General features: G+C 71.5%; 45 protein-coding genes and 3 pseudogenes (2 of these 48 only partly in view). 31 read left to right on the forward strand and 17 right to left on the reverse strand.

The features are described from left to right. Positions 1 to 849, forward strand: partial view of a S1 family peptidase gene (locus ADL15_RS13525; protein ID WP_067689268.1) — the 3' portion only. Its footprint begins 774 nt before the window's first position; only the last 849 of its 1,623 coding nucleotides appear in the window; its start codon lies off the left edge, out of view; the stop codon is at positions 847 to 849. Between the two features lie 63 nt (positions 850 to 912). On the opposite strand, the gene ADL15_RS13530 is transcribed toward ADL15_RS13525, so the two are convergent. Then, on the reverse strand, positions 913 to 1,320 hold the full coding sequence (locus tag ADL15_RS13530) for a YbjN domain-containing protein (protein ID WP_067689271.1): 408 nt from the start codon (positions 1,318 to 1,320) through the stop codon (positions 913 to 915). Positions 1,321 to 1,407: 87 nt separating this feature from the next. On the opposite strand from ADL15_RS13530, the gene ADL15_RS13535 reads away from it, so the two are divergent. Then, on the forward strand, positions 1,408 to 3,933 hold the full coding sequence (locus ADL15_RS13535) for an FtsK/SpoIIIE family DNA translocase (RefSeq protein WP_067689274.1): 2,526 nt from the start codon (positions 1,408 to 1,410) through the stop codon (positions 3,931 to 3,933). 143 nt (positions 3,934 to 4,076) lie between these two features. Here the strand turns inward: ADL15_RS13535 and ADL15_RS13540 are convergent, their stop codons facing one another. The 3 genes from ADL15_RS13540 to ADL15_RS13550 all read right to left on the reverse strand — a co-directional run bounded on the left by ADL15_RS13540 (position 4,077) and on the right by ADL15_RS13550 (position 6,630). Next, entirely contained in the window at positions 4,077 to 4,532 is a 456-nt protein-coding gene (locus ADL15_RS13540) for a DUF3291 domain-containing protein (protein WP_067689277.1), read from the reverse strand. Between the two features lie 185 nt (positions 4,533 to 4,717). Next, positions 4,718 to 5,377 carry a helix-turn-helix transcriptional regulator gene (locus ADL15_RS13545; RefSeq protein WP_067689280.1) on the reverse strand — a complete coding sequence of 220 codons (660 nt, stop codon included), beginning with the start codon at positions 5,375 to 5,377 and terminating at the stop codon, positions 4,718 to 4,720. Further along, positions 5,374 to 6,630 (reverse strand): hypothetical protein, encoded by a 1,257-nt coding sequence (locus ADL15_RS13550; protein ID WP_067689283.1) that lies wholly within the window; start codon positions 6,628 to 6,630, stop codon positions 5,374 to 5,376. Before ADL15_RS13550 ends, ADL15_RS13545 begins: the two co-directional genes overlap by 4 nt. 140 nt (positions 6,631 to 6,770) lie before the next feature. Here ADL15_RS13550 and rimO point away from each other — a divergent pair, with 140 nt between their 5' ends. From rimO to pspM, 6 genes and pseudogenes are all read left to right on the forward strand, one after another. Further along, complete coding sequence (gene rimO, locus ADL15_RS13555; protein WP_067689287.1) at positions 6,771 to 8,228, forward strand: 30S ribosomal protein S12 methylthiotransferase RimO; 1,458 nt, start codon at positions 6,771 to 6,773, stop codon at positions 8,226 to 8,228. Beyond that, positions 8,225 to 8,809 (forward strand): annotated as a pseudogene (gene pgsA / locus ADL15_RS13560) (CDP-diacylglycerol--glycerol-3-phosphate 3-phosphatidyltransferase); the annotation flags it as partial. The gene rimO and the pseudogene pgsA, both read left to right, overlap by 4 nt. 218 nt (positions 8,810 to 9,027) lie before the next feature. Continuing rightward, positions 9,028 to 9,510: a CinA family protein gene (locus ADL15_RS13565; protein ID WP_067689290.1), complete on the forward strand. Its 483-nt coding sequence runs from the start codon at positions 9,028 to 9,030 to the stop codon at positions 9,508 to 9,510. Positions 9,511 to 9,669: 159 nt separating this feature from the next. Further along, positions 9,670 to 10,086 carry a helix-turn-helix domain-containing protein gene (locus tag ADL15_RS13570; protein ID WP_067689293.1) on the forward strand — a complete coding sequence of 139 codons (417 nt, stop codon included), beginning with the start codon at positions 9,670 to 9,672 and terminating at the stop codon, positions 10,084 to 10,086. 277 nt (positions 10,087 to 10,363) lie between these two features. Then, positions 10,364 to 11,221 carry a PspA/IM30 family protein gene (locus ADL15_RS13575; protein ID WP_067689296.1) on the forward strand — a complete coding sequence of 286 codons (858 nt, stop codon included), beginning with the start codon at positions 10,364 to 10,366 and terminating at the stop codon, positions 11,219 to 11,221. A gap of 82 nt (positions 11,222 to 11,303) precedes the next feature. Continuing rightward, a complete protein-coding gene (pspM, locus tag ADL15_RS13580) occupies positions 11,304 to 12,101 on the forward strand; it encodes a phage shock envelope stress response protein PspM (RefSeq protein WP_067689299.1) in 798 nt (265 codons plus the stop codon). Here the strand turns inward: pspM and ADL15_RS13585 are convergent. Continuing rightward, positions 12,052 to 13,122 carry a DNA-formamidopyrimidine glycosylase family protein gene (locus ADL15_RS13585; protein WP_067689302.1) on the reverse strand — a complete coding sequence of 357 codons (1,071 nt, stop codon included), beginning with the start codon at positions 13,120 to 13,122 and terminating at the stop codon, positions 12,052 to 12,054. The genes pspM and ADL15_RS13585 overlap by 50 nt on opposite strands. Positions 13,123 to 13,428: 306 nt before the next feature. Here ADL15_RS13585 and ADL15_RS13590 point away from each other — a divergent pair, with 306 nt between their 5' ends. After that, positions 13,429 to 14,166, forward strand: coding sequence for an acetyltransferase-like protein (locus tag ADL15_RS13590; protein WP_067689305.1), 738 nt, complete (start codon positions 13,429 to 13,431; stop codon positions 14,164 to 14,166). 409 nt (positions 14,167 to 14,575) lie between these two features. On the opposite strand, the gene ADL15_RS13595 is transcribed toward ADL15_RS13590, so the two are convergent. Continuing rightward, a complete protein-coding gene (locus ADL15_RS13595; RefSeq protein WP_067689308.1) occupies positions 14,576 to 15,367 on the reverse strand; it encodes an SAM hydrolase/SAM-dependent halogenase family protein in 792 nt (263 codons plus the stop codon). Between the two features lie 130 nt (positions 15,368 to 15,497). Here ADL15_RS13595 and ADL15_RS13600 point away from each other — a divergent pair, with 130 nt between their 5' ends. Next, entirely contained in the window at positions 15,498 to 16,424 is a 927-nt protein-coding gene (locus ADL15_RS13600) for an LLM class F420-dependent oxidoreductase (RefSeq protein ID WP_067689311.1), read from the forward strand. A 57-nt stretch (positions 16,425 to 16,481) separates the two neighbouring features. Here the strand turns inward: ADL15_RS13600 and ADL15_RS13605 are convergent, their stop codons facing one another. Beyond that, entirely contained in the window at positions 16,482 to 21,149 is a 4,668-nt protein-coding gene (locus tag ADL15_RS13605; protein ID WP_394326933.1) for an Lhr family helicase, read from the reverse strand. Between the two features lie 256 nt (positions 21,150 to 21,405). On the opposite strand from ADL15_RS13605, the pseudogene ADL15_RS13610 reads away from it, so the two are divergent. Further along, positions 21,406 to 22,044, forward strand: a pseudogene (locus ADL15_RS13610) (serine/threonine-protein kinase); the annotation flags it as partial. A 263-nt stretch (positions 22,045 to 22,307) separates the two neighbouring features. After that, positions 22,308 to 22,400 (forward strand): annotated as a pseudogene (locus ADL15_RS57045) (hypothetical protein); the annotation flags it as partial. 1,541 nt (positions 22,401 to 23,941) lie between these two features. Here the strand turns inward: ADL15_RS57045 and leuE are convergent. Together leuE and ADL15_RS13620 are read right to left on the reverse strand one after the other, a co-directional pair. Further along, on the reverse strand, positions 23,942 to 24,592 hold the full coding sequence (gene leuE / locus ADL15_RS13615; protein WP_067689317.1) for a leucine efflux protein LeuE: 651 nt from the start codon (positions 24,590 to 24,592) through the stop codon (positions 23,942 to 23,944). Between the two features lie 3 nt (positions 24,593 to 24,595). Then, positions 24,596 to 25,858, reverse strand: a complete 1,263-nt coding sequence (locus ADL15_RS13620; protein WP_067689321.1) for a bifunctional pyridoxamine 5'-phosphate oxidase family protein/GNAT family N-acetyltransferase — start codon at positions 25,856 to 25,858, stop codon at positions 24,596 to 24,598. 78 nt (positions 25,859 to 25,936) lie between these two features. Between ADL15_RS13620 and ADL15_RS13625 the strand changes: the two genes are divergently transcribed. From ADL15_RS13625 to rny, 6 genes are all read left to right on the forward strand, one after another. Next, positions 25,937 to 27,283 carry an aminotransferase class I/II-fold pyridoxal phosphate-dependent enzyme gene (locus ADL15_RS13625; RefSeq protein WP_067689325.1) on the forward strand — a complete coding sequence of 449 codons (1,347 nt, stop codon included), beginning with the start codon at positions 25,937 to 25,939 and terminating at the stop codon, positions 27,281 to 27,283. A gap of 262 nt (positions 27,284 to 27,545) precedes the next feature. Next, on the forward strand, positions 27,546 to 28,211 hold the full coding sequence (locus ADL15_RS13630) for a UdgX family uracil-DNA binding protein (RefSeq protein WP_067689328.1): 666 nt from the start codon (positions 27,546 to 27,548) through the stop codon (positions 28,209 to 28,211). Between the two features lie 125 nt (positions 28,212 to 28,336). Beyond that, positions 28,337 to 28,537: a DUF3046 domain-containing protein gene (locus tag ADL15_RS13635; RefSeq protein WP_067689329.1), complete on the forward strand. Its 201-nt coding sequence runs from the start codon at positions 28,337 to 28,339 to the stop codon at positions 28,535 to 28,537. A gap of 177 nt (positions 28,538 to 28,714) precedes the next feature. Beyond that, a complete protein-coding gene (gene recA / locus ADL15_RS13640) occupies positions 28,715 to 29,761 on the forward strand; it encodes a recombinase RecA (RefSeq protein WP_067689333.1) in 1,047 nt (348 codons plus the stop codon). Positions 29,762 to 29,775: 14 nt separating this feature from the next. Next, positions 29,776 to 31,239, forward strand: a complete 1,464-nt coding sequence (locus tag ADL15_RS57050; RefSeq protein WP_232344076.1) for a RecX family transcriptional regulator — start codon at positions 29,776 to 29,778, stop codon at positions 31,237 to 31,239. A gap of 1,888 nt (positions 31,240 to 33,127) precedes the next feature. Then, positions 33,128 to 34,852: a ribonuclease Y gene (gene rny / locus ADL15_RS13655; RefSeq protein WP_067689340.1), complete on the forward strand. Its 1,725-nt coding sequence runs from the start codon at positions 33,128 to 33,130 to the stop codon at positions 34,850 to 34,852. Between the two features lie 192 nt (positions 34,853 to 35,044). Here rny and ADL15_RS13660 read toward each other — a convergent pair whose 3' ends face one another. Genes ADL15_RS13660 through ADL15_RS13675 form a run of 4 tightly spaced genes read right to left on the reverse strand, consistent with a single transcriptional unit; the run spans position 35,045 to position 38,456 of the window. Continuing rightward, the gene (locus ADL15_RS13660) at positions 35,045 to 36,019 is read right to left on the reverse strand and encodes an amino acid ABC transporter permease (protein ID WP_067689344.1); all 975 of its coding nucleotides are present in this window, start codon (positions 36,017 to 36,019) and stop codon (positions 35,045 to 35,047) included. Further along, positions 36,016 to 36,726, reverse strand: coding sequence for an amino acid ABC transporter permease (locus ADL15_RS13665; protein WP_067689346.1), 711 nt, complete (start codon positions 36,724 to 36,726; stop codon positions 36,016 to 36,018). The genes ADL15_RS13660 and ADL15_RS13665 overlap by 4 nt, the downstream gene beginning before the upstream one ends. 44 nt (positions 36,727 to 36,770) lie before the next feature. Then, the gene (locus ADL15_RS13670; RefSeq protein WP_067689349.1) at positions 36,771 to 37,652 is read right to left on the reverse strand and encodes a glutamate ABC transporter substrate-binding protein; all 882 of its coding nucleotides are present in this window, start codon (positions 37,650 to 37,652) and stop codon (positions 36,771 to 36,773) included. 60 nt (positions 37,653 to 37,712) lie between these two features. Next, positions 37,713 to 38,456, reverse strand: a complete 744-nt coding sequence (locus tag ADL15_RS13675; protein ID WP_067689352.1) for an amino acid ABC transporter ATP-binding protein — start codon at positions 38,454 to 38,456, stop codon at positions 37,713 to 37,715. Between the two features lie 135 nt (positions 38,457 to 38,591). On the opposite strand from ADL15_RS13675, the gene ADL15_RS13680 reads away from it, so the two are divergent. Both ADL15_RS13680 and miaB read left to right on the forward strand, forming a co-directional pair. Then, a complete protein-coding gene (locus ADL15_RS13680) occupies positions 38,592 to 39,056 on the forward strand; it encodes a hypothetical protein (RefSeq protein ID WP_067689354.1) in 465 nt (154 codons plus the stop codon). A 37-nt stretch (positions 39,057 to 39,093) separates the two neighbouring features. After that, positions 39,094 to 40,581, forward strand: coding sequence for a tRNA (N6-isopentenyl adenosine(37)-C2)-methylthiotransferase MiaB (miaB, locus tag ADL15_RS13685; RefSeq protein WP_067689357.1), 1,488 nt, complete (start codon positions 39,094 to 39,096; stop codon positions 40,579 to 40,581). Positions 40,582 to 40,591: 10 nt separating this feature from the next. Here miaB and ADL15_RS13690 read toward each other — a convergent pair whose 3' ends face one another. Beyond that, positions 40,592 to 41,482 (reverse strand): LysR family transcriptional regulator, encoded by an 891-nt coding sequence (locus tag ADL15_RS13690; protein WP_067689360.1) that lies wholly within the window; start codon positions 41,480 to 41,482, stop codon positions 40,592 to 40,594. Positions 41,483 to 41,566: 84 nt separating this feature from the next. On the opposite strand from ADL15_RS13690, the gene ADL15_RS13695 reads away from it, so the two are divergent. The 3 genes from ADL15_RS13695 to ADL15_RS13705 are packed head-to-tail and all read left to right on the forward strand — an operon-like array spanning position 41,567 to position 44,916. Continuing rightward, positions 41,567 to 42,535, forward strand: a complete 969-nt coding sequence (locus tag ADL15_RS13695; RefSeq protein ID WP_067689363.1) for a threonine ammonia-lyase — start codon at positions 41,567 to 41,569, stop codon at positions 42,533 to 42,535. A gap of 58 nt (positions 42,536 to 42,593) precedes the next feature. After that, positions 42,594 to 44,381 (forward strand): NAD-binding protein, encoded by a 1,788-nt coding sequence (locus ADL15_RS13700; RefSeq protein ID WP_083971218.1) that lies wholly within the window; start codon positions 42,594 to 42,596, stop codon positions 44,379 to 44,381. A 37-nt stretch (positions 44,382 to 44,418) separates the two neighbouring features. Beyond that, complete coding sequence (locus ADL15_RS13705; RefSeq protein ID WP_067689369.1) at positions 44,419 to 44,916, forward strand: hypothetical protein; 498 nt, start codon at positions 44,419 to 44,421, stop codon at positions 44,914 to 44,916. Between the two features lie 77 nt (positions 44,917 to 44,993). Here the strand turns inward: ADL15_RS13705 and ADL15_RS13710 are convergent, their stop codons facing one another. Further along, positions 44,994 to 46,202 (reverse strand): DUF349 domain-containing protein, encoded by a 1,209-nt coding sequence (locus tag ADL15_RS13710; RefSeq protein WP_067689372.1) that lies wholly within the window; start codon positions 46,200 to 46,202, stop codon positions 44,994 to 44,996. 186 nt (positions 46,203 to 46,388) lie between these two features. Between ADL15_RS13710 and miaA the strand changes: the two genes are divergently transcribed. From miaA to ADL15_RS13725, 3 genes are read left to right on the forward strand one after another with little or no spacing between them, the layout of a single operon-like run. Next, positions 46,389 to 47,294 (forward strand): tRNA (adenosine(37)-N6)-dimethylallyltransferase MiaA, encoded by a 906-nt coding sequence (gene miaA, locus ADL15_RS13715; RefSeq protein ID WP_232344087.1) that lies wholly within the window; start codon positions 46,389 to 46,391, stop codon positions 47,292 to 47,294. Between the two features lie 8 nt (positions 47,295 to 47,302). Then, positions 47,303 to 48,148, forward strand: a complete 846-nt coding sequence (dapF, locus tag ADL15_RS13720) for a diaminopimelate epimerase (RefSeq protein ID WP_067689775.1) — start codon at positions 47,303 to 47,305, stop codon at positions 48,146 to 48,148. Next, entirely contained in the window at positions 48,148 to 48,885 is a 738-nt protein-coding gene (locus ADL15_RS13725) for a glycerophosphodiester phosphodiesterase (protein WP_067689378.1), read from the forward strand. Before dapF ends, ADL15_RS13725 begins: the two co-directional genes overlap by 1 nt. Before the next feature lie 26 nt (positions 48,886 to 48,911). On the opposite strand, the gene ADL15_RS13730 is transcribed toward ADL15_RS13725, so the two are convergent. Continuing rightward, positions 48,912 to 50,372: an NAD-dependent malic enzyme gene (locus ADL15_RS13730; protein ID WP_067689381.1), complete on the reverse strand. Its 1,461-nt coding sequence runs from the start codon at positions 50,370 to 50,372 to the stop codon at positions 48,912 to 48,914. Between the two features lie 151 nt (positions 50,373 to 50,523). On the opposite strand from ADL15_RS13730, the gene hflX reads away from it, so the two are divergent. Together hflX and ADL15_RS13740 are read left to right on the forward strand one after the other, a co-directional pair. Beyond that, positions 50,524 to 51,930, forward strand: coding sequence for a GTPase HflX (gene hflX, locus ADL15_RS13735; protein ID WP_067689384.1), 1,407 nt, complete (start codon positions 50,524 to 50,526; stop codon positions 51,928 to 51,930). Positions 51,931 to 52,032: 102 nt separating this feature from the next. Beyond that, positions 52,033 to 53,781 (forward strand): hypothetical protein, encoded by a 1,749-nt coding sequence (locus ADL15_RS13740; protein WP_067689387.1) that lies wholly within the window; start codon positions 52,033 to 52,035, stop codon positions 53,779 to 53,781. Between the two features lie 158 nt (positions 53,782 to 53,939). Here ADL15_RS13740 and lexA read toward each other — a convergent pair whose 3' ends face one another. Continuing rightward, complete coding sequence (lexA, locus tag ADL15_RS13745) at positions 53,940 to 54,749, reverse strand: transcriptional repressor LexA (protein WP_067689390.1); 810 nt, start codon at positions 54,747 to 54,749, stop codon at positions 53,940 to 53,942. Positions 54,750 to 55,003: 254 nt separating this feature from the next. Here lexA and ADL15_RS52900 point away from each other — a divergent pair, with 254 nt between their 5' ends. From ADL15_RS52900 to ADL15_RS13755, 3 genes are all read left to right on the forward strand, one after another. Continuing rightward, on the forward strand, positions 55,004 to 55,141 hold the full coding sequence (locus ADL15_RS52900; protein WP_157441349.1) for a hypothetical protein: 138 nt from the start codon (positions 55,004 to 55,006) through the stop codon (positions 55,139 to 55,141). A 339-nt stretch (positions 55,142 to 55,480) separates the two neighbouring features. After that, a complete protein-coding gene (gene nrdR / locus ADL15_RS13750; RefSeq protein ID WP_067689778.1) occupies positions 55,481 to 56,002 on the forward strand; it encodes a transcriptional regulator NrdR in 522 nt (173 codons plus the stop codon). Positions 56,003 to 56,056: 54 nt separating this feature from the next. Then, on the forward strand, positions 56,057 to 57,671 hold the 5' portion of the coding sequence (locus ADL15_RS13755) for a vitamin B12-dependent ribonucleotide reductase (RefSeq protein WP_067689393.1). 1,295 nt of this gene lie beyond the right edge of the window; 1,615 of the gene's 2,910 nt are visible here — the first part of the coding sequence; the start codon lies at positions 56,057 to 56,059; its stop codon lies off the right edge, out of view.

Consider the following 57,671-nt stretch of genomic DNA (forward strand, 5'->3'; position numbering starts at 1 on the left):
CCGGGCGACGCCGACATGGGCTTCGTCGAGGTCAACGGCGACTGGACCCCGCGTCCGGTGGTGAACGACTTCAAGGGCAACGAGCTGCCGGTGGCCGGCAACACCGAGGCCCCGATCGGCGCCGCGGTGTGCCGTTCCGGTTCCACCACCGGCACGTTCTGCGGCACGATCCTGGCGAAGAACCAGACCGTCGTGTACCCGGAGGGCGCGGTGACCGGCCTGACCCGGACCGACGTCTGTGCCGAGGGTGGCGACTCCGGTGGCCCGTGGCTCTCCGGTGACCAGGCCCAGGGTGTCACCTCGGGTGGTTCCGGCGACTGCACGGTCGGCGGCGAGACGTTCTTCCAGCCGGTCAACGAGATCCTGGCGGCCGACGAACTGACCCTGGTCACCACCGGCGCCGAGGAGGGTGGCGCGACCGCCGCGCCGACCGACGCGGCCACCGTGGCGCCGTCCGAGGAAGCTCCGCCGTCCGAGGAAGCCCCGCCGTCCGAGGAAGCCCCGCCGTCCGAGGAGGCTCCGCCGGCCGAGGAGGCCTCGGAGTGCGCGGCGCTGCCGGTGCAGCGGACCGGGTCGCTGACCAAGTCCGGCACGGCGCAGGCCCAGCCGAACAACGGCGCCTTCCGGGCCCGGGCCGGCGAGCACGTCGCCTGCCTGGACTCGCCGGACGGTGCGGACTTCGACCTCGTCCTGCAGCGCAAGACGGACCACGGCTTCAAGACGGTGGCCACGGCCAAGGGTGACGACGTGAAGACGCTCAGCGTCAACCAGCGCTCCGGCACGTTCCGGTACGTGGTGGTCGCGTCGTCCGGCAGCGGCGACTACGCGCTCGGCTTCAACGTGCAGTAGGCAAGGACACGGGAAAAGGCCGGAGCCGCTGGTGGCTCCGGCCTTTTCCGTAGCAGAGAACAGTCAGTACTTGAGCTCGGCCAGCGCCTCGCCGAGCTTGCAACCGGTGGCGATCCCGCAGATCAGTGCCTGGTCGAGCTGCTCCGGCGTGATGCCGCGCTCCCAGTCGGTGGAGACCTCGCCCACCACGACCACCGCTCCGTCGTCGGTGACCTGCACGTACGCCTTCGGCCAGAGCTGGTCCCGGTTCCAGGTGTTGCAGAACTCGTAGAGCCGGGGGACGTCCTCGACCTTGAAGACGTGCTGCATCATCGCGCGGATCTGCAGCATCTCCTTGTTCTGGCCGAGGAGGAAGAAGTAGATCAGGTTGCCCTGGAAGTTCCCGGCGACGTCACCGTCCGCGTCGACGAAGTACGCGAACCCGCGCTTGTCGAGCGACGCTTTGATCATCTCGTTGTCTACTGGCTGCACGACACGAGCCTAATGCGGAGAAAAGTGAGAAGCCGTCACGGTGCGCCTTCTCGATGCATGGGGCGCCCGGGGGATACGGTGTCATCCATGGCGGGCCGTACTCCTCCGGCGAACCGGGGTCGCGCCGCGTCGACGTCGCGCGGCACCGGGACCTCGCGTGCCCGGCAACCGGCACGCCCGGTCAAGAAGGCGGCGGCACGACCGGTCGCCCGCAAACGTGCGACACCGAAGAAGACCACCTCGCTGGGCGGCGGCGCCGCGATCGGGGTGGGCCGCGGTGTCAGCGCGCTCTGGATGGGTGTGGCGCACAGCCTCGGCTGGGTGGCCCGTGGCGCCGGTCGCAACGCCCGCAACATCGGTGCGGAGCACCGCCGGGACGGCGCGGGCCTGCTGCTGTTCGGTTTCTCGATCCTGACCGCGGTCGCCGTCTGGGCGCACGGCGCCGGGCCGGTGGGCCAGCGGCTGGCCGACGCGGTGCACCTGTTCTTCGGCGGCCTGGGGATCTTCCTGCCGCTGCTGTTCTTCTACGGCGCGTTCCGGTTGATGCGCGAGCCGGTCGACCCGGACCACCGGGGGCGCAACCCGGTCGGCTGGTCGGCGGTCATCATCGCGGTCTCCAGCCTGCTCTACATCTCCGACGAGCCCCGCGACGACCTCGCCCTGACCGGGAGCGGTGGCCTGCTCGGCTACGGCGTCGGCTCGGTGCTGGAGCGGGCGGTCAGCGCCTGGGTCGCCGTACCCTTGCTGGTCCTGCTCTTCGTCTTCGGCCTGCTGGTGATCACCGCTACCCCGATCGCCAAGATCCCGGAGCGGTTCCTGCTGCTGCTCGACCTGGTCAGCGGCCGCCGCCCGGAGCGCGCGCCGATCACCGGCCCGCTGCTCGACGAGGACGTGCTGGACGACATCGAGGACGATCCGGCGCCGGCCAAGCCGCGCCGCCCGTCCCGCCGCCGGCAGGCCGCCGCTGTCGCTCCGCTGGACGACCTGATGGAGCCGGAAGAGCCCGCCGAGGACCTGATCCTGCACGACACGGTGGCCCTGCCGAAGGTGCCGGGCAGCCGGAAGAAGCCGACCCCGGCGCCGCCCGCGGAGCACTCGCCGCCGCCCACCCGGGCCGAGCAGCTGGAGATTTCCGCGGTGCCCGGCGCCTACCGCCTGCCGCCGCCGAACCTGCTCGCCGCGGGCCTGCCGGCCAAGGCCCGCAGCCGCGCCAACGACGAGATCACCGCCGCGCTCACCGGGGTGTTCGACCAGTTCAACGTGGACGCGCTGGTCACCGGCTTCACCCGCGGCCCGACCGTCACCCGGTACGAGGTGGAGGTCGGCCCCGGCGTCAAGGTGGAGCGGATCACCCAGCTGTCGCGGAACATCGCGTACGCGGTGAAGTCACCGGACGTGCGGATCCTCTCGCCGATCCCGGGCAAGAGCGCGGTCGGCGTGGAGATCCCGAACACCGACCCGGAGAACGTGTCGCTCGGTGACGTGCTGCGGTCCCGGGCCGCCACCAGCGACCAGCATCCGATGGTGGTCGCGCTCGGCAAGGACATCGAGGGCGGCTTCGTGGTCGCCAACCTGGCCAAGATGCCGCACATCCTGATCGCCGGCGCGACCGGCGCGGGCAAGTCGAGCTGTCTGAACACGCTGCTGGTCAGCCTGCTCACCCGGGCCACGCCGGACGAGGTGCGGCTGCTGCTGGTCGACCCGAAGCGGGTCGAGATGACCGCGTACGAGGGCATCCCGCACCTCGTCACGCCGATCATCACGAACCCGAAGAAGGCCGCGGACGCCCTGGAGTGGGTGGTCCGCGAGATGGACATGCGCTACGACGACCTGGCCGCCAACGGGGTGCGTCACCTCGACGACTTCAACCGCAAGGTCCGCAGCGGCGAGATCGTCGCGCCGCCGGGCAGCGAGCGGGTGATGAAGCCGTACCCGTACCTCCTGGTGATCATCGATGAGCTGGCCGACCTGATGATGGTCGCGCCGCGCGACGTGGAGGACTCGGTCGTCCGGATCACCCAGCTGGCCCGGGCCGCCGGCATCCACCTGGTGCTCGCGACCCAGCGCCCGTCAGTCGACGTGGTGACCGGTCTGATCAAGGCGAACGTGCCGTCCCGGCTGGCCTTCGCGACGTCCTCGCTGGCCGACTCGCGGGTCATCCTCGACCAGCCCGGTGCGGAAAAACTGCTGGGTCGCGGCGACGGCCTGTTCCTGCCGATGGGCGCGTCGAAGCCGGTCCGGATCCAGGGCGCCTGGGTCGACGAGAAAGAGATCGCCGCGGTCGTCAAGTTCTGCAAGGACCAGCGCGAGCCGGAGTTCCGCGAGGACGTCACCGAGGCGCCGGCGCCGAGCAAGCAGAAGCAGATCGACGAGGAGATCGGCGACGACCTGCAGGTCCTGTTGCAGGCCATCGAGCTCGTGGTGACCAGCCAGTTCGGCTCGACGTCGATGCTGCAGCGCAAGCTGCGGGTCGGCTTCGCCAAGGCGGGCCGGCTGATGGACCTGATGGAGACCCGCGGCATCGTCGGGCCGTCCGAGGGCTCCAAGGCCCGCGACGTGCTGGTCAAACCGGACGAGCTGGAAGAGGCGCTGGCCTCCCTCAAGGTCGACTGAAAATCAAGATCTTCATGTCGTGCGCTCCGGCCGATAACTGATCGTTGCTCCCGCCGGGACCCTTGCGGGCTTCGCAGGCCGCTGGCGCGGCCAGAACGCGAAACCCGCAAGGGCGACGTCCGCGGGTGGGCGCGGTCAGAGCCTCAGATCAACACCGGGGCGGGGAACGTCTGCCGGAGGGTGAACGCCTCGGGAGTCGGCCCGTCGGCCTGCAGCCGCCCGAGCCGGGAGAGCGCCTGCCGCATGGTGGGGATCCGCCCGGCCGGGATCCACCACATCACCAGCGCGGCCTGATCCCCGTTCGGGACGAACCAGTCCCGGCGGCGGCGCAGGTAGTCGAGGTGCGTGCTCTGGTAGGCGTAGGCGCGCAGGTGCTCGGGCGACTCCCAGACCGAGAGCGTGTAGATCCGGCGCGGGTCCTCGGGCGCCCGGATGGTGCCGTCGCCGTATTCACCGGCCAGCCGCCAGATGAAGCCGGGGGACCGGTCGGCCAGGTCGTTCATCATCGGGACACCCTCGGCGAACTCGGCCATCGAGGGATCTTCCAGCGGGGCGCGGAGCACGGCGGTGTTCATCTGGGCCAGGTGGAAGGCGCTCATGCCCCCAGCTCACCAGCCCACCCCTCTAATGTCAACCAGTTTAGTTTTTAGACCCCCACCCGCACTGTGTGGTGAGTTGTGGCGCGGAGCGCACCGAAAGTCCCCACGCGACGGGTGAGGAGCTGTTGCGTGGGGACTTTCGGTGCGGAGCGCGCCGCAACTTCACACGCTGACCCGGGGAGTGATCAAGCGGCGCGGGTCAGTGCGACGCAGCAGCGGCCCGGCGCCGCCTCCATCCGGGCGGTCCACTCCCCGGCCAGCCCGGCGCCGGCCAGCAGGCCGTTGATCATGGCGAGGTTCATGCCGCAGATCGTCGGCGGGAACTGCTCGGCGACCCGGTGGAACGGGCAGTTGCGCAGCTCGACCCGGTCCGGGCCGTCCGCCGCCGGGGCGTACCCGTGGCCGGCCAGCAACTCCTGGGCGTCGGCGCATGCGGTGGCCTGCCGGCCGTGCCGCTCGGCGACCCGGTGCAGCACGTCCTCGGCCCCGGCCAGCTCGATCGCCTCGGCGAGCAGCTCGGCGGCGGTGCGGTAGGACCGCGGCGGCACGCTGACCACGTGTTCCGCCGCCGTGATCCGGTACAGCTTGGCCGGCCGCCCGGCGCCCGGCCCGGTCTTGCCGGACCTCCGCGCGTAGGACGTCTCGAGCAACCCGGCGGTGACCAGCTTGTCCAGGTGGAACGCGGCCAGCGTGCGGCCGATGCCGAGCGCCTCGGCCACCTCGTCCCGCCCCACCGGTGCGGTCCCGTCCGCCACCACCCGGTACGCCTGTCGCCGCACGCCGTCGGCGAGGGCGGTCAGGGCGTCCAGGTCGTCCAGGTCGTCCAGGTCCTCGGAAGTCGTCACCCGGCAATCGTATTGCCAACGCCGCTTGTCACTAGAGTCCGTGCGGTCTCGGGCTCCTCGGGCTTCTCGGCCGCCTCGACCGGCGTGGCGGGATCCGGCTCCTCAGCCGGCTGCGGGGCGAAGGCGTCGGTCACCAGCGTGTGGACCGCCACGATCAGAGCGGCCAGCATGAACGCGGCCGGGATCATCGGGTCGATGATCTTGTCGTTCCGGCCGAACAGGAACGGCTGGTACATCAGCAGCGACGACGCCTGCACCAGCATCGGCACGTACCAGAGCCGGGGCCGGTAGATCGCCAGCAGCAGGGTGAGCACGTCGGCCAGGTAGAAGTACCGCTCGTGCATGCCGGGCATCAGGAACGGCACCAGGATCGCGAAGACCGCGGCGGCCGTGACGATCCGGGTGGCGTCCATCCTCACCCGGCGGGCCACCAGCAGGTGGATCAGCCCCAGCACCAGGGCCGCGGTGAACAGGTAGGCGAGTGTGCGCACCGTCTCGATCCGCGCGGTGAACGGGAAGAACGTCCAGACCGAGGGGGCGTTCGAGGTCAGCGCCGGCACGTGCACCGACTGCCGGGCCGGGTCGTAGATGGTCAGCAGCTCGACCGGGTCGCGGCCGAGCAGGATCGCCGGCAGGTCCAGCAGCACCCAGGTGATCGGGGCGGCCACCAGCGGCAGCACCTTCATCGAGCCGGTCAGCACGAGCAGCGCCAGCAGCGGGAAGATGAAGATGCCCTGCGGCTTGAAGGCCAGCGCCACGGTGCAGAACACCACGCCCCACCACGGCTTGTCACGGACCAGGAAGTAGACGCCGCCGAGCGCGAAGGACGCCCACATGGCGTCCATCTGGCCGTAGAACGAGGCGTTGATCACCACGGTCGGCAGCAGCACCATGATCAGCGCGCCGGTCACCCCGGCCCGGGCGCCCCAGCGGAGCGCGACCAGCCGGTAGGTGAAGAACGCCAGCAGGACGTCGAAGGCCGTCCAGACCAGCTTGATCTTGATGAGGATCGAGCCGGGCAGCAGGGAGGAGGCCCAGAGCAGGTAGAGGAACGGCGCGTTGTAGTTGCCGATCTCCTTGCCCAGCCCCTCGAAGCCCCCGGCGGCCATCAGCTTCTGGTACCAGGCCGTGAAGATTCTGAGGTCCTCGGTCTGCTCGTGCCGGCCGGCATACCGGGCCAGGACGGCCACGGCGATCAGGGCCAGGACGAGGAGAGCCTCCGAGGTGAGGCGCCGATCGAGCCGGTTTCGCATAGAGGCGCACCCTATGAGTCCCCTGAGGCGAAACCATGAGCCCATCTTGAACGGAGCACGAAGTTCAGGTGGACCGGGTGACACCGGCCTCCAGCCGTGCGGGGGAACGGCATGCCGGCGGGGACCGGTAACCTTGTCGGGTGTCCGAAACCCCGACTTCACGCCGTGTCGCTCTCCTGACCCTGGGCTGTGCCCGTAACGAGGTCGACTCGGAGGAGCTGGCCGCCCGCCTCGACGCCGAGGGCTGGGAGGTCGGCACCGATGCCGCCCACGCCGACGTGGTGCTCGTCAACACCTGCGGTTTCGTGGAGAAGGCGAAGCAGGATTCGATCGACACCCTGCTCGCCGCCTCCGACACCGGTGCCAAGGTGGTCGCCGCCGGCTGCATGGCCGAGCGGTACGGCCGCGACCTGGCCGAGAACCTGCCCGAGGCCGACGCGGTGCTCGGCTTCGACGACTACACCGACATCAGCGCCCGCCTCGACGGCGTGCTGGCCGGCGAGAAATTCGACTCGCACACCCCGCGTGACCGCCGCGAGCTGCTCCCGATCACCCCGGTGCAGCGGCAGGCCGCGAAGGTGGTGGTGCCCGGTCACGCCACGGTCGACGAGCACACCCCGGCCCACCTGCGCAAGGTGCTGCGCCGCCGGCTCGACACCGGCCCGGTCGCGTCGCTGAAGCTGGCCAGCGGCTGCGACCGGCGCTGCTCGTTCTGCGCGATCCCGGCGTTCCGTGGCGCGTTCGTCTCCCGCGACCCGCAGGAGCTGCTGGCCGAGGCCGAGTGGCTGGCCAAGACCGGTGTGCGCGAGCTGGTGCTGGTCAGTGAGAACAGCACGTCGTACGGAAAAGATCTGGGCGACCCGCGCCTGCTGGAGAAACTGCTGCCGCAACTGGCCGCGGTCGACGGCATCGTCCGGGTCCGGGCCAGTTACCTGCAGCCCGCCGAGACCCGCCCCGGCCTGGTCGAGGCGATCGCCACCACGCCCGGCGTCGCGGCCTACTACGACCTCTCGTTCCAGCACTCCAGCGAGCCGGTGCTGCGCCGGATGCGCCGGTTCGGCTCCACCGAGCGCTTCCTCGAGCTGCTCGACTCGGCCCGCAAGCTGGCGCCCGAGGCCGGTGCCCGGAGCAACTTCATCGTCGGCTTCCCCGGCGAGACCAAGCAGGACGTGGACGAGCTGGCCCGGTTCCTGACCGAGGCCCGGCTGGACGCGATCGGCATCTTCGACTACAGCGACGAGGACGGCACCGAGGCGGCCGGCCTGACCGGCAAGATCCGCGCGTCCACCATCAAGCGCCGGTACGACAAGATCGTCGCGCTCGCCGAGGAGCTCTGCGCCCAGCGCGCCGAGGACCGGATCGGCACCACGGTCGAGGTGCTGGTCGACACGGTCGACGACGACGAGATCGAGGGCCGGGCCGAGCACCAGGCCCCCGAGGTCGACGGCTCCACCACGCTGGTCTCCGGCGAGCGGGGTGTCGACCTGGCCGCCCTGCGCCCGGGTGACCTGGTCCGCGCGACGGTGACCGGCACCGAGGGCGTCGACCTGATCGCGGTGCCGATCGAGATGATCTCCGCGGCGCAGGTCGACCGGTGACCGACGAGCCGGGTCCGGTGGCCGCACCCCGCGTGGTGTCGCTCTACAACGCGGCCAACGCGCTGACCGTGGTCCGGCTCATCCTCGTCCCGGTCTTCCTGGGCCTGGTGGTCGCGTCGCAGATGACCGACCACGGCTGGCGGGTCGCCGCCACCGTGGCGTTCTGCGTGGCCGCGGCGACCGACTTCGTGGACGGCTGGATCGCCCGCAAGTGGGAGCTGGTGACCTCGTTCGGCAAGGTCGCCGACCCGATCGCGGACAAGGCGCTGACCGGCACCGCGCTGGTGCTGCTCTCCGCGTACGACCAGGTGCCGTGGTGGGTGACGGTGGTGATCCTGGTCCGCGAGTGGGGTGTCACGGCGCTGCGGTTCTGGGTGATCCGGTACGGCATCATCCCGGCCTCCCGGGGCGGCAAGCTCAAGACCGGCCTGCAGACCTTGGCGATCACCTGGTATCTCTGGCCGTTCGGCACCCCGCTGGACGCGGCCGGCCCGTGGCTGATGGGCGCGGCCCTGCTGGTCACCGTGGTCACCGGCTTCGACTACGTGCTCCAGGCGCTGCGCCTGCGCCGGGGCCCGCGCGACCCGGTCCACCTCCTCGACCCGGCCGACCACCGCGAGCCGGCCGTCCCTCGTGAACAGGCCGACCCTCGGGACCCGGCCGGCCATCGCGAGCCGGCTGACCGTCATGGTCCGGCCGACCTTCATGGTCCGGCCGACCTTCATGGTCCGGCCGACCGTCACGGTCCGGCCGGCCGTCGTGAGCCGGTCGAGCCGGAGCGCGGCCGGGGCCGGGAAGCGTGACCGCCGCCGGCGACGCGGTGCGGGCCCTGGCCGAACGGGGTCAGACCGCGGCCACCGCGGAGTCGCTCACCGGCGGGCTGGTGGCGGCGACCATCGTCGACGTCCCGGGGGCAAGTGCGGTGTTCCGCGGCGGGTTCGTGGTCTACGCGACCGAGCTGAAAGCGGCGCTCACCGGCGTACCGAAGGAATTGCTGGCGGACCGCGGCCCGGTCGATCCGGAGGTCGCCGCGAAGCTGGCGGAGGGCGCGCGGGAACGCTGCGGCGCGGATTGGGGCCTGGCCACCACCGGCGTCGCGGGCCCCGAACCGCAGGACGGCAAGCCGGTCGGGCTGGTCTACATCGCCGTCGCGGGGCCGGACGGGACCCGGGTGCGCGAGCTGAAACTCACCGGAAACCGGGCGGCCATCCGCATCGAAAGTGTGATGGCCGTCCTGCAATTGTTGACCGGCATTCTCGGTTCTGCACCGGCTCCGGCCTGACCTGGGAATACCGCAGCCGGTGCCCTGGTTGTCGGAATGCACCGCGAGCCGGCCGCCGGAGGAATTCGGCGGGGCGGGATGTCGCCATCGCTCGCGGCAGGTACGGTTGCGGGAAGCCTCCGGCGCGTGCCGGCGGCCTCGCCCGCAGGAGGAGGTGCCATGGTCCTGCTACGCCGGGTTATCGGTGACGCACTTCGTGCGCGCCGGCAGGGACAGCACCGCACGCTGCGCGAGGTGTCGACCGCCGCGAACGTCAGCCTGGGTTATCTGTCCGAGATCGAGCGTGGTCAGAAAGAGGCCTCCAGCGAGCTGCTCGCGGCCATCTGCGAAGCGCTCGGCGCCCGACTCTCCGAGTTGCTCGGTGAGGTGAGCAGCACTCTCTCCCTCGCGGAGAACATGGAGGGCGTGCTCATCCCGGTCGAGGCCCAGCCGGTTGCCGACCCGCTCCGCGCCGATGCCAAGCGCCAGCTCGCGTCGGACGGCAGCGTCTCGGTGTCGGTGCGCCAGGACTCGCCGCTGAAGGCGACCCTGCACGCGACCCGCAAGACGCAGCGCGACGTGGTCTACGCCGCCTGACGACCCCAATCTGATCATGACGACGAAACCGGGCCGCCTCCAGGACGGCCCGGTTTTGCCGTGCCGTCCGGCAGGCAGTTCCCAGGTTCGCGCGTCTCGCCCCCTGCCCCTGGGGGGCGTAGCCTCGATCTCAGGCTCGATGCCAGGGGAGACCCTGAGATCCCCCGTAGGTCACGTGACGCCACTGGCACCGGGCTGACACGATGGTTTCGCGTCTGCGGCGAGGTTTCTCGGCCAGCACGCGTCCGACCGAGCGACATTGAGGGGATACCGCGAGATGGCGAACCCGTTCGTCAAGGGCTGGAATTACATGATGGCGCTCTTCGGCGCGAAGATCGACGAGTACGCCGACCCGAAGGTGCAGATCCAGCAGGCCATCGAGGACGCCCAGCGCCAGCACCAGGCGCTCGTCCAGCAGGCCGCTGCCGTCATCGGCAACCAGCGGCAGCTCGAGATGAAGCTGTCCCGGCAGATGTCCGAGGTCGAGAAACTGCAGGGCATGGCGCGTCAGGCGCTGGTCCTGGCCGACCGGGCCCGGGCCGGCGGCGACGAGGCCGAGGCACAGAAGTACGAGCAGACCGCGCAGACGCTCGCCACCCAGCTGGTCTCCGGCGAGCAGTCGATGGAGGATCTGAAGACCCTCCACGACCAGGCTCTCGGCGCGGCCGGGCAGGCCCGCAAGGCGGTCGAGAACAACGCGATGGTGCTGCAGCAGCGCATCGCCGAGCGCTCGCGCCTGCTCAGCCAGCTCGAGCAGGCCAAGATGCAGGAGACCGTCGCCAAGTCGCTCGAGTCGATGTCGTCGCTGACCGCGCCGGGCAACACCCCGTCGCTGGACCAGGTGCGCGACAAGATCGAGCAGCGGTATGCGAATGCGATGGGCCGGGCCGAGCTGGCTTCCAACTCGGTCGAGGGCCGCATGCTCGAGGTGCAGAAGTCCAGCCTGGACATGGCCGGCTCGTCGCGCCTGGAGCAGATCCGGGCCAGCATGGCCGGCGACAAGCTGGGTGGCGCCCCGGCACAGCCGGCGGTCGGGCAGCAGGGCGCTCCGGCGGCCGACCCGGCCAGCGTGGCCCGGCTCGACGAGATCCGCGCCAGCATGAACCAGAAGCGCGGCGACGCCGCGGCCGGCTGAGAGTCCGGCCTCGGTGGCCGGCCTTGGCCGGGCGGCCCCGGTGGCCGGCCGGCGGTCCGGGTGAGTGGCGGGAGGACGTGACGTGGACGAGCGGACCAGGTATTTCCGCCGGCTCAAGCGGCTGCGCGGTGCCGCGCGGCGGTGGAGTGTGCTGGGTGGCGGTCTGACCGCGGCCGCGGCCGTGCTCACGCCGTACGCGGGGATCGGCATCGTGGACGCGGTCTGGGCCGCCGGTGCCGGCGGTTCGGTGGTGCTGGCCTGGTGGCGGTGGAGCGATCACCGCGCGCTGGCCGCCCAGCCGGCTCCCGAGCCGAGCCTGCCCGGACCGCGGTTCGCCGCCGCTCTGGAACGTTCCCAGGTCGGCCGCACCGTGCTCAACGAGGTCCGCCGCCAGAAGAACCGTTACGGTCTGCGCGGCTCGACGATCGCCGACGCGTGGGACCGGCTGGACCGCGCCTCGGCCACCATGCTCGGCCTGGCCGGCCGGCTCACCGGCTCCGGCGAGACCGCGGTGCTCGAGGCGGCCACCGCCGAGCAGTGGCTGCGTGATCTCGGCCAGCGGGTGGCGAGCGTGGAGCGCGCCGTCCCGCTCGGGCAGCCCGCCCAGCGGGCCGGCCTGGAGCAGTCGCACGCCGCGCTGGCCGAGCAGTTCACCGAGGGTGTCGAGGCGTTCGAGGAACTGGTCGCGGCCGCGGCGAGTTATGTGGCCGAGGACGGCCATCCGGTGGCCGACAGCCGCCACCCGGCGTATTTCGGCCTGATCGAGGCGGCCGACCGGTTGCGCGGCATCGCCGAGGGTCTCGCCGAGCTGCGGGACCGGACCGCCCGGTTCACGCCGCAGCGGCAGGCTCAGGCTGACAGCGCGGGCACCAGTAAGTGATCCGGTCCTCCAGCTCGGCCTTGTCCCCGATCCGCCCCGCACTCGCGCTCAGCGGCGGCGATTTCTCAGCTCCCCGGGCCATGCTGCCGGGTCCCCGCCGCACGCTGCCGTCTCGTCCCGCGCTGCCGTCTTGTCTCGCGCTTGCCGACAGCGGCGAGTAGTCGCCTTCTCGGCTTCCGCTCGTCGGGAGGAGCGGTGAGCGTTCGGCTTTTCGAATCGCTGTGCCGCAGCGCCGGCACGGCTGGGCCCGCCTGCCGTAGACGTAGCTCGTCTCACCCCGCCGCAGCGACCCGGTGGTGGTCTGCGTCCAGCGCCCCCGGTTCGAGGCCACCAGCCGCTGGGACAGCTCGACCGTGCCGGTGAGGTCGGCCACGTCGGCCACCCGGGTCCACGGCCACAGCCCGCGCAGGAAGAGCGTCTCGGCCCGGTAGAGGTTGCCCACCCCGGCCAGGTTCCGCTGGTCCAGCAGCGCCTCGGAGATGGTGGCCTCCGGATGCGCGGCGATCCGCCGGACGGCTTCGGCCGCATCCCAGTCGGCGCCGAGCAGGTCCGGGCCGAGGTGCCCGACCAGGCTCTCCTCCTCGGCGGTCGGGATCAGGGTGAGATCGTGCAGGTGGTATCCGACGGCGACCGCCCGCTCGGTGCGCAGCACGACCCGGATCAGGTGGGCGGGCCGGCCGGTCCAGCGTTCGCCGGGGGCGTAGGTCCGCCAGGCGCCTTCCATCCGCAGGTGGGAGTGGAGGGTGAGCGGCTTCTGCGCGGCGGCCGCCCGGCGGTTGTCGCCGGGTCCGCCGGGTTCAGCGGTTTCGGCGGGGCTTTCGCCAGGGTCGCGGTGGGTTTCGCCGGGGGTGAGGCGGAGCAGCAGGTGTTTGCCACGGCTGGCGGATTCGGTCACGGTCCAGCCGGTCAGGTCGGTGGTGGCCAGGCGCGGCACCCGGAAGTCGGATCCGGTCAGGGTCGCCCCGGTGAGGGCGCGCTCAACGACGCGCGCGGTGTTCCAGACGGTGTCCCCTTCGGGCATGGCTACATCCTGCCCGTTCCCGCCCGTTTGATGCCTCCACCCGGCCGCAGCGTGGTTCCTGCCTTAGCCTGGACCGCCGTGCTCTGCCTTGGCCGCCGTGCTCTGCCCTGCCCGCCCGGCTCTGCCCGCCCTGCCCTGTCCCGGCCCGCCGTGTTCTGCCGTGCCCTGGCCGCCCGGCCGTGCCCTGCCCGCTCGGCCCTGCCGGGCGGTCCCGATCCGTGCCCGGCCTGCGGTCAGCAGGGTGGTTCCGGCCTGGGCCCGGTTAATCGCTCGGCTCGGCCCCTCCGCGTGGGGATACTCGCGGGCATGGATCTGGACATCGCGCCGGTCGGCGACCGCACCGAGATCATGGAGCAGCTCACCGGCCTCTGGCCGGAGTTCATGCGGCACGACCCGACCAGCGGCCTGTACTACCGGCACGACACCACGTTCTGGCCCGATTTCACCCTGCTCGCCGTCGATCGGGAGACCGGTGAGGCGGTCGCCAAGGCGCACTCGGTGCCGATCTCGTTCGACGGTGCGATCGCCGACGGCCTGCCGGAGGGCGGCTGGGACTGGGCGATCCGGACCGCCGCCCACGACCGGCTCAGCGGCACCACCCCGACCATCGTCTCGGCGCTGGAGATCGCGGTGCGTCCCGACCTGCGCGCCCAGGGGATCTCCGGGCTGATGTTGGCGGCCATGCGCGAGAACGCTGTCCGGCACGGATTCACCGACCTGGTGGCCCCGGTCCGCCCGACCGGCAAGGCCGCTTTCCCGGACGAGCCGATCGATGAGTACGCGTTCCGCCAACGCCCCGACGGCCTCCCGGTCGACCCATGGCTGCGAGTCCACGTCCGAGCCGGCGGAGTCATCGTGAACGTCGCCCACCACAGCATGATGATCCCGGGAACCCTGGCCCAGTGGCGCGACCGCACGGGCCTCCCGTTCGACAAGAGCGGCCCGGTCCCGGTGCCGGGCGCACTGTCAGACGTGCACTGTTCAGTCGAACACGACCACGCCGTCTACGTAGAACCCAACGTCTGGGTCCACCACCCCCTCTAACCCACCGCCGGCTGGCGCTCAGAGGCGCCTCCGAGCCGGCGAGACACCCCTACGGACCAGCCGGGAGATCTCAGCTGGCCCCCAGAGGTGTCTCCGGGCCGGTGAGGCACCCCCGAGCGCCAGCCGGGCCCGGGGAGGTGCTCGGCGGTCGGGGGCGGCAGTGTGCCGCGCGTGGTGGGCGGTGCGGCGCGAGGCGCGTGGCTGGTCCCTGGGGGTGTCTCGGGGCCGGTGAGGCACCCCCGAGTGCCAGCCGGGACCGGGATCCTCGCGGGCTGGGTGAGGCCCGTGGTGAGCGCCGCGGCCTCGCTCGACGCGGCTGGGCCGGGAGCCGGGCGGCGGCCGCGTGGCCGCTCGGACGGGACTCGGCTCGTGGCCTACGGACGGGCGCTCGGTATCCGTACCGAAGAAGTCATCGGCGTTCGGCGATGCGGACCATGTCGCCGGGGACCACCGAGAGCACGACCACTGCGCGCCCGTTGTTCACCGCGATCGCCACCTGGTCCGCGGAATCGGTGTAGACCAGCAGCTCGCCGGCGCCCACATCGGCGAACGTGCCACCCCGGCGGGCGCGCACCGTCCCGTTCACCACGAGTTCCGGGGCGAGCCCGGTGAGCATCGTGCCGTTCGCGGCCAGCTGCACGTTCCCGAAGCGGTCCACGGTCAGCACCTCGGCCTCGATCCAGCCGTCACCGACGCTGGTCACCGGGTCGGGCAGGCGGACCAGGGCGGACGGCGTGATCGCCGCCCCCGCGCCGGCCGGGTCGGCCCCCGCGGCCAGCCGGGCCGCGGCCGGTGCGAACACGTCCCGCCCGTGGAAGGTCCGGGACACGTCGCCCAGCGTCCAGTCCGGGTTGGTCAGCTCGTAGGCGGCGGTGATCCCGCCGAGCGCCTCGGCCGCCCAGATCAGCAGGCCGTTGTCCGGTCCGACGAGCAGCCCGTTCGGCGTGCTCAGCACCACGCCGCGCCGTGCCGTGCCGACGCCCGGGTCGACCACCGCGAGATGCACCGAGGCCGGCAGGTGGGGCGCGGTCTGTGCCAGCACGGCCGCGCCACGGCTGACGTCGGCGGGCGGTACGTGGTGCGTCACGTCGATCACCCGGACATCCGGCGCGATCCGCGCGATCGACCCGTGGCAGGCCGCGACGAAGCCGTCGAAGGTGCCGTAGTCGGTGGTGAAACTGATCCATCCATAACCGGCCATGGTGGCTGACGTTACTGCCAGTCGCGGCCGCCCGCGTCCCGCCGGCGCCCGCGTGTCTCCGGTCACGTCCGGGTCTCCCGGAGCGGGGTGCGGGCCGGGACCGCCCCGGCGATCTGGCAGGGTTGATCTCATGCGTCTCGTGATCTTCACCGAACCCCAGCAGGGTGCCAGCCACGACGACCTGCTCCGGGTGGCCAAGGCTGCCGAGGATGGCGGCTACGACGGGTTCTTCCGCTCCGACCACTACCTCAAGATGGGTGACGGGCCCGGGCTGCCCGGCCCCAGCGACGCCTGGATCACCCTGGCCGCGCTGGCCGTGCAGACCTCCCGGATCCGGCTCGGCACGCTGGTCAGCTCGGCGACCTTCCGGCTCCCCGGCCCGCTGGCGATCGCGGTCGCCCAGGTCGACGCGATGAGCGGCGGCCGGATCGAGTTCGGTCTCGGCGGCGGCTGGTTCGACAGTGAGCACCAGGCTTACGGCATCCCGTTCCCGGCCATCGGCGAACGTTTCGACCGTCTCGAGGAGCAGCTCGAGATCATCACCGGGCTGTGGAAGACGCCGGTCGGCTCGACCTACGCCTTCGAGGGCAAGCACTACCAGCTCAGTGACTCCCCGGCGCTGCCCAAGCCGGTGCAGTCCCCGCTCCCGGTGATCGTCGGCGGCAAGGGCAAGAAGCGCACCCCGGACCTGGCCGCCCGCTACGCGGCCGAGTTCAACGTCCCGTTCTCCAAGATCGAGGACATCTCGGTCCAGTACGACCGGGTCCGCGCCGCCAGCGCCGCCATCGGCCGCGCCGAGCCCCCGGCGTTCAGCGCCGCAGCGGTGCTCTGCGTCGGCCGCGACGACGCCGAGGTGCGCCGCCGGGCCGCCGCCATCGGCCGCGAGGTCGAGGAGATGCGCGAGAACGGCGGCATCGTCGGCACCCCGGCCGAGGCCCTCGAGGTGATCGGCCGGTACGCCGAGGCCGGCGCCTCCCGCCTCTTCGCGCAGGTCCTCGACCTGTCCGACATCGATCACGTCGACCTGGTCGCTTCGGACGTCCTGCCCCACCTCTGATCCTCCTTCCCGGCTCGGCGGCCGTCCTCCCGGGCGGCCGCTGGGTCAGGGCCTGTCCTAGCCGCGCAGCCGCAGACCTCGTGGTGTCGCGCGGAAGCCGGCCGTGGTCAGCGCCTCCCGCAGCGGCGACGAGTGCACCGACTCCCCGTCGGCGCGCTCCACCGACAGCGCACCGAGCACCCCCGACCGCACCGAAGCCGCCAGCGCCTGCCCGGCCGCCGTCAGCGCCTCCGGATCGTCCGCGAAGGACAGCAGCGTGCGACCGCCACGTTCCACGTACAGCACCAGCTCGCCGCCGGCCAGCACGACCAGCGCGCCCGCCTTGCGACCGGCCCGGTGCCCGGCCTTCGCCACCGGTTCGCCGTCACCGCTGTCCACGATCCGGTCCGGCCACGGCAGCGCCGCCCCGTACGGATTGGCCGGGTCCGTCGCGGCCAGCACCAGCGCACTCGTCCCGGTACGCCTGGCCAGCTCGGCCGGCTCCGCCAACGCGCGCAGCCGGTCCACCGCGCCGGGCACCGCGAACTGCGCCGCCCCGAGCCCTTCCACGAAATACCCCCGGCGGGCCGCACCCCGCTCCTCCAGAGCGCTGAGCACCGGGTAGACCGCGGCGAACCCGCCGGTCACCCCTTCCGCCATCACCGCGCCCCGGGTCACCACGCCGTGCCGTTCGAGCAGGACGTCGGCGAGCGCGGCGGCCCGCCGGGTCGGGTCCAGATCCCGGTCCGGCAGCTTCGACCAGCGGCCGGCCATGTGCAGCGGCCCGGTCCGGGACGGCATGGCCGGCCGCCCCGGACGTCGGTAACGGCTCCGGGCCGGCGCGGCTTTCGCCTTGTGCGCCCCGCTGCCACCGAGCATCGCCCGCAGCGGGGCGAGGGTGTCGTTGGTGAGGTGCCCGGCCCACACCAGATCCCACACGGCGCCGGCCAGGTCGGTGTCGTCGGTCGAGCCGACCCGGTCGGCGAGCGAGCGGAAGAACATCGCCTGCCCGTCGCCGAGCGCGTCCAGCACGGCCTGGTGCGCCGGGGTGAGCGCGAACTCCTCGTCCGGTGGGGGCAGCAGCAGGGGCGCGCTGTCCGCGTACGCCAACGTCACCCACCCGTCGCCCCCGGCGATCGCACCGGACCCGGCCCACAGCACCTCGCCGCCGCCGGACAGCTCGTCGAGCAGCGGTGGCGCGTAGTCGGCCACCCGAGCCGGCAGCACCAGCCGTTCCCAGGCCGAGGCCGGCACCGCCACGCCCTGCACCTGCTCGAGTGCCGCGGCCAGCGCCTCCACCCCGCGGGCGTTGCCACCCACCTGCTGCCACCGGGGCAGGAACGCGGCGAGCGTCTTCGGCGGCACCGGCTCGATCTCCCGGCGCAGCGCGGCGAGGGAACGTCGCCGCAGCATGCGCAGCACCTCGGCGTCGCACCACTCGGTGCCCGCGCCGTCCGGGGAGAACTCACCGGAGGTGACCCGGCCGGTCGCGCTCAGCCGTTTCAACGCCTGCTCGACCACGAACACGCCCAGTCCGAATCGGGCCGCGCAGGTCGCCGCGAGGAACGGCCCGTGCGTACGGGCGTAGCGCGCGACCAGGTCACCGAGCGGGTCGGCGAGCGGTTCCAGGTACGCCTCGGGGATGCCGACCGGCAGCGCCACGCCGAGCGCGTCGCGGTACCGCCCCGCGTCGTCGATCCCGATCCAGCGGTCCTCGCCGGCCACCCGCACCCGGATCGCGCGGCGGGCCGACTCCAGCGTGCGCACCCAGTCCTCGGGCACGCCGCGCTCGGCCAGCTCGGCGGCGGACAGGTCACCGAGCAGCCGGAGCAGCTCGGCGGCGTCCTCCGCGTCCCGGGGGCTGCGCTGCGGGCTCAGCCACTGCAACTGCGTCGCGGTCTCGATCACCACCGCGGGGTCGAGGAGCTCGCGCAGGTCGACCCGGCCGAGCAGCTCGCCGAGCAGGGTGGCGTCCAGGGCCAGCGCGGCGGCCCGGCGCTCGGCGAGCGGGGCGTCCCCCTCGTACAGGAAAGCGCCGACGTATCCGAACAGCAGCGAACGGGCGAACGGTGACGGGCGCTGGGTCTCCGCCTCGACCAGCCGGACCTTGCGCCCGGCGATCTCCCGCATCAGGCCGGACAGCCCGGGAACGTCGAAGACGTCCTGCAGGCACTCGCGGGCCGCCTCCAAGGTGACCGGGAAGTCGGCGAACTCGCGGGCCACGTCGAGCAGTTGCGCGGACCGCTGGCGCTGCTGCCAGAGCGGCTGCCGGCGGCGCGGATCGCGGCGGGGCAGCAGCAGCGAGCGGGCCGCGCACTCCCGGAACCGGGACGCGAACAGCGCGGACGTGCCCACCGACTCCTCGACCATCTGGGCGATCTCCTCCGGGTCGAAGGCGACCAGGTCAGCGCCGGGTGGCTCCTCCGCGGTGTCCGGCAGCCGGATCACGATGCCGTCGTCGGAGGGCATCACCTGACCGTCCACGCCGTACCGCTCGCTGAGCCGGCGGGCGATCGCCAGCGCCCACGGCGCGTTCACCTTCGCACCGAGCACACAGTGCACGGTCATCCGCCAGTCGCCCAGCTCGTCGCGGAACCGTTCCACCACGATGGTCCGGTCGTCCGGCAGGTGCCGGGTGGACTCCCGCTGCTCACGCAGGTAGGTGACCAGGTTCCCGGCGGCCCACTCGTCCAGGCCGGACTCGCGCAGCGCCGCGGTGGCCGCCTCGTCGCCGGCCCGGGCCAGGGCGCGCAGCCGGGCGCCGATGGCCCGGCCCAGCTCGATCGGCCGGCCCGGGGAGTCGCCCTTCCAGAACGGCATCCGGGCCGGGGCGCCGGGCGCGGGGGAGACCAGCACCCGGTCCGGGGTGATGTCCTCGATCCGCCACGAGGTCGAGCCGAGCAGGAAGACGTCACCGACCCGCGACTCGTAGACCATCTCCTCGTCCAGCTCACCGACCCGGGAGGCGCGCTCGGAACCGGCCAGGAAGACCCCGAACATGCCGCGGTCCGGGATGGTGCCGCCGCTGGTCACGGCGAGGCGCTGGGCGCCCGGCCGGCCGGTCAGCAGATCGGTGCCGCGATCCCAGACCAGGCGGGGCCGCAGCTCGGCGAAGGCGGTCGACGGGTACCGCCCGGAGAGCATGTCGAGCACCGCGTGCAGGGCCGACTCGGGCAGCTCGGCGAACGGCGCGGCCCGCCGGACCAGCGCGGCCAGCTCGTCGACCGGCCAGGCGTCCATCGCCACCATCGCGACCACGTGCTGGGCCAGCACGTCCAACGGGTTGCGCGGGTACCGCAGCTCCTCGATCGCGCCGGCGATCATCCGTTCCGCGACGACCGCGCAGGAGAGCAGGTCACCGCGGTGCTTGGGGAAGACCACCCCGCGCGAGACCGCGCCGACCTGGTGACCGGCCCGGCCGATCCGCTGCAGGCCGGCCGCGACCGTCGGCGGGGCTTCGATCTGCACGACCAGGTCGACCGCGCCCATGTCGATGCCGAGCTCCAGGCTCGAGGTGGCGACGACCGCGGGCAGCCGGCCGGACTTCAGCGCCTCCTCGATCTGCTTGCGCTCCTCCCGGGAGACGCTGCCGTGGTGCGCTCGGGCCACCACGGCCGGCGCGCCGGAGGCCGCCGCGGACTGCGCCATGATTGCCGCCGGCATCCCTGCCGCGCCGCCACCCTGTCCGCTTCTCATCAGGCCGGCGGCGATCTCACCGACCGCGACCGGCATGGCAGAGCCCTCTTCGGTACGACCGGAGCCCCGGTCCGGCTCCTCGCGCCACGCCGTCTCGCCGCGCTGGGTGGCCTGCTCGGCGAGCCGGGCCAGCTCCACCCGCTCGGCGGACAGCTCGTTGAGCCGGGCGCAGAGCCGTTCCGCGCCGCGCCGGGAGTTGGTGAAGACGATCGTCGAGCGGTGCGCCTCGATCAGGTCGAGCACCCGCTCCTCGACGGCCGGCCAGATCGACGGCGTGCGCCGGCCACCCTCCAGGTCGTCGGACTCGGACGCCTCGTCGAGCCGGGTCATGTCCTCGACCGGCACCTCGACCGACACCTCGATCGTCTTGGTGCTGGGCGGCTTGACGATCTCGACGTGCTGCGACCCGCCGAGGAAGCGGGCGGTCTCCTCGATCGGGCGCACCGTCGCGGACAGCCCGATCCGCTGCGCCGGGCGCTCCAGCAGCGCGTCCAGCCGCTCCAGGGAGACCGCCAGGTGAGCGCCCCGCTTGGTGGCCGCGACCGCGTGCACCTCGTCGATGATCACTGTCTGGACGCCGCGCAGGGAGTCCCGCGCCGCCGAGGTGAGCAGCAGGAACAACGACTCGGGAGTGGTGATCAGGATGTCCGGCGGGGTGCGGGCGAACCCGCGGCGCTCGTCGGCGGGCGTGTCACCCGTACGCATGCCGACCGTGATCTCCGGCGGTGGTAAGCCGAGGCGGCCCGCCGCCTGACGGATGCCGGTGAGTGGGGCCCGCAGGTTGCGTTCGACGTCGACGGCGAGGGCTTTCAGCGGGCTCACGTAGAGCACCCGGCATCGCCGCCGAGCCTCCTCGGGGACCGGCTCGCCGGCCAGCCGGTCGAGGGACCAGAGGAAGGCGGCAAGCGTCTTGCCGGAACCGGTGGGCGCGACCACCAGGGCGTGCCGGCCCGCGCCGATCGCCCGCCAGGCCCCGGCCTGCGCGGCGGTGGGCGCGGCGAACGCGGCCGTGAACCACTCCCGGGTGGCCGGTCCGAACTTCTCGAGCACGTCTCGCACGTCACCCGTCCTCTCGTCGTGGTCCGGCTTCATCCTCCACCGGGGGTGTGACAGAAACCGGCGACGAGGCCCACGCGGGGCCCGGGTGATCGTCATTCCGTGGGCGGTCTGTCCCTGATTATCCTGATGACCGACACGATGGGTGGTGCCGATGGCGGTCAGGCAGATGCTCGTCGCCGGCCGGTACCTTCTCTTGGAACCGGTCGGCGCTGGTGGGATGGGACGGGTCTGGCTGGCCCGGGATCAGATGCTGGACCGGGACGTGGCGATCAAGGAGATCGTCCCACCGGACTGGATGAGCGCGACCGAGAAGGATCGGCTGCACAATCGGACACTCCGCGAGGCGCGCAGCGCGGCCCGGCTGACGCATCCGCACGTGGTCCGGGTCTACGACGTGGTGCACGCCCAGGGCCTGTCCTGGATCGTCATGGAGTATGTGGCGTCCCGGTCGCTCTACCAGGTGCTCACCACCAAGGGTCCGTACCCGCCGGTCGAGGCGGCCCGGGTCGGCCTGGCCGTGCTCTCCGCGCTGACCGCGGCACACGGCGCCGGGGTGCTGCACCGCGACGTGAAGCCGCACAACGTCCTGATCGGCTCCGACGGCCGGGTGCTGCTGACCGATTTCGGTCTGGCCACCTTCGTCGACGACGGCATGGTCACCACGCCCGGGCTGATCGTCGGCTCACCGCAGTACGTGTCCCCGGAGCGGGCCCGGGACGGCGCCTCCACTCCGGAGTCGGACCTGTGGTCGTTCGGGGCCACGCTGTACGCGACGGTCGAGGGGCAGTCACCCTATGCGCGGGACAGCGCGATGGCGACGCTTGCCGCGCTGGCCACCGAACCCCCCGACCCCGCGGAGCGTGCCGGGCCGCTGGGCCCGATTTTAGAAGCCCTTCTTCGGTACGAACCGGAAGCGCGCCTGACGGCCGCCGAGACGGAGCGGCAGCTCCGAGCGGTGATCGAGGAGGCCGAACCGGCCCTGCCCGCACAGCGGCACCGGAGCGCGCGGGGGGAGCCCAGCCCTGCCCCGGCCGTCGAACCGCTCGTGGACACCGGCGGCGTCCCCACCAGAGACGTCCCAACCGCGCCCGTCCCGACCGAGCCCGTCCCGACCGAGCCCGTTTCCACCGAGCCCGTCTCCACGGCAGCTGTCTCCACGGTGGCTGTTTCCACGGCGCCCGTTTCCGCGGCAGCCGTCTCCACTGCGGCTGTTTCCGCGGGTCCTGCTGCTCCCGGAGGTGACTCTGGCGGATCGTCTTCCGTGGGGGAAACGAAGCCGGCGCCCGCGCCGCGTCTCCCCCGCCGTAAGGCTCTGGCCGAAAGCGATCAGCAGAGCAGCGCCACCGAGGGCATGACCCGTGGGAATGTCACCGGCGCACCGATCCGCGCCGAACACCCCGAACCCGCTGACCGAGCCATCCGGGCGAGCACCGGCGACCTGTCCGACACCAGCATCTTCGCCGATGCCGATGCCGATGCCGATGCCGATGCCGATGCCGGTGGCTCGGGCACGGCGGTTGATGAGTTCGTCACCGAGGAAGCCGAGGAAGCCGAGAACTCCGAGGACTCCGACGGCTGGTGGCTGCCCTCCGGCCACTGGTCGGACCGCCCCTACGCCGACGGCGCCGACTCCTCCGGGAACGACTACATCGACGGCACCTTCACCAGCGACGACGCCTACTCCCCGGTCTCCGCGGCCGCCGCGGGCGGAATCCACCACGGCCCCGGCAGCCATCACGGCCGCCGTGGCGCCGACCGCACCGGCGCGGATTCCTCCCGCCCTCGCCCCCGGCCCCACCCGAACCGCCAACCGGCCGCCGCCGGCGATCCCGCGACCCCCCGGACGTCCCGCCGCGGCAACCAGGCCTCGGGCCACACGATCCCGGCTCCCCGCTCCCCGCTCTCCGGTCACCCGGGCGCGAACCGGATGTCCGCACCCGGGTGGCAGTTCCGCCCCCGGCCGATGGACCGGACCCGGACCCGGCTGGTCGTCGCGGGTCTGCTGCTGGTCGCCGTGCTCGGCGTCAGTGCGCTGAGCGTCCATCTGGTCCAGCGGGACGCCGCCACGCCGGAGGTGGTCCGGCCACCGGCCGTCGCCCCGTCCTCGCCCCGGGCGTCACCGACCGTCCGTGCCCCGCGCCCCGGCGGTTTCTCGCCGGTGGTCTGCGACGCGACAGCACCCGCCGGCGTCCCGGTCGCCCCGAAGCGGGGCGCGGCCCGGGGTGTCAGCGGCTGGGTCCTGCAGGCCGGCTGGTCCTACTTCACCGACGGGACCGGGTTCCACATCCCGGTCCCGGACGGCTGGACCTACCAGCGGATCGGCACCATGTACTGCTTCCGGGACCCGCTCAGCACCGGGGTGCTGAGCCTGGACGTGGGCCGCCGTCCCCGCACCGACCCGCTCAAGGGCTGCCGTGCCGAGGACCGCCGGCTCCGGCTGACCGGCCGGGTCCGCGACTATGCGCTGATCACCGTCGCGTCGGTGACCCTGCTGCACAAGGCCGCCGACTGGGAGTACCGCTACCGCACCGAGGCGGGCGCCCTCCGCCGTGCCACCACCCGCTGGTTCACGGCCGGTGGCCGGCCGTACGCGCTCGGCTGGTCCACCCCGGAATCCGCCTGGGCCACCGAACTCAGCAAGGTCCAGATGGTCCGGAGCACCTTCTACACCGACACCCAGGGCACCTCCGCCGCCGCCAGGAGCAGCTGATCCGCCTGCCACACCCCGCACCGCCTGGCACAAGGGGGCACGCGAGGGGAGAGGCTGGCGCAGGGCGCCCTCGTCAGCTCACGCTGGCGGTGGCCAGCTTGATGCTGAACCCGACGAACAACGCGCCCACCCCGGTGGCAGCGCCGGCGGCCAGCCGGCGTCGCCGCTGGAACTGCCCGGCGAGGAACCGGCCCCCGAAGATCAGCGCGGTCAGGTACAGCGCGCTGAAGAACTGCACCACCGCCCCGAGCACCAGGAACGACCACGCCGGATGCGGATATCCCGGCTCGACGAACTGGAGGAAGAACGAGACGAAGAACAGGATCGCCTTCGGGTTCAGCAGGCTGATCACCGCCGCCCGGCGGAACGGCCGCTGCATCTCGGCCGGCGCCTCCTCGGCCACCGGGGCCGGCTCGTCCCGGTGCCGCCAGCCGTGCCAGGCGCCCCGGATGATGTTCACCCCGACCCAGGCCAGATAGGCCGCCCCGGCGTACTTCAGCACCAGGAACAGCGGCGGGTACGTCCCCAGCAGCGAGGACACCCCGGTGGCGGACAGGACCATGAGCACCGCGTCGCCGATGAAGACCCCGCACGCCGCCTGATAGCCGGCCCGGACGCCCCGGCGGGCGCCGACCGAGAGCACGAAGATCGAGTTCGGCCCGGGCAGCAGGATGATGGCCACCACGCCGAGCACGTACGTCCAGAAATCAGTGATGCCCAGCATCGGTCACGCCCTCCCCGGCCCCGATCCGCCGGCGGCCAGGCGGTCCCGCAGGCGTTGCGCCACGGCCGGCCACTCGTCTGCCGTCAGCGCGAAGACTACGGTGTCCCGCCAGGAGCCGTCGGGCCGCAGCCGCTGCCTGCGGAGCAGCCCGTCCCGGCTCGCACCGAGCCGGGCGATCGCCTGCTGGGAGCGCTCGTTGCGGATGTCGGTGTACCAGAACACCTTGGCCGCGCCGAGCACGTCGAACGCCCGCTCCAGCAGCATCAGCTTCGCCTCGGTGTTGACCCCGGTCCGCCACCACTTGCGGCCCAGCACGGTGTGCCCGATCCCCACCGCGCGGCGCACCGGGTCGACGTCGTGGTACGTCGTCATGCCCATCACGACGCCGGTCACCGGGTCGACCTGGGCCCACCCGGCCCGGTCGCCCCGCCACTGCCCGCGGATCACCTCAGCGATCTCGGCGGCGGTGTCCTCCGGGGTGCGTGCCCGCGGGGTCGGGAGGTACCGCCAGACCTCCTCGTCGTCCAGCGCCTCGAACAGTCCCGCCGCGTGCGCCGGGGAGAGCGGCTCCAGCCGGACGTGCCGGCCCTCCATCAGGACCGGCGTCTGCCACTCGGCCGAGGTGCGGCCGGGCAGGTAGGCCGGTGGTGGCGTCGTGACGCCCGGATCGGTCTCCGGCGGGCCGGCGACCCGGCGGATCGGGAGCACACCGGCCCAGTGCGGCAGGTCGAGATCCTCCGGATCGTCCACCACGCCGTGCTCGCGGAGCCGGACCGAGACCTCCACCAGCGGCAGCGCCAGCAGACTGGTCTGTGCCATCTCCTGCTTGGTCGGCGGCCGGCTGTCGGCGGCCCGGCCGACGCCGACCTTCTCCACCAGCGCTCGCATGGCCTCCGCCTTCTCGGCCGGGTCGGTGACCGGCCGGGCGACGCCGAGGGCGACCACCGAGCGATAGTTGGCGCTGTGGTTGAACTGCGACCGCGCGTAGACCAGGCCGTCGAGCAGCGTGACGCTCACGCAGATCGGGATGCCGTCGCCGCGGGCCGACAGCGCCATCCGCCCGCCGGTGGAACCGTGCAGGTAGAGCGTCTCGCCGACCCGCACGTGCAGGGTCGGCAGGACGCGGGGCTCGCCGTCCACCACAAAACCGGCCGAACAGTCGAACGCCTCGTCGAGGATGGCATGTGCCTTCTCCCGGTCGTAGTGCATGCGCTCGCGGGTCCGGGACGCGGTGGTCCGGTCGGTAGCGGCGTAGACGTCGGTCATCAGGGCCTCCCCGGTAGTGCTGTGTGGCGTGCCTTCGGCGACTTGCACTTGTTCTTGTACTAGTACAGAATCGTCGCTGTGGCAGAACAGTATCAGGTCAGCGGTGAGACCGCCGCCGCGATTTCGGCGAGCATCGAGGCCGGTGTGGTGCGTGGCGACTGGGTCTTCGGGGCGGCGCTCCCGCCGGTGCGGGTGCTGGCCGGCACGCTGCACGTCAGCCCGGCCACGGTCGCCAAGGCGTATCAGGATTTGAGGCAACGCGGCGTCGTCGAGACCGAGGGCCGGCGCGGCACCCGGGTCCGGTTCCGCCCGCCGGTGGCGCTCTCCCGCGCGGTCCTGCGCCCCCCGGTGCCGGCCGGCGTGCTCGATCTCTCCCTGGGCGAGCCCGACCTGCGGTTCCTTCCGCCCCTCGGCCCGGCGCTGCGGGCGGTCGCCGACCAGGTCGGTCCGCCGCAGGGCTATGCGTCGGCGGTGACCATGCCGGAGCTGATCGAGTCGGCCCGTCCGCGCCTGCTCGCCGAGGGCATCCCGGTCGCCGACGCGGCGATCGCGGTCACCGCGGGCACGCTCGACTCGATCGAGCGTTTGCTCACCGCGCATCTCCGGGCGGGCGACGCGGTCGCGGTCGAGGATCCGGGCTGGTCCAACCTGCTCGATCTGATCGCCGCCCTGGGCATGCGGCCGCTGCCCGTCGCGGTGGACCAGCAGGGTCCCGACCCCGAGTCACTCGCCGCCGCGCTGCGGGCCGGGGCGCGAGCCGTGGTGATCACCGTGCGCGCGCAGAACCCGACCGGCGCCGCGGTCGGCGTGGCTCGCGCGGTGGTCCTGCGCGAGCTGCTCGCCGGGCATCCCGAGATCCTTCTGGTGGAGGACGATCACGCCGCCGAGCTGGCCGACGAGCCACCGCACTGCATCGGCCCGGTGACCCGGTGGTGGGCGTTCGTCCGCTCCGCCTCCAAACCGTTCGGGCCGGACCTGCGGATCGCGGTGCTCGCCGGCGACGAGACCACGATCGCCCGGGTCGCCGGCCGGATGCGGATCGGCATGGGCTGGGTCTCCACCCTGTCCCAGCGGCTCCTCCTCCAGCTCTGGCAGGATCCGGAGGTCACCGAGCTGGTCGCGGCCGCCGCCCGGTCGTATGCGGTGCGCCGCCGCGCCCTGCGCACCCTGCTGCAGGCGCAAGGTGTCCCGGCGTTCGGCGAGACCGGCATCAACGTCTGGGTTCCGGTCCCCGACGAGACCCACGCGATCGCCACGCTGCGCGACGCGGGTTATGCGGTGGCACCCGGCGCGCTCTTCCGGATCGCCGCGCCGCCCGGCATCCGGATCACCGTCAGCCCGCTCGCGGAGCCCGACCTCCCCGCCCTGGTCACGGCGGTGACGACCGTGGTCCACCCGACGGCTCCAGGTCCGCTGATGCGATGAGACCGCCGCCGGACCGACCGTCACACCCCCTTTTCGGTACGACCATTGCCGGTCGATTCGCGAGCGCTGCTGCCCGCGGGGTCGTCCCGGGACCAATCGCCCCCACCGCTCGCCTCCCGTCGCACGCCCACCCGATCGCGTGCCGCTGTCGCCCCGGCCCCGGTCGACCGCGTGACCCCCGCCCTCTCGGAACCGGCGGGCTGTCACCCGTGTGGGTGGGTCCGGTCGGCGGGCCGGTGGTGCGTACCGGTAAAACGGACGCATGGCAGGGACCGGAGCGCCGCCTGGCGCACAGCAATGGGTGCCGTCCCAGGCGCGCAGCATCGACGAGCTCAAGCAGGCCGCCGCCGGCTGCCAGGGCTGTGAGCTGCACGAGAACGCGACGCAGACCGTCTTCGGCCGGGGCGCGCCCCACGCGAAGATCGTTTTTGTCGGTGAGCAGCCCGGTGACGTCGAGGACCAGCACGGCCTGCCGTTCGTCGGCCCGGCCGGCCGGCTGCTGCGGGAAGCGGTGGACGACGCCGGGATCGACCCGGGCATCCTCTACATAACGAATGCGGCGAAGCATTTCCGGTTCGAGCTGCGGGGGACCAGGCGGATCCATCAGACGCCCGGCCCGGCGCACATCGCCGCCTGCCGCCCATGGCTGGTCGCCGAGTTCGCCCTGCTGAAACCGCAGCTCGTGGTGCTGCTCGGAGCGACCGCGGGCAAGGCGTTGCTGGGTCCGTCGTTCCGGGTCACCCGGTCCCGCGGGCAGCTGATGCCCTGGCCCGCCTCGGCCGAGCACCCGGAGGACTTCCCGGTCGCCGACATCCAGGCGCTGGCCACGATCCATCCGTCGGCCGTGCTGCGCGCGGACGATCGTGACCTGGCCTACCGCGGTCTGGTCGACGATCTGAAGATCGCCGCCGCGGCCGTCACCGCCTGAACCCTCGATCCGCGTCCCGTGACCGCCCCTCCGGCAACCAGTGGCGCACGTCACAGTCCGGTTCGCAGCCGGGCTCGCCTTTGCGGAACGAGGCGTGCGGGAGGCGCGTAGGTAGGCTCGTCTGCGTGCGATTGACGGAATTCTGGCGACGGCTTGAGCAGGCGTTCGGGGCAGGTTACGCCCGCAGCATCGCGGCCGATCAGGCCTTTTCGGACTTGGGCGGACGCACTATCGACGAAGCCATCGCGCAGGGTATCGGCACGGCTACCATCTGGCGCGCCGTGGTGGCCGCTTACCCCGATCGGGTGCCTTCCCAGCTGCACTGAGTCATTTTTCGTACGCTTGTTCTGGCGTGTCGCTCGATGTCGTACAAGTGTTCGGCTATTGTCCACAGCGGCTCGGCCATCCACAGCTCTCGGTAGGGCAGAGGGTTTTTGTCATACCCACCGCATACCGTGTCGGCCGTGGCGAAGAACGCGAAGTCGAATACAGGGGTGGCGGCAATGGTGGCAGGACCGGACAGGGAAAAGGCGCTGGAGCTAGCGCTTGCACAGATCGATAAGCAGTTCGGCAAGGGCTCGGTGATGCGGCTCGGCGAACGGCCTGTGGTCCAGATGGCCGTCATCCCGACCAGCTCGATCGCCCTCGATGTGGCGCTCGGCGTCGGTGGCCTGCCGCGTGGCCGGGTCGTCGAGATCTACGGACCGGAGTCCAGCGGTAAGACCACGGTCGCACTGCACGCCGTGGCCAACGCGCAGAAGGCCGGCGGCACGGCCGCGTTCATCGACGCGGAGCACGCCCTCGACCCGGATTACGCCCGGGCGCTCGGCGTCGACACCGACGCCCTGCTGATCTCCCAGCCGGACACCGGTGAGCAGGCGCTCGAGATCGCGGACATGCTGATCCGCTCCGGCGCGCTCGACATCATCGTCATCGACTCGGTCGCGGCGCTCGTGCCGCGCGCCGAGATCGAGGGCGAGATGGGTGACAGCCACGTGGGTCTGCAGGCCCGTCTGATGAGTCAGGCGCTGCGCAAGATCACTGGCGTGCTCAGCAACACCAACACCACGGCGATCTTCATCAACCAGCTCCGCGAGAAGATCGGCGTCATGTTCGGCTCGCCCGAGACGACGACCGGTGGCCGCGCGCTGAAGTTCTACTCGTCCGTGCGTCTGGACGTGCGCCGGATCGAGGCGCTGAAGGACGGCACCGACGTGATCGGCAACCGCACCCGGGTCAAGGTCGTCAAGAACAAGGTCGCGGCGCCGTTCAAGCAGGCCGAGTTCGACATCATGTATGGCAAGGGCATCTCCCGCGAGGGCTCGCTCATCGACGTGGGCGTCGAGCAGAGCATCATCCGCAAGTCCGGCGCCTGGTACACGTATGACGGCGACCAGCTCGGCCAGGGCAAGGAGAAGGCGCGGGAGTTCCTCAAGGAGAACCCCGACGTCGCCGCCGAGATCGAGAAGAAGATCCTGGAGAAACTCGGCGTCGGGCAGGTCACCGGGGACGCCGCCGGCGGCCCCGAGCTGCCGCCGGTCGACTTCTGATCCGGTAAGCCGCGATGGCCGGACGACGTGGTGCCCGGTCCGGGCGTGGATGGGATGCCATCCCGCCCCGGACCGGCGCCGAAGGACCGGAAGGCGAGCCCCCGGGCGAGAGTGCCTCGGGGCCGTCCCGGCGTGGCAGCACCCGGCGCGGCGGCCTTTCCCGCCGCCGCTCCGAGTATGACGACCAGGGCCTCTGGCAGACCTTCGGCTCCTCCAGCGAGACGCCGGAGGAGGCCGAGGCCAGTCCCGATCCGGATCCCGGAGTCCCCGCTGACCCCGCCGTCACCGGCGACCGGGTCGGCTGGGGCGCCAGCAGCTTCGACGCCCGGGTCGGCTGGGACGCCGACGGCCCGAAACGCCGGCGAGCCGGGCGGTCCGGCAGCCAGGAGAGCCCTGACCTTTCCACTGCTGAGGAGGGTTCCGGCCTTCCCGGTCCGCTGAGCCGAAAACGCCGGGGCGCAGGCGGCCGCAGCGACGATCCGGCTCCTCGGGGCTCCTGGGGCACCGCCCGATCCGGCGGCAGAACCCTCGATCGGGGGAGCGGTGGCATCGCCAATTCCGCAGAGCATGACCACGGCACGCTCGGCCCTGACAGCTCTGCCGGCGAAGCAGCCGAGCAGGGTGACCCTGGTTCGGGCAGTTTCGGCAGCGCGCCGGCCGGGCGGAGCCGCTTGAGCTCGGCGAAGTCGGCGAGCGACATCGCTGACTGGCTCGCGGCGCAGAGCGGCCGGAGTCCCGGCAGCCCTGCCGTCCGCCGAGGCGGGGACTCGCCCGGTGCCGCCGGGCAGGGGAGCGGAGACGACACGGACGCCTTCGGCGAGGCGAACGCTTCAGGCGCGGGCCGGCCCGGTGGCCGGCAGTCCGGGCGTGCCGGTCGACGGCGTGGTTCCGGCGCGGAGTCCGGTGACGGTGGTGCCGCCCGGAAGCCGGCGCAGCCACAGCAGACCGAGTCCGAGCGGGCCCGGGAGATCTGCCTGAACCAGCTCTCGGCACGTCCACGGACCCGCGTCGAGCTGGCCAAGGCGCTGGCTCGGAAGGAGATCTCCGAGGAGGTGATCGCGGAGGTCCTGGACCGGTATGACGAGGTCGGGATCATCGACGACGCGGCGTTCGCCCGAGCCTGGGTGTCCAGCCGGCACAACGGCCGTGGCCTTGCCCGCCGTGCTCTCGCCAACGAGCTCCGGCAGCACGGGGTGGACGCCGAGACCGCGAGTGAGGCGCTGGAGGCCGTCGACGACGAGTCGGAGGCGGCTATCGCCCGGTCTCTCGTCGACCGCAAGCTGCGCACGGCCAAGGGCCCACCGGAGGCCGTCTTCCGCCGACTCGTCGCCATGCTCGCCCGCAAGGGCTACCCGGCCGGCGTCGCCATCGGCGCAGTGAAGGACGCTCTGGCCGCCCGCGACGCCGAAGCCGCCGAGTTCGCCGACGGCCTGGACGCCGACGCCCTGGCCGACCAGGCCGAGGACACCCTCTCCTGACCACCGCCCACCACCCCGACCCACCGGGAAAGCCCGCGCACCCCACCACGGCCGATCCGCGCCCGCATTCCCGCAGTCCACGCCGCGCCGGGCCAGTGCGCCGGGTCCTCCGGGTGTGCGGATCGGGCCTGCAATTCGTTCCGCGGCTGGTCCGCGACCCGGCCGTTCCCCGCCGGTTCCGTGCACCGGACCCGCCGCCCGTGCCACGCCGCGGTCCATGAGCCGTGCACCACGATCCGCGCCTCGCCGGGCCCGCGTTCCGCGCCGCACCATTGCTGCGCCCGTGGTCCGTGCTGCGCCCGTGGTCCGTGCTGCGCCCGTGGTCCGTGCTGCGCCCGGGCCGGCAGGCCGCTCCGCGTCCCGGTCACCGGCCACGGTGCCTCCACCGCGAGGTGAGCCCGGCGGCGGCCCGGGGCCAGACCCACCCCATGGTTGCGCTTGGTAACAAGAGTTCCGATGCGGAGAGAAACCTCCGCCACCCCCCGGCAACCCCTCCGCCCCACCACCCGAGCGCCCGCTCCCACGCCCACCTCACGAACCCGATCCGTCACCCTCCCTGGTGGCATTGGTGCGGATCTCCACCGCTCGCCCCGATATAGTCTTGATGTGAGGAAGTCCACCATTCGACGGGAAACTCCGGATCGGCACGTCCGGGTAGGGCTACCGTCACGCTCGGTACGGTGGGTGTCCGGTTGTCGACGCGCGGAATAATCGTCGGGGGTCTCGTCAGCGCTGGTGATCCGGGTGGATTGACCAGCGCTGGAAGCGCCCGATGGTACGGCACGTCGGAAATATCCGGGCGATATCGTGAGCTGGGCGTAAGCACGTCTGTGCCGTACGTCCCTCCGCTGCCGAATCATGAGTCCTTGACCGAAGCGGCACTTGCGACCTAGCCTCGCGTTACACAAGGTTTGCTCGACCATCGCAAGCAACACACACAACATAGATCGCATTACATTACGGCATCACTTGGCGGGCTCTGTCCGTCAAAGCCTCCGCTCACTGCCGACCGCGCGGTGAGTGGTCAGACATATCAGCGGTCGACCCCACAACTCCACACACTCTGATCCGAGCCATCAGCAGCCGACCCGGAATCGGGAGCCGTTCGCACCGCCGACGGGGTCCGACAGAGCCTCGACGGGCGAGAAATCGCCCGAGGCGTTGTCACCCTCCGTCGACGATGACGACGGTGATGACGACGAGTCGGCTCCGCCGACGGAACCGTTCGTGTGACAACGGCCCCAGTGATCACTCAGCCCCAGCGTCATTCAGCCGAACCGGCGACGCGAAGAGCCGAGAGGCCGCAAAGCCGAAGAACCACGACAGCCGAAGGACCGCAAAGCCGAAGATCGCCAGCGACCAAGAGGTAGCAGCGGCCGAAGGGGCAGCAGCGACCAAGAGGTAGCAGCGGCCCGAGGTCGAAGCGGCCCCCCGGTTGAAACGGTCCAAGTCCACGGCGACCCAGGTCAAGCGGCCCAGCCAGCAGGCAACGCGGAATCCGCGCAGCCGGCCGACCGGACCGCCTGCCGGGCAGGTGAAACCCCACGGCTCGACGAGCCGCAGGGCAAGCCTCGCCGGCGGCAAGGCCCGAACCCGACCCTTCCAAGCCGGGCAAGGCACCGGGCAAAGTCGTCGGCTGACGGTGAACTCAAGGCCGGAATCAGAGACCCGACGAACCGGACCGGAGCGGCGAAAGCCACCCCGACTCCCGGTCCGGAGGCGGTCAGGAAGCCGGAACAAGCGGCCACCGGCCTCGCCGAGAGGCGAAGCTGGTAGCCGTACGGCCGGAGCGTGTGAGCCGGGGCGTGGTCATCTGCCTTGGTCGGGCATCCCGTAGATAGCCCGCGCGCGTTCACACCGCGCCGGCGGCGAAGGGAGACACGGCGAGATGGCCCCCCTGTACTGGGTGCTGGTAGTGGCGATCGTCGTGCTCGCCGTGTCGGTGATCGTCGGCATGACGCTGGGCGCCCGCGCGCTGCGCCAGATCCGCGCCGACCGGCAGGACGCCCACGATCGGCAGGAGCAGGAGGTCGGCGACGCGCAGGCGAAGGTCGCCGACGCGAACGCCAAGGCCGCCTCGGAACGTGCCGAGGCCGCCGCCGCGAAGGCCGAAGCCGCCGCCGCCCGTGCCGAGGCCCGCCGTGTGCTGGAGAACGCGCACAGCGAAGCCGACACCATCCTCGAGCACGCCCACCGGCAGGCCGAGACGGATGTCGAGCAGCTGCGCACCGCGGCCCGCAGGTCCGGGGAGCGGGAGATCGCGCTGCTCAACACCACGGCGAAGGAGCAGGCCGCCGAGGTGGAGCGCCGCGCCGCGCGGATCGACGAGCGGGAGCGGCTGCACTCCGAGGAGGTCGAGCGCCTGGTCGACCGGGAGCGCCGGCTGGTGGCGCTGGAGTCCGACCTCAACCGGCGGGAGTCCGCGCTGGGCCGCCGGGAGACCGAGGTGGCCGCCGCCGAGCAGGGCAAGCGCAAGGAACTGGAGCGGATCGCCGGGCTGACCGGGGAGTCCGCCCGTACCGAATTGATCGAATCGATCGAGGGGCAGGCGAAGCGGGAGGCCGCGATCCTGATCCGGGACATCGAGGCCGACGCGCGGAACACCGCCGACACCCGGGCCCGGCACATCGTGGTGGACGCGATCCAGCGGATCGCCAGCGAGCAGACCGCGGAGAGCGTGGTCAGCGTGCTGCACCTGCCGAGCGACGAGATGAAGGGCCGGATCATCGGCCGGGAGGGCCGCAACATCCGGGCCTTCGAGTCGACCACCGGGGTCAACCTGATCATCGACGACACCCCGGAGGCGGTGCTGCTCTCCTGCTTCGACCCGGTCCGCCGGGAGGTGGGCCGGTTGACCCTGGAGAAGCTGGTGCTGGACGGCCGGATCCACCCGCACCGGATCGAGGAGGTCTTCGACAGCGCCAAGAACGAGGTCGAGCGCCTCTGCGACCGGGCCGCCGAGGATGCGCTCGTCGACGTCGGGATCACCAGCATCCACCCGGAGATGGTGAAGTTGCTGGGCCGGCTCCGGTACCGCACGAGTTATGGCCAGAACGTGCTCAAGCACCTGGTGGAGACCGCGCACATCGCCGGGATCATGGCCGCTGAGCTGGGTCTGGACGTGCCGACCATGAAGCGGGCGGCGTTCCTGCACGACATCGGCAAGGCGCTGACCCACGAGGTGGAGGGCAGTCACGCGCTGATCGGCGCCGACCTGGCCCGCAAATACGGCGAGCACGAGGACATCGTCCACGCGATCGAGGCGCACCACAACGAGGTGCCGCCGCAGACCATCGAGGCCGTGCTGACCCAGGCCTCGGACGCCTGCTCCGGCGGTCGTCCGGGTGCCCGGCGGGAGAGCCTGGAGGCCTACGTCAAGCGCCTGGAGCGGATCGAGGAGATCGCCGGCGGCAAGCTCGGCGTCGAGAAGGTCTTCGCGATGCAGGCCGGCCGGGAGATCCGGGTGATGGTCCGCCCGGACGACGTCGACGACATCGGCGCCGCGGTGCTGGCCCGGGACGTGGCCAAGCAGATCGAGGAAGAGCTGACCTATCCGGGCCAGATCCGGGTCACCGTCGTCCGCGAGTCCCGCGTCACCGAGTTGGCAAGATAACCCCAGAACCCCCGATTTTGTACGACATGAGCCGCGGGAAAAGGCGCAACGCCGTGCGAAAGGCGCGACGCCGAGGGAAAGGGCGCAACGCCGTGCGAAAAGGCGCCACCCCACGCGGCAGAGCGTGACCACACGAAGCGGGCGGCCCTCCGCAGACCACCGGAGGACCGCCCGAAAGCGTGAATAAAGCGGTCAGATACCCGTGCCGCCCCCGGCACCCTCGGCCTGCGCGACGAGCGCGGCGACCGGAGGCTGCTGAGCGGGCGTCCCGGCGGTCTTGCGCCCCCGGGCCAGCCGCCGCTGCACGTACTGCGCGAGCTTCGACAGCGAGTAGTTCACCGCGATGAACAGCACCGCGATCACGACGTACACCTGGATCGGGTTGCTCAGGGCGCCGATGATCTGCTTGCCGATGTTTAGCGTCTCCTCGTAGCTGATGATGAAGCCGAGCGACGTGTCCTTGAGGACCACGACCAGCTGGCTGATCAGCGCCGGGAGCATGATCCGGTAGGCCTGCGGGAGCAGCACGATCATGGTGGTCTGCCGCGGGGAGAGGCCGATCGCGGCCGCCGCCTCGCGTTGCCCGGGCGGCAGGCCCTCCATGCCGGAGCGCAGGATCTCCCCGATGACCACCGAGTTGTAGACGGTCAGGCCGATCACCAGGTACCACAGCGTGTCCATGCTGACCCCGAACTCGGGGAGGCCGCGGGCCACGAAGAAGATGGTGAGCACGACCGGCAGCCCGCGGAACACCTCGACGCAGATCCGGGTGACCGTGGTGAGCGCGATGGTGAGCCCGCGCAGCAGGTAGGCCAGCGGCGTGGCGAGACCGACGAACCGGCGCCGGTTGAGTTCCTTGAGCTGGATCCGCAGCACCGCCAGCAGCGTGCCGACCACCAGCGACGTGATGATGGCCAGGACCGCGGCGGTCAGGGTGTTCTTGACGCCGGTGCCGATCCGGTCCCAGACCTGGGAGAAGTACTCGTTGGAGGGGTCGATCAGCGGACCCCAGAGCTCCATCGCGAACTGGCCCTTGTCGTCCAGCGGCACGTAGATGAAGTAGTACGCCCCGGCCAGCAGCCCGATCGCGATGACCACACTGGTGATCAGCGTGATCCGCTTCTGGCGCGGACCCGGAACGTCGTAGAGAACGCTCTGCTGGCTCATCGCGCGGCCACCGCCTGCCGCCGCTCGATCCGGTCGAGGAGTGTGCCGAGAGGCACGGTCATGATCAGGTATCCGATCGAGACGCCGATGGCGACGGGGACGAAGGCCAGGCCCTCGGCCGAGGTGAGCTGGTCGGCGGTCTGGGAGAGGTCACCGACCACGCCGAAGAAGCCGATCAGCGCCGAGTTCTTGATCATCGCGATGATCACCGAGCCGAGCGGCACCACTGACGCCTTCCAGGACTGCGGCAGTACGACGTACCGAAGGTTCTGGGTGAAGGTCATGCCCAGTGACCGCGCCGCCTCGGCTTGGCCCGCGGACACCGCGTTGACGCCGGAGCGCAGCGCCTCGCAGACGAACGCGGCGGTGTAGAGCACCAGCGCGATCAGCGCGAAGCGGAAGTACGGCAGGTCGGTGCCGAGCCGGGTGAAGAGCAGGTCGAGCAGCGGGATCCGCAGGAAGTCCGCGTTCGAGCCGAGCGCCGGCAGGGCGAACGCGGAGAAGAACATCACCAGGGTGAGTGGCATGTTGCGGAAGACGGTGACGTACGCGGTGCCGACCGCACGCAGGGGTGGCACCGGGGAGATCCGGAGTACCGCCACGACGGCGCCCAGGATGAGGGCACCGGTCGCGGCGAGCACGCAGATCTGGAGGGTGAGCCAGAAGCCGCCCGCGAAGACGTCGAACCTGTCGAAGATCACACTCACGGGCGGGGCTTCCTCCTCAGCTCCGGACTATCTACAGGGAGAACTCAGTAGCGGTTGACGGCCGGGGCGGTGCCCAGCTCGGCGCCGAACTTGCCGGCGGTGTCGTCCCAGGCCTTCTTCCAGGAGCCGTCCTTGAAGGAGGTCTCGAGGGTGTCGTTGATGAAGGTCCGGAAGTCCTTGTCGTCGATCTTCACGCCGATGCCGTACGGCTCCTTGGTGAAGTTGTCGCCGGCCAGCTTGTACTTGCCCTCGTTCTTGGAGATGTAGCCGAGCAGGATCACGTTGTCCGTGGTCACCGCGTTGACCTGACCGCCGTCGAGAGCCGTCACGCACTTGTCGTAGGTGTCGAACAGCACCAGCTGGCTGGCGACGTCCTTGACGTACGTCTTGATGTTCTCGGCCGGGGTCGAGCCGGTGACCGAGCAGACCTTCTTGGTCCCGTCCTTGAACGAGTCCGGCCCGGTGATCGTGGCGTCATCCGCCTTCACCAGGATGTTCTGACCGGCCTCGTAGTACGGCCCGGCGAACGCGATCCGCTTCTTGCGCTCGTCGTTGATCGTGTACGTGGCGACCACGAAGTCGACGTCGCCGTTGATGATTTTGTCCTCACGGACCTTCGACGGCGACTCGATGAACTCGATCTTGTCGGTCGAGATGCCGAGCTGCTTGACGATGATCTTGGCGATCTCGACATCGAAGCCCTCCGGCTTGCCGGACAGGCCCTTGAGGCCGAAGCCGGGCTGGTCGAACTTCGTGCCGACCTTGACGGAGCCCGCCTTGTTGAGGCGCTCCATCGTGCTGCCGGCCGCGAAGTTCTTGCTGGTGCCTGCGTCGGAGCCCCCGTCGGCGTCCTTGTCGCCGCACGCGGTCAGGCTGAAGGCCAGGGCGGTAACCGTGGCAATCGCCGCGAATCGCTGCAAACGCATGGTGTCATTTCTCCTTGTTCGATCGAACCCTGAATGGCTTGGGGGCCGGTCAGTGGGAAATCAGTGAGTCAAGATCTTGGAGAGGAAGTCCCGCGCCCGCTCGCTCGTCGGGTTCGCGAAGAACTCCTCCGGAGTGTTCTGCTCCACCAGCTGGCCGTCGGCCATGAAGACCACCCGGTTCGCCGCGTGCCGCGCGAAGCCCATCTCGTGGGTGACCACGACCATGGTCATGCCGTCCCGGGCCAGCGAGGTCATCACGTCCAGCACCTCACCGACCATCTCCGGGTCGAGCGCGCTGGTCGGCTCGTCGAAGAGCAGCGCCTTGGGCTGCATGGCGAGGGCCCGGGCGATCGCGACGCGCTGCTGCTGGCCGCCGGAGAGCTGGGCCGGGAACTTGTCCGCCTGGCTGGCGATGCCGACCCGGTCGAGCAGCGACATCGCGCGCTCCTTGACCGCGGCGGGCTTCTCCTTGCGGACCTTCAGCGGGCCGAGCATCACGTTCTGCAGGATGCTCTTGTGCGCGAACAGGTTGAACGACTGGAAGACCATGCCGACCTCGCTGCGCAGCTTCGCGAGGGCGCGGCCCTCGGCGGGCAGCGGCTGGCCGTCGAAAGTGATCGTGCCCGAGCTGATCGGCTCGAGCCGGTTGATCGCCCGGCACAGTGTTGACTTGCCCGACCCGGACGGTCCGATCACGACGACCACCTCGCCGCGTGCGACGGACAGGTTCACATCCTGCAGCACGTGCAGCGGGCCGAACCACTTGTTCACGTTCTCCAGAACGATGAGAGCCTCGTCTGCCACCCCGTGTCCATCCGCTCGTCGGGTCTTTCGATTGGGGACACCCTAGGGGGGTGTTCGTATCGGATGGTGACGAGAATGGTCACGGAGCGGTAACACAGCGGGTGCGGGGCGAAAAGGACGGACACCATGGTGGGTATGGCAGGGCTCTGGAACTGGTCCGCCGCCGGGCGAATCGAGCCCGAACGTGTGCAGAACGCCCTGGCCGGAGCGTTGGAACGGGCAGTGAGCGAGATCGGGGAGGGTCCACCTGACGCGCTGCTCTGCGACGTCTATCACGTTCATGGTGAGTTTCCGACACTGATCGACGTCTACCTGGCACCCGACGACCTGGCCGAGGAGACCATCGCGAGCGCCGTCGCGGTCCGGCTGGGTGCCGCGCTCCTGGTCCCCGACGACACGCTGAACCCTTTCCGGTACGTCTGTGCCACCCCGGACGGCGGCCTGAACCCGGTGCACGTCGACGAGCAGGAGACCGACGACGGTGTCGAACGCCGGCACCTGCGCCCGTGCACCGGCAGTGACCCGGCCTGCGCCGCGCACGCCGGTTGCCACGGCTCCCGCTGGAAACCGGCCGGGGCCCGGCCCGGAAATGCCGGGTGAAGCCGGAGCGGGCTTGGCAGTACCCTGGTCAATTGCCATGACTACCCAGACGCAGGGCACCGCCCGCACGTACGACGTGCGCACGTACGGCTGCCAGATGAACGTCCACGACAGCGAGCGCATCTCCGGCCTGATGGAGGACGCGGGGTATGTCCGGGCCGCGGACAAGGACGCGGCCGACGTGGTCGTCTTCAACACCTGCGCGGTCCGGGAGAACGCCGACAACCGGCTGTACGGCAACCTCGGCCACCTGCGCCCGGCCAAGATGAAGAATCCGGACATGCAGATCGCGGTCGGCGGCTGCCTGGCGCAGAAGGACAAGGGCGACATCGTCAAGAAGGCGCCCTGGGTCGACGTGGTCTTCGGCACCCACAACATCGGCTCGCTGCCGGCGATGCTGGAGCGCGCCCGGCACAACGAGGAGGCGCAGGTCGAGATCCTCGAGTCGCTCGAGGTCTTCCCGTCGACCCTGCCGACCAAGCGCGAGTCGACCTACGCCGGCTGGGTCTCGATCTCGGTGGGCTGCAACAACACCTGCACGTTCTGCATCGTCCCGGCGCTGCGTGGCAAGGAGAAGGACCGCCGCCCCGGCGACGTGCTGGCCGAGGTGCGCGCGCTGGTCGCCGAGGGCGTCTCCGAGGTGACCCTGCTCGGGCAGAACGTGAACTCCTACGGCGCCGAGTTCGGCGACCGGCTCGCGTTCGGCAAGCTGCTGCGCGCCTGCGGCGAGGTGGAGGGCCTGGAGCGGGTCCGGTTCACCAGCCCGCACCCGAAGGACTTCACCGACGACGTGATCGCCGCGATGGCCGAGACGCCGAACGTCTGCCACTCGCTGCACATGCCGCTGCAGTCCGGTTCCGACCGGGTGCTCAAGGCCATGCGCCGCAGCTACCGCCAGGAGAAATACCTGGGCATCATCGAGAAGGTCCGCGCCGCCATGCCGGACGCCGCGATCACCACCGACATCATCGTCGGCTTCCCGGGTGAGACCGAGGAGGACTTCGAGGAGACCCTCGAGGTGGTCCGCAAGGCCCGCTTCTCCACCGCCTTCACGTTCCAGTATTCGATCCGCCCCGGCACCCCGGCCGCGACCATGCCGGACCAGATCCCGAAGAAGGTGGTGCAGGCCCGCTACGAGCGCCTGCTCGCCACCCTCGAAGAGATCACCTGGGCTGAGAACAAGTTGCTGATCGGCGAGAAGGTCGAGGTCCTGGTCGCGGTCGGCGAGGGCCGCAAGGACGAGCGCACCGGGCGGATGAGCGGCCGCGCCCGCGACGGCCGGCTGGTCCACTTCGCTACCGGCGACCTCACCCCGCGCCCCGGCGACATCGTCGAGACCGTGATCACCTACGCCGCGCCGCACCACCTGAACGCGGACGGCACGCCGCTGAGCCACCGCCGCACCCGGGCCGGCGACGCGTTCGAGGCCGGCGTCACGCCGAAGCTCAAGGGCGTCTCGCTGGGTCTGCCGTCGATCGGCGTCCCGGCCGCGCTCCCGCCCGCCACCGAGGGCTGCGCCCTCTAGACCAGACCGATCATTTTCGGTACGGCGGGGAGCCGGCGACCGCGCGCACCTGATCGAGCAGCGCCACGGTCGCCGGCGGGTCGGGCGGCTCGCCGTAGACGGCCAGGTACACGCTGCGACCCGCGCCGGGCAGCGCGATGGTTCGTACCCCTGGATTGTGGTGTGCACAAAGCGCCAGCCCCGGCAGAACCGTGACCCCCAAGCCCGCCGCGACCAACGCCTGCACCGCGACGTAGTCGTCGGTGGTGAACCGGATGTCCGGCGCGAAGCCGGACGCCGCGCAGGCCCGCACCAGCGCGACCCGGCAGCGCTCACAGCCCGCGATCCACGGCCGGTCCCGGTGGTCGGCGAGCGTGTCACCGGCCCAGCCGGCCGGTGTGACCAGGTGCAACGGCTCGGCCAGCAGCAGCTCGTGGCGCAGCCCGTCGAGATCCGGCGCGCCCGCGTCCGGATAGCCGAACAGCAGCGCCACCTCCACCTCACCGGCGCGCAGCAACCGCACCGCGTCGGGCGGCTCGGCCTCGGTGAACCGCAGGTCCACCCCGGGGTGCGCGGCCGCGAACCCGGCCGCCGCGGCCGGTACGAACGTGCCCAGCGCGGACGGGAACGCGGCCAGCCGGACCCGCCCGGAACGCAGCCCGGTGAGCGCGGCCAGCTCGGTCTCGGCGGCGTCCAGCCGGCCCAGGATCTCCTCGGCGCGGTCGGCGAGCATCCGGCCGGCCTCGGTGAGCCGGATGCCGCGGCCGGCCCGCTGCACCAGCCGGCTGCCGGTCTCCGCCTCCAGCCGGGCCAGGTGGTGGCTGACCGACGGCTGGGCGTAGTGCAGGGCCTGGGCGGCGGCGGTCACCGAGCCGTGCCGGGCCACCGCGGCCAGTACCCGGAGCCGGGTCACGTCGAGCATGGCGGCAACGTATCAACCCGGTCTATCGGAGTCACCGGAATCCGGCATTGGACCGATGGGTGGGGCCGGGCCGACGATCGACGCATGGAACCGAGCTTCGCGGACGTCCGTGCCGCCGCCGACGTGGTCCGCCGTCACCTGCCGCCCACCCCGCTCTGGAGCTACCCGCTGCTGGACCGGGCGGCCGGAGCGTCGGTGCTGGTCAAGCACGAGAACACCCAGCCGATCGGCGCGTTCAAGGTGCGCGGCGGGCTGACCCTGCTGGACGCCATGCCGCCGGGCGAGCGGGCCCGCGGCACGGTCACCTGGTCGACCGGGAACCACGCGCAGTCGCTGGCGTACGCCAGTCACCGGTACGGCGCGCCGTGCACGGTCGTGATGCCGGCCGGCGCCGACCCGGGCCGGGCCGCCGCGGTCGAGGCGTGGGGCGCCCGGGCGGTGCTGGCCGGCGACACCCTGGAGGACGCGCAGCGGCACGCCGGGAAGCTGGCCGCGGAGTCCGGCGCGCGGCTGGTCAGCCCGGGCGACACGCCGGAGCTGCTGGCCGGGGTGGGCACGCTCTACCAGGAGATCCTGACGGAACGGCCCGGGCTGGACGCGATCGTCGTACCGGTGGGAAGTGGCACCGGCGCGGCCGCGGCCTGTCTGGTGGCCGCGGCCCTGGCCCCGGACTGTGCGGTGATCGGCGTCCAGTCGGCGGCCTCGCCGGCCGCGCACGACTCCTGGCGCTCCGGTGACCTGGTCTCCCGGCCGAACCGGACCACGGTGGCCGGGCTGGCCACCGGGCGGGGCTTCGCGCTGCCGCAGCGGGTGATGCGGGCCGGCCTGACCGACTTCCTGCTGGTCTCCGACGAGCGGATCGGTGTGGCCCGGCGGCTGCTGGCGCGCACCGCGCACACCCTCGCCGAGGGGGCCGGTGCGGCGGCGCTGGCCGGGGTGCTGAGCCGGCCCGACCTGTTCGCCGGACGATCGATCGCGGTCGTCTGCACCGGCGGCAACGCCGAGCCGTCCGAGTTGGCCACGCTCGGCGACCACATCGACGACGGTGCGTAGCCTCGGCTGCCGCCGCGTGGCAGACTGAGGGCCGCCGACGTCCACCGGAAGGGTGCCGATGGCCAACTTCCCTCGCGCGCCGTTGTCCTCCTGGGGTGAGCAGCGACAGCCCGCGGTGACGCTGACCCGGGTGGTGTTCGCCCTGATCGGCGCGGCCGCGCTGGTGCTCGGGTATGTCGGCCTCGATCGATACCTGACCGGTGGCGCGCCGGGCAGCCGCGATCCGCTGAACCTGGCCTACGGCACCCTGCAGCTCTTCGTGCTCGGCGCCGACCCGCTCGAGGGCGGCACCCACTTCCCGGTCGCGCTGCAGATCGCCCGGTTCGCCGCGCCGCTGGTCACCCTGTACGCCGTCGTCGAGGCGTGCCGGCTGCTGCTGGCCACCGAGATGCGCCGCTGGCGGGCCCGCCGCGCGCGCGATCACGTGGTGGTGTGCGGCGACACCTCCGTCGCGCGGACCCTCGCCGAGCGGCTGCACCTGGCCGGGCGCCGGGTGGTGCTGGTCCGGACCCGGCCGATCGGACCGCTCGAGCTGCGCGGGCGCGGGCTGCTCGGCGTGCAGGGCGACGCCCGGGAGCCGGACGTGCTGCGCGGCGCCGGCGCCGGGCAGGCCGCGGTGATCTACGCCTGCACCGAGTCGAGCGCGATCAACCTCGCGATCGCCGCCAGCGCCGCCCGCCTGGCCGGGCAGGGCCGCCGCGACCTGGCCATCTACGCGCAGATCCACGAACCGGACTGGGCGCTCACCCTGCAGGCCCGCCGGCTCGGGGTGCCCGACGCGGTCGCGCAGCGGCTGGACTTCTTCCAGATCGACCAGCTGGCCGTGCAGGTGCTGCTGGCCCAGCAGCCGCTGCCGGTGCGCCCGGACGGCGCGGTGCCGCGGGTGCTGATCGCCGGGGACTCGCCGCTGAGCCGGGCGCTGCTGATCGAGCTGGCCCGGCACTGGCGGCTGCGCCGGGACGAGCCGGACCGCCGGGTCGAGGTGGACTTCGTCGCACCGGACGCGACCCGGGTGCTGGAGCGGGTCGCCCGCCGCAACGCCATCCTCCGGGACGCCTGCCGGATCGTCCCGTGCGAGACCACCGTCGCCGAGCTGCTCGCCGACGACGACGGATCCCTCCGGTACGACCGCGCGTTCGTCTTCTTCACCGACGAGAAGTACGGCCTGCAGCTCGCCCTCACCGAGTACCGCCTCTGGCACCGGGTCACCGGTGACGTGGTGGTGGCCGTCGACGGGCTGGCCGAGCTGGCCGACGCGTTCAGCCCGAAGCACCCGCCGCCGCTGCTCGACCCGCTGAACGGCCGGCTGAAACTGTTCTCCCCGGCGGCCGCCGGCTGTGACCCCACGCTGATCGCCGAGGACCTCGCCGAGCGCCTGGCCCGCCTGATCCACGAGCGGTACGTGGCGGCCCGGCTGTCCCGCGGCGCCCGGCTGGGCTCGCAGCCGGCCCTGGCCGTCTGGTCCGACCTGGACGAGTCGCTGCGCCGCGCCAACCGCCTGCAGGCCGCGGACATCGGCCCCAAGCTGCACTGGGCGAACTGCGCGATCGTGCCCCGGGACGGCGGCGCGGACGACTTCCAGTTCACCGGCCACGAGGTCGAGGAGCTGGCGAAACGGGAGTCCCGGCGGTGGGTCGAGGCGACCCTCGCGGACGCCCGGGCGAGCGGCTCGCCACCGGCCCGGCGCTGGTTGCCCTATCTCACCGAATGGGACGATCTGCCACCCCGAGGTCAAGAACGCTGTAGACGAGCAATTCAGGACATTCCGGATATATTGGGCGAGGCAGGCTTCCAAGTAGTCCGTTTGTCGGACACTGGAGCAAACCGGGCCCTGTTCCCGGCATGATCGGGTATCGAGAGGCCGAACGCGGCAAGGGGGAACGATGATTCGCATCGGGGTGACGGGCCACATCGGGCTCGAACCGTCCGCCCGCCGGCTGATCCGCGGCGCGATCGTGAAGGAGCTACGCAAACACCGTCCGGTCCACGGCGTCACCTGCCTGGCCGACGGCGCCGACCGGATCTTCGCCGAAGCGGTCCGCGCCTGTCGCGGCACCTTCGAGGCGGTCCTGCCGGTCCCGGAGATAGGCGCCGCCCCGGAGGAGGACCGCGACCTGCGTGACCTGCTCCGGCACGCCACGGACGTCACCAAAATCACCGTGCCGGGCCTGCCCGAGCTGTCCTACGAGGCCGCCAGCCGCGAGGTGGTGGAACGCTGCGACCTGCTCCTGGCGGTCTGGGACGGCAGCCCCGAGGGCGCCCGGGGCGGCACGGCGGAAACGGTCGCCTTCGCCGTCTCCCGCGGCAAAACCGTCGAACGCATCTGGCCGGAAGGCGCCCGCCGCCTGCAGATCTCCCCGTTCCCCGTCCCGGTGGGCTGATCAGCGGCTCTGACCTGGCCCGGAAACGCCGCAAGGCGGCGGCCCGGTTGGCCACCGCCTTGCGGAGAAGCGAACTCTCAGTTGGCCTGTTCGGCCAGGGCCAGGAACTGCTTCTTGGAGGCGAGCGCCTGCTCGGCCTCCTTGATCCGCCGGTTGTCACCGGCGGCCTTGGCGCGCTCCAGCCGCTGCTCGGCCTCGGCGACCTGGTCGCGCATCTGGCGCAGCAGCGGGTTGTCCTGCGGGCTGGTCTTGCGCCACGCCGAGTCCATCGCGACCCGGATCCGCTCCTCGGCGGCCCGCCAGCGGCGGTCCAGACCGGCGGCGGCCTCGCGCGGCACCCGGCCGGCGTCGTGCCAGGCGGCCTGGGCGTCGCGCAGCTTGTTCTGCGCGCCACGCGGGTCGGCGTCGACGTCGATGGCCTCGAGGTCGGTCAGGATGGCCTGCTTGCGGTCCAGGTTGCCCTGGAACTCCGCGTCGCGGGCCGAGAAGACCTCACTGCGGCGGGTGAAGAACGCGTCCTGCGCGGCCCGGAAGCGTTCCCAGAGGCGCTGCTCGGCCTCCTTGGCGGCGCGGGGTGCGGCCTTCCACTCGGTCATCAGGTCCTTGAGCCGGTTGGCCGTGCTGGACCACTCGTCCGAGCCGGACAGCGTCTCGGCTTCCTTGACCAGGTCTTCCTTGGCGGTCTGGGCCTGCTTGCGCTGCCCGTCCAGGGTGGCGAAGTGCGCGCCCCTGCGGCGGGTGAAGCCGTCGCGGGCGGCGGCGAACCGCTTCCACAGCTCACCGTCGGTCTTCTTGTCGACGCCGCGGATGGTCTTCCACTCGTCGAGGATCTCCTTGAGCCGGTCGCCGGCCGTCTTCCAGCCGGTGGCGTCGGCGGCGAGCTTCTCCGCCTCCTCGACCAGCGCGGTCTTGCGCGCGAGGGCCTCGGTACGGGCCACCTCGCGGGCGGCCTTGGCCTCGCCCGCCTTCTCCTCCGCCAGGGCGGCCAGCTTGTCCAGCCGGGTCGAGAGACCGTCGATGTCGCCGACCACGTGCGCCTCGTCCAGCGTGGCGCGCAGTCGCTTCACGCTGGTCTGTGAGTGGGTCGCATCCGCCGCGCCGGACTTGAGACGAGCCTCGACGAGCTCGACCTCGGTCAGCAGGTCCTCGAATCGCCGGGCGAAGTGGGCCAAGCCCTCCTCCGGGGTCCCGGCCTGCCAGGAGCCGACCACCCGGTCGCCCTCGGCGGTCTTCACGTACACGGTGCCGTCGGCATCCACGCGCCCGAAGGCCGTCCAGTCGTTCATGAGCTCATCCTCGTTCTCCCGGCGCCGAAGGGCCAGTACAGACCCGCGGCCACCGCCACAGCGCAGTGGAATGCCAACCTTCTCAGTGGCATTCTTTCTCGCGCATTGTCACAGGTCCAACCCGGTTAGGGGAAAGCTCCCGCCGACGACCGTGACACAACCTTGTCCTACGGTTGGTCCGTGCCGTTGCGTCCGGGTTCTCGAGTGGTCACCGTCGTCGGGCCGACAGCGGCGGGAAAGTCCGCGCTGAGCATCGCACTCGCCCAGGAGTGGGGCGGTGAGGTGGTCAACGCCGACTCGATGCAGCTGTACCGCGGGATGGACGTCGGCACGGCGAAACTGACCCCGGCCGAGCGCGCCGGTGTCCCGCACCATCTGCTCGACATCTGGGACGTCACGGTCACCGCGGCGGTCGCCGAATACCAGGCGCTGGCCCGGGCCGCGATCGACGACATCTTCGCCCGGGGCCGGGTGCCGCTGCTGGTCGGCGGCTCCGGGCTGTACCTGCGGGCGGTGCTGGAGGAGTTCGAGTTCCCCGGCACCGACCCGGTGATCCGGGCCCGGCTGGAGGCGGAGCTGGCCGAGACCGGTCCGGCGCCGCTCTTCGCCCGGCTGCGGGAGCGCGACCCGGTCGCCGCGGAGAAGATCCTGCCGTCGAACGGCCGCCGGATCGTCCGCGCCCTCGAGGTGATCGAGCTGACCGGGCTGCCGTTCACCGCGGCGCTGCCGGATCCGAAGCCGTACTACGACGCGGTGCAGATCGGGGTCGAGCGCGACGTGGCCGAGCTGGACGAGCGGATCGCGCAGCGGGTCGACCTGATGTGGGCGGGCGGGCTGCTGGACGAGGTGCGCGCGCTGGACGCGGCCGGCATCCGGGACGGCCGGACCGCCTCCCGGGCGCTCGGCTACCAGCAGGCGCTGGCCGAGCTCGACGGCACGATGACCGAGGCCGTGGCGAAGGACGACACGGTCCGCGGCACCCGCCGGTTCGTCCGCCGGCAGCGTTCCTGGTTCCGCCGGGACCCGTCGATCACCTGGCTGGACGGCGCGGCGCCGACACTCCTGGCCGATGCCCTGGCGATTGCGGGATGATGGTCGGCGTGTTTTTCACCAAGGGTCACGGCACCTCCAACGACTTCGTCATCCTTCCCGACCCCGACGGCGAGCTGGACCTGACGCCGGCGCTGGTCGCCGCGCTCTGCGACCGGCGGCGCGGGATCGGCGGCGACGGCGTGCTGCGGGTGGTCCGCTCCGCGAAGCACCCGGCGGGCGCCGGGCACGCCGCCGAGGCCGAGTGGTTCATGGACTACTGGAACAGCGACGGCTCGATCGCCGAGATGTGCGGCAACGGGGTCCGGGTCTTCGCCCGGTATCTGATCGCCAACGACCTGGCCACGCCAGGCCCGGCGGGCCTGCCGGTGGCGACCCGGGCCGGCGTCATGACCGCCGTGGTCGAGGGGGAGACGATCAGGGTACGGATGAGCACCCCCAGGACGTACGCCGGAAGCACCGCCACGATCGGCGCCCTGACCATCCCGGGTCTCGCCGTCGACTGCGGCAACCCGCACCTGGTCTGCGGCCTGCACGACGGGGTGCAGCTGGCCGGGCTCGACCTGACCACCGCCCCGCTGGTCGACAAGGCGCTGTTCAGCTCCGGGGTGAACGTCGAGTTCGTCGAGGCCGCCGAGGACCTGCCCGGGGTGGACAAGCACGTCCGGATGCGGGTGCACGAGCGCGGCTCCGGCGAGACGATGTCCTGCGGCACCGGCGCGCTGGCGGTCGGCGCGGTGGCACTGCGCGAGGCGGGCCTGACCAGCGGCTCGGTCGCGGTGGACGTGCTCGGCGGCCGGCTGGTGATCACCTGTGACGAGTCCGGCGCCTGGTGGCTGGCCGGTCCCGCGGTGCTCGTCGCCTCGGGGGAGACCGACCTGGTGGCGCTGAGCTGATGCTGCATCGAGTCGCCCACCGCGGGTATTCCGCGGTCGCACCGGAGAACACCCTGCCCGCGCTGGCCGCCGCGGCCCGGGCCGGCGCCACGTTCGTCGAGTTCGACGTCCGGGTCACCGCCGACGGCGTGCCCGTGGTGATCCACGACCGGACGGTGAACCGGACCACGTCCGGCACCGGCCGGGTCTGGGACCTGCGCGCCGACGAGATCGCCGAGCTGGACGCCGGCTCCTGGTTCGGTCCCGGGCACGTGGGTCTGCGGGTGCCGACGCTGACCGAGGCGCTGGAGGTGCTCCGCCCGACGAGCGCCGAGCTGCTGCTGGAGATCAAGCCGCCGGCCACCCTCGACGAGGTGAAGACGGTGCTGGCCGCGCTCGCCGAGTACGACCTGCTGGACCGCACCGTGGTGCAGAGCTTCGACGCGGACGTGGTGCGCAAGGCCCGTCAGGTGGCCCCCGAGGTGCGCCGTGCCCTGCTGCTGTTCCGCTTCGACGCGGAGACCGTGGAGCTGTGCCGCGAGTTCGGGCTGACGTACTGCAACCCGTCGGTGGCGGACGTGCTGGGCGCGGGCGGTGCCGCGACGGTGGCCGCGCTGGCCGAGGTCGGCGTCGGCGTGATGCCGTGGACGGCCAACGACATGACCCGCTGGCCGGCGCTTGCCGACGCCGGGGTGGCCGGGCTGATCACCGACTACGTGGGCGAGCTGAACGGGTGGGCCTCCGGGGCACGGGGCTGAGTCCGTACCCCGGAAGCCGTTGATCTTTAGAAGGTCGTCTCGGGCGCCTTGTCGAGGTCGGACTCCGGTGCGGCCGCGGGGTTGGACGGGGCCGGACCGCCGCGGACGACCGCCCGGATCGCGGCCGCGACCGCGGGAGTGACCCGCGGGTCGAACACGCTCGGGACGATCACCGTGGGGTTGAGCTTGTCCTCGCCGACCACGTCGGCGATCGCCCGGGCCGCGGCGAGGGCCATCTCCTCGGTGAACTCCTCGGCGGCGGCGTCCAGCATGCCGCGGAACACGCCCGGGAAGGCCAGCACGTTGTTGATCTGGTTGGGCTGGTCGGACCGGCCGGTGGCGACGATCGCGGCGTGCTTGCGGGCCTCCCGCGGGTCGACCTCCGGGTCCGGGTTGGCCATCGCGAACACGATCGACTTGCCGGCCATCTTGGCGATGTCGTCGCCGGTCAGCAGGTTCGGCGCGGAGACGCCGATGAAGACGTCCGCGCCGACGATCGCGCCGGGCAGGTCACCCGAGTAGTTCGCCTCGTTGGTGTTGTCGGCCAGCCACTGCATCGACTCGTTCAGGCCGGCCATCCCGCGGTGCAGGGCGCCGTTCCGGTCGTAGGCGATGATGTCGCCGACGCCCTGGCGCATCAGCAGCTTCATGATCGCGGTACCGGCCGCGCCGGCGCCGGAGACCACCACACGGACGTCCTCCATCCGCTTGCCGACCACCCGCAGCGCGTTGGTGAGCGCGGCGAGCACGCAGATCGCGGTGCCGTGCTGGTCGTCGTGGAAGACCGGGATGTCCAGCTCCTCGCGCAGCCGGGCCTCGATCTCGAAGCATCGCGGCGCCGCGATGTCCTCCAGGTTGATGCCGCCGTACGCCGGGGCGATCGCCTTGACGATCCGGACGATCTCGTCGGTGTCCTGGGTGTCCAGGACCACCGGCCAGGCGTCGACCCCGCCGAACCGCTTGAACAGCGCGGCCTTGCCCTCCATCACCGGCATGGCGGCGGCCGGGCCGATGTTGCCCAGGCCGAGCACCGCGGAGCCGTCGCTGACCACGGCCACGGTGTTGCGCTTGATGGTGAGCCGGCGGGCGTCCGCCGGGTTCTCCGCGATCGCCATGCAGACCCGGGCCACACCCGGGGTGTACGCCCGGGACAGCTCGTCCCGGTTGCGCAGCGCGACCTTCGAGTTGACTTCGATCTTGCCGCCCAGGTGCAGCAGGAAGGTCCGGTCGGAGACCTTCCGGACGTCAACGCCGTCCTGGTCCTCGAGCTGCTTGACGACCTGGTCGGCGTGCCCGGAATCGGCGGTGTCGCAGGTCAGGTCGACCAGGACCCGGGTGGGGTCGGAGTCCACCACGTCCAGCGCCGTCACGATCGCGCCGGCCTCGCCGACACAGGTGGTGAGCCGGCCGATGGACGAGGCGTCCGCGGTTACGGCAATACGGATCGTGATCGAGAATCCTGCGCTCGGCAGGCGGGTGGTCACCACGGTTGTCCCTCCGACGTTGGTGGGGTGAGCAAAGGAATTGTCGCTCGCGTGGAATGTTCGATTCGTTTGCGGTGGTTACTCATGAGTCAGCCCCGGTTATGTGGATGCGCTCGCCTCCGTGACGTGCCACGATCGGGCGGAGGAGGCACTTTTGCGAAACACGTACCAGGCACCCGTCCTTGACGAGCCGGACCTGACGAGCGGCGACCTCGAGCTTGCGGAGCGGCACTCGCTCCGGCGGGTGGCGGGTCTCTCCACCGAGCTGACCGATGTCACCGAGGTCGAGTACCGCCAGCTGCGACTCGAACGCGTCGTGCTGGTCGGCGTCTGGACCGGAGGCAGCGTCGAGGACGCGGACAACTCGCTCGCCGAGCTGGCCGCCCTCGCCGAGACCGCCGGATCCCAGGTCCTCGAGGGCCTCATCCAGCGGCGCAGTCAGCCCGACGCGGCCACCTTCATCGGCCGCGGCAAGGTCGACGAGCTCCGCGACGTGGTCGTCGCCACCGGCGCCGACACGGTCATCTGCGACGGCGAGCTGTCGCCGTCCCAGCTGCGCAAGCTCGAGCAGCAGATCAAGGTCAAGGTGGTCGACCGGACCGCGCTGATCCTCGACATCTTCGCCCAGCACGCGAAGAGCAAAGAGGGCAAGGCGCAGGTCGAGCTGGCCCAGCTGCAGTACCTCCTGCCGCGACTGCGCGGCTGGGGTGACTCGCTCTCCCGCCAGGGTGGCGGCTCCGGTGGTTCCGGTGGCGGCGTGGGCACGCGTGGTCCCGGTGAGACCAAGCTGGAGACCGACCGCCGGCGGATCAACACCCGCATCTCGCGGCTCCGTCGTGAGATCAAGGCCATGCGGACCATGCGCGACACCAAGCGGTCCCGCCGTTCGGCGAGCGGGGTGCCGGGCGTGGCCATCGCCGGTTACACCAACGCCGGCAAGTCCAGCCTGCTGAACCGGCTGACCCAGGCCGGCGTGCTGGTCGAGGACGCGCTCTTCGCCACGCTCGACCCGACCACCCGGCGGGCCGCCGCGGAGGACGGGCGGGTCTACACGCTCTCCGACACGGTCGGGTTCGTCCGGCACCTGCCGCACCACATCGTCGAGGCGTTCCGCTCGACGCTGGAGGAGGTGGCGATGGCCGACCTGGTGGTGCACGTCGTCGACGGCGCCCACCCGGACCCGGAGGGTCAGGTCAGCGCGGTCCGCGAGGTGCTCGGCGAGGTCGGTGCCGACAAGATCTCCGAGCTGCTGGTGATCAACAAGATGGACGCCGCCGACGAGGAGACCGTGCTGCGGCTCAAGCGGGCCTGGCCGGACGCGGTGTTCGTCTCGGCGCGCAGCGGCGCGGGCATCCCGGAGCTGCAGGCGGCCATCGCCGAGCGGCTCCCGCGGCCGGCGGTGGATCTGCGGATCCTGCTGCCCTACGACCGGGGTGATCTGGTCGCCCGGGTGCACCGGACCGGGCAGGTGCTGCAGTCGCGGCACCTGGACGACGGCACCGAGCTGCAGGTCCGGGTGGACGAGCGACTGGCAGCGGAGCTGGAATCATACCGTTGCTGACAGTGATCGGTGCGACGTGCGAAAACAGACACCTGGTGACCTTTGACCAGGCTTGATCCACGCGTCATACCGATGGGGGACGCCGCATGCGACACTGTGCGGATGCGGCGTCTCGTGTTCTCGATCGTGCTAGGTGTGGGCCTGGTGGGGATCGGTGGCACCGGCGCGTTCGCCGCTGACCCGACGCCAACGGCGACGGTCAGTGCCAAGGCGACGCCCGGTAAGAAGATTTGCAAGGTCCAAGACCCACTGCTCGACGAGGTCTCCGGCCTGGTCGCGACGAAGAGCGGCTTCATCGCGATCGACGACGGCACGGAACTCGATTCCAAGAGGAAAGTCTTCTTCCTGGACGCCAAGTGCAACGTCACGGGTACCCCGGTGTCCTACAGCAGCGCGCCGCGCGACCCCGAGGACATGATCGTCTCGCCGAAGGACGGCTCGATCTGGATCGCCGACACCGGCGACGGCGGGATCCGTACCGGCGAGGAGGCCCGGCCCTCCGTCGTGCTGTGGAAGATGCCGGCCAACGGGAAGAAGAAGCCGGTGCTCTACCGGCTCACCTACCCGGACGGTGACGCGCACGACGCCGAGGCGCTCCTGATGAGCACGGACGGCACGCCGTACATCGTGACCAAGGAGCTCGGCACGGCGTTCATCTACAAGCCGTCCGCCGCGATGAAGCCCGACACCAAGACCGGTGTGCCGCTGACCAAGGTCGGCGAGCTGTCGGTGCAGGCCACCGAGACCGCGGGCAACTCGTTCGCCAAGGTCTTCAACCGGGTGATCACCGGCGGGTCGGTCTCGCACGACGGGTCGAAGGTCGTGCTGCGGACGTACACCGACGCGCTCGAGTGGGATGTCAAGAACGGTGACATCCTGGCCGCGCTGAAGAACAAGCCGCGCACCACCGGCCTGCCGAACGAGCCGTTCGGTGAGGCGATCTCGTACAGCGCCGACGACAAGTCGTTCTTCACGGTCTCCGACATGAACGGCGACAAGGAGACCGCGAACTGGATCCGGCAGTACGAGCCGGCCACCACGGTCGCGACGGTCTCCAAGAAGCAGTCCGGTGCCGGCGCCGAGGCGGCGTGGTATTCGGACCTGAGCGTGGACGACATCACGTACATGGTCGGCGGGATCGGCCTGGTCGGCCTGATCCTGGTCGGTGCCGGGGTCTTCGGCATCGTCCGGTTCCGTAAGCAGCACCCGGCCGGGATCGACGTCGACAAGGCGCCGAGCGGCGCGCTCGACCCGGTCGATCCGGCGACCGAGCTGATCGGGGTGGGCGGTCCGCCGCAGCGCCCCGGCGCCGCTTACGGTGGCAACGGCCCGGTGTACGGCGCCAAGTCCGGTCCGCCGGCCGGCGGCGGGCAGCCGCGCCCCGGCACGTACGGCGGCGGCGCTCCCCAGTACGCCCGCCCGTCCGGTGGCCAGCCGCAGCAGCAGCCGCCGCGCCCGCCGCAGGGCCAGCCCCCGCGCGGCCCGCAGCAGCGTCCCCAGCAGGGTCAGCCGCCGCGTCCGCCGCAGGGCCAGCCGGCCCGTGGTCCGCAGGGGCAGCCGCCGCGTGGCCCGCAGCAGCCGCGGTCGCCGCAGCCACCGGCTCGCGGCCCGCAGCCGCCGCCCGGCCGCGGTGGTGGCGCGGGTGGTGGTGTCTACGGCGGTCAGCAGGGTGGCGGTCAGCGTCCGCCGCAGGGTGGTCAGCCGCGTCCGCCGCAGGGCGGTCAGCGTCCGCCCCAGGGCGGCCAGCCGCGTCCCCCGCAGGGCGGTCAGCGTCCGCCCCAGGGCGGCCAGCCGCGCCCGCCCCAGGGTGGCCAGCGTCCGCCGCAGGGCCGCGACGACGACCGTCGCTGATCAGACGTGAAAGGCCGGCGCCCCCGTGGGGGTGCCGGCCTTTTCTGTTGTCCGTGCCCGCCTGACGGCCGGAACCGGCCGCCGCCTCGCGTCGCCTCACGGGCGGGACGTGGCGCGTCGCCTACGGACGGGACCCGATTGGTCGTACCGGAAAAGGGTTAGACCCGGCGCAGGACAGCGACCACGCGCCCCATGATCGTCGCGTCGTCGCCCGGGATCGGGTCGAAGGCCGGGTTGGCCGGCATCAGCCAGACGTGGCCGTCGCGCTGGCGGTAGCTCTTCACGGTGGCCTCGCCGTCGATCATCGCGGCCACGATGTCGCCGACCTCGGCGGTGGGCTGCTGGCGGACCACCACCCAGTCGCGGTTGCAGATCGCCGCGTCGATCATCGAGTCACCCTTGACCTCGAGCATGAAGACCTCGCCCTCGCCGACCAGCTCGCGCGGCAGCGGGAAGAAATCCTCCACCGCCTGCTCCGCGAGGATCGGGCCGCCGGCCGCGATCCGGCCGATCAGCGGCACGTAGGCCGGCTGCGGCCGGGCGGCCCGCAGACCCTCGTCGTCGACCAGCTCACCGGGGGAGCGGACGTCGACGGCGCGAGGCCGGTTCGGGTCGCGGCGCAGGTAGCCCTTGGTCTCCAGGGCCTTCAGCTGATAGGCCACGCTCGACGGGGAGACCAGGCCGACGGCCTCGCCGATCTCCCGGACGCTGGGCGGGTAACCGTATTTCTCGCCCCACTCGCGGATGAACTCGAGGATCCGGCGCTGGCGGGCGGTGAGGTCGCTGGCGACCGGCTCGGTCATGCTGCCGACCGCGGTCACCGAGCGCAGCTGCGGGGCGTCGGCGGAGCGGGCCCGGCTCGGGGTGCGGCGTCGCATCGCGGCCGCGGCGCCGCCGGCCTCGGGCGCGGCGGTCGGTTGCTGCCTGGTCGGTTGCTGCTCTCGGCTCGTGCGGTCGTCGGTCGACACGTCCGCCCTCCCTGTCGGCCAGTGCCTGTCGGCACGTGGTGCGTCGCGGAGCCGGACGTCGCCGTGGGGATGGCGTTTGGTCCGGCTGACCCCTCTTGACAGGAAACCGTAGTAGGCGGGTGCGACATATTCAAACATCTGTACGAGATTCTCCCGGCGTGTCGCCCGTCAGGACTGGATTTTCGTACTCCCGTTCTGATAAACCGTCGTACGGGCGTTCTATCGAACGGGTGTCCGAGAGAAAGGGAACAGTCATGCTCACCAGTGGTGCGCGACACGCCGAACCCGCTCTGCGGCTGACCCGGCGTGGCCGGTTGGTGCTGCTCGGCCTCTTCTTCGCGATGGCCACTCTCGCGAGTGTCGTGTTGTTCACGGCCGCCTCGCAGGCCTGACGCCGCGTGCCCGATGGGGTGCCACGTCATGGTCGTGCCCGGTTCACCCGGTAGCGGCAACCGGTTTCCCGACCCGCCGGGTGATCACGCGTTCACCTGGGGTGATGAGGTGCAGAATACGGCGCGTCGGCACGTCGTTTGACTTGCATCGGTGTCCGCACCGGCATAGCGTCTTCCCCAACATGTAGTGGTTGCACAGAACAAGTCGTCCACAGGTTGGGTTTTCACTCCCCGGTTTTCCATACGTTCCCGCACAGCCGCGCCGATGCTCATACCAGGCGAGGCTGTGTTTCGGCGTGTCCGGAAAGCCCTGGGTGAGCGGTGAAGGGGGAGATCGCGGTGCGTTGCCCGTACTGTCGGCACGCGGATTCGCGTGTCGTGGACTCGCGTGAGGCCGACGACGGTCAGCTGATTCGTCGCCGCCGCTCGTGCCCGGAGTGCGGCAAGCGATTCACCACGGTCGAGGAAGCGGTGCTCGCGGTGGTCAAGCGCAGCGGCGTGACCGAGCCCTTCAGCCGTACGAAGATCATGAGTGGGGTGCGCAAGGCCTGCCAGGGCCGGCCCGTCGACGAGGACTCCATCGCGCTGCTCGCGCAGCGGGTGGAGGAAGCCGTCCGGGCCCGTGGCGCTGCCGAGCTGCCGAGCCACGAGGTCGGTCTGGCGATTCTCACGCCCTTGCGTGAACTCGACCAGGTCGCCTATCTCCGGTTCGCCAGCGTCTACAAGTCCTTCGACTCGCTCGACGAGTTCGAGAAGGAGATCGCCGCACTTCGCGAGGCGCCGTCCGTCCGGGAAGCCGGCACGCGTCACCCGATCGCGCCGCGATCCGGCGGGTCCCGCGCACCCAAGATCAACGGCTGAACGACACACCAGAGCTAGACCTTCAGCGGTTTCTAAGAGGGGGAGCACGTTCATATGGCCGGAGACGGCATCACAGCAGGTCGCCAGCGCAGCCGGGCCAACGGCGGAAACGGCGTGGCGGCCGGGGGGCTGCGTGTGGAGCGGGTGTGGACGACGGCGGGCGTCCACCCGTACGACGAGGTGGAGTGGGAACGCCGCGACATCGTCATGACCAACTGGCGTGACGGCTCGATCAACTTCGAGCAGCGCGGCGTCGAGTACCCGACGTCGTGGAGCGTCAACGCCGCGAACATCGTGACGACCAAGTACTTCCGTGGCGCGGTGGGCACCCCGGAGCGCGAGTGGTCGCTGAAGCAGCTGATCGACCGGGTCGTGCAGACCTACCGCAAGGCCGGCGAGGAGTACGGCTACTTCGCCACCCCCGCCGACGCCGAGACGTTCGACCACGAGCTCACCTGGATGCTGCTCCACCAGGTCTTCAGCTTCAACTCGCCGGTCTGGTTCAACGTCGGCACGAAGTCGCCGCAGCAGGTCAGCGCGTGCTTCATCCTCTCCGTCGACGACTCGATGGACTCGATCCTCGACTGGTACAAGGAGGAGGGGCTGATCTTCAAGGGCGGCTCCGGCTCCGGTGTCAACCTGTCCCGGATCCGGTCGTCCAAGGAGCTGCTGTCGTCCGGGGGGACGGCGAGCGGCCCGGTCAGCTTCATGCGCGGCGCGGACGCCAGCGCGGGCACCATCAAGTCCGGTGGCGCCACCCGTCGTGCGGCCAAGATGGTCATCCTCGACGTGGACCACCCGGACATCGAGGAGTTCGTCTCGACCAAGGCGCGCGAGGAAGACAAGATCCGCGCGCTCCGGGACGCCGGCTTCGACATGGACCTGGGCGGCGCCGACATCGTCAGCGTGCAGTACCAGAACGCCAACAACTCGGTGCGGGTCAGCGACGAGTTCATGCGGGCCTACGAGGCCGGCACCGAGTTCGGCCTGCGCGGCCGGCTCAACGGCGAGGTCATCGAGACCATCGACGCCCGCAAGCTCTTCCGCGGCATCGCGAAGGCCGCCTGGGAGTGCGCCGACCCGGGCCTGCAGTACGACGACACCATCAACGACTGGCACACCAACCCCGAGACCGGCCGGATCACCGCGTCCAACCCGTGCTCGGAGTACATGTCGCTGGACGACTCGTCCTGCAACCTGGCCTCGCTGAACCTGATGAAGTTCCTCAAGGCCGACGGTGGCTTCGAGACCGAGAAGTTCGTCAAGAGCGTCGAGTTCATCATCACCGCGATGGACATCTCGATCTGCTTCGCCGACTTCCCGACCGAGAAGATCGGCGTCACCACCCGGGCGTACCGCCAGCTCGGCATCGGGTACGCGAACCTGGGCGCGCTGCTGATGGCGTCCGGCCTGCCGTACGACTCGGACGGCGGACGCAACGTCGCCGCGGCGATCACCTCGCTGATGAACGGCACGGCGTACCGCCGCTCGGCCGAGCTCGCCGGTGTCGTCGGCGCGTACGACGGCTACGCCCGCAACGCCGAGGCGCACCAGCGCGTCATGCGCAAGCACGCCGCCGCGAACGACGAGATCCGTCCGCAGGGCCCGGTCGCCACCGAGATCGTCCGTGAGGCGACCAAGCAGTGGCAGTCCGGCAACAAGCTCGGCG

The organism is Actinoplanes awajinensis subsp. mycoplanecinus (assembly GCF_001509495.1).
GTDB classification, from domain to species: domain Bacteria; phylum Actinomycetota; class Actinomycetes; order Mycobacteriales; family Micromonosporaceae; genus Actinoplanes; species Actinoplanes palleronii.

Excerpts from the sequence above, each read along its gene's own strand:
- ADL15_RS13620 (WP_067689321.1), bottom strand. The coding sequence starts at position 25,858 with ATGACCGACGTCTACGCCGCTACCGACCGGACCACCGCGTCCCGGACC.
- ADL15_RS13550 (WP_067689283.1), bottom strand. The coding sequence starts at position 6,630 with ATGCGAAACCGGCTCGATCGGCGCCTCACCTCGGAGGCTCTCCTCGTC.
- ADL15_RS13695 (WP_067689363.1), top strand. The coding sequence starts at position 41,567 with ATGGAACCGAGCTTCGCGGACGTCCGTGCCGCCGCCGACGTGGTCCGC.
- ADL15_RS13595 (WP_067689308.1), bottom strand. The coding sequence starts at position 15,367 with ATGGCCGGTTATGGATGGATCAGTTTCACCACCGACTACGGCACCTTC.
- ADL15_RS52900 (WP_157441349.1), top strand. The coding sequence starts at position 55,004 with ATGCTCACCAGTGGTGCGCGACACGCCGAACCCGCTCTGCGGCTGACC.
- ADL15_RS57050 (WP_232344076.1), top strand. The coding sequence starts at position 29,776 with ATGGCCGGACGACGTGGTGCCCGGTCCGGGCGTGGATGGGATGCCATC.
- ADL15_RS13535 (WP_067689274.1), top strand. The coding sequence starts at position 1,408 with ATGGCGGGCCGTACTCCTCCGGCGAACCGGGGTCGCGCCGCGTCGACG.
- ADL15_RS13540 (WP_067689277.1), bottom strand. The coding sequence starts at position 4,532 with ATGAGCGCCTTCCACCTGGCCCAGATGAACACCGCCGTGCTCCGCGCC.
- leuE (WP_067689317.1), bottom strand. The coding sequence starts at position 24,592 with ATGCTGGGCATCACTGATTTCTGGACGTACGTGCTCGGCGTGGTGGCC.
- ADL15_RS13585 (WP_067689302.1), bottom strand. The coding sequence starts at position 13,122 with ATGCCCGAAGGGGACACCGTCTGGAACACCGCGCGCGTCGTTGAGCGC.
- ADL15_RS13680 (WP_067689354.1), top strand. The coding sequence starts at position 38,592 with ATGGCAGGGCTCTGGAACTGGTCCGCCGCCGGGCGAATCGAGCCCGAA.
- ADL15_RS13740 (WP_067689387.1), top strand. The coding sequence starts at position 52,033 with ATGCGGCGTCTCGTGTTCTCGATCGTGCTAGGTGTGGGCCTGGTGGGG.
- ADL15_RS13705 (WP_067689369.1), top strand. The coding sequence starts at position 44,419 with ATGATTCGCATCGGGGTGACGGGCCACATCGGGCTCGAACCGTCCGCC.
- rny (WP_067689340.1), top strand. The coding sequence starts at position 33,128 with ATGGCCCCCCTGTACTGGGTGCTGGTAGTGGCGATCGTCGTGCTCGCC.
- ADL15_RS13690 (WP_067689360.1), bottom strand. The coding sequence starts at position 41,482 with ATGCTCGACGTGACCCGGCTCCGGGTACTGGCCGCGGTGGCCCGGCAC.
- ADL15_RS13630 (WP_067689328.1), top strand. The coding sequence starts at position 27,546 with ATGGCAGGGACCGGAGCGCCGCCTGGCGCACAGCAATGGGTGCCGTCC.
- ADL15_RS13710 (WP_067689372.1), bottom strand. The coding sequence starts at position 46,202 with ATGAACGACTGGACGGCCTTCGGGCGCGTGGATGCCGACGGCACCGTG.
- ADL15_RS13590 (WP_067689305.1), top strand. The coding sequence starts at position 13,429 with ATGGATCTGGACATCGCGCCGGTCGGCGACCGCACCGAGATCATGGAG.
- ADL15_RS13575 (WP_067689296.1), top strand. The coding sequence starts at position 10,364 with ATGGCGAACCCGTTCGTCAAGGGCTGGAATTACATGATGGCGCTCTTC.
- recA (WP_067689333.1), top strand. The coding sequence starts at position 28,715 with ATGGTGGCAGGACCGGACAGGGAAAAGGCGCTGGAGCTAGCGCTTGCA.
- ADL15_RS13670 (WP_067689349.1), bottom strand. The coding sequence starts at position 37,652 with ATGCGTTTGCAGCGATTCGCGGCGATTGCCACGGTTACCGCCCTGGCC.
- ADL15_RS13725 (WP_067689378.1), top strand. The coding sequence starts at position 48,148 with ATGCTGCATCGAGTCGCCCACCGCGGGTATTCCGCGGTCGCACCGGAG.
- ADL15_RS13570 (WP_067689293.1), top strand. The coding sequence starts at position 9,670 with ATGGTCCTGCTACGCCGGGTTATCGGTGACGCACTTCGTGCGCGCCGG.
- ADL15_RS13660 (WP_067689344.1), bottom strand. The coding sequence starts at position 36,019 with ATGAGCCAGCAGAGCGTTCTCTACGACGTTCCGGGTCCGCGCCAGAAG.
- ADL15_RS13600 (WP_067689311.1), top strand. The coding sequence starts at position 15,498 with ATGCGTCTCGTGATCTTCACCGAACCCCAGCAGGGTGCCAGCCACGAC.
- miaB (WP_067689357.1), top strand. The coding sequence starts at position 39,094 with ATGACTACCCAGACGCAGGGCACCGCCCGCACGTACGACGTGCGCACG.
- ADL15_RS13700 (WP_083971218.1), top strand. The coding sequence starts at position 42,594 with ATGGCCAACTTCCCTCGCGCGCCGTTGTCCTCCTGGGGTGAGCAGCGA.